General features: G+C 62.4%; 53 protein-coding genes, 1 tRNA gene and 1 riboswitch (1 of these 55 cut by a window edge). Of the genes, 30 read left to right on the top strand and 24 right to left on the bottom strand.

Annotated features, from left to right (window positions below; translation table 11 throughout):
- Both phoU and NKH80_RS05920 read left to right on the top strand, forming a co-directional pair.
- A protein-coding gene (phoU, locus tag NKH80_RS05925) for a phosphate signaling complex protein PhoU (RefSeq protein ID WP_352990208.1) crosses the window boundary here: on the top strand, window positions 1–232 show its 3' end. It extends 494 nt beyond the left edge of the window; the window shows 232 of its 726 coding nt (coding positions 495–726); its start codon lies beyond the left edge, outside the window; it ends in the stop codon at window positions 230–232.
- 117 nt (window positions 233–349) lie between these two features.
- Window positions 350–1,357 carry a magnesium and cobalt transport protein CorA gene (locus tag NKH80_RS05920; protein ID WP_023677347.1) on the top strand — a complete coding sequence of 336 codons (1,008 nt, stop codon included), beginning with the start codon at window positions 350–352 and terminating at the stop codon, window positions 1,355–1,357.
- A gap of 124 nt (window positions 1,358–1,481) precedes the next feature.
- Here the strand turns inward: NKH80_RS05920 and NKH80_RS05915 are convergent, their stop codons facing one another.
- Window positions 1,482–2,006: a GcrA family cell cycle regulator gene (locus NKH80_RS05915; RefSeq protein ID WP_352475925.1), complete on the bottom strand. Its 525-nt coding sequence runs from the start codon at window positions 2,004–2,006 to the stop codon at window positions 1,482–1,484.
- A 355-nt stretch (window positions 2,007–2,361) separates the two neighbouring features.
- Between NKH80_RS05915 and NKH80_RS05910 the strand changes: the two genes are divergently transcribed.
- From NKH80_RS05910 to NKH80_RS05900, 3 genes are all read left to right on the top strand, one after another.
- Window positions 2,362–3,561 carry an aspartate aminotransferase family protein gene (locus NKH80_RS05910; protein ID WP_023677349.1) on the top strand — a complete coding sequence of 400 codons (1,200 nt, stop codon included), beginning with the start codon at window positions 2,362–2,364 and terminating at the stop codon, window positions 3,559–3,561.
- Window positions 3,562–3,575: 14 nt separating this feature from the next.
- Window positions 3,576–4,487, top strand: coding sequence for an ornithine carbamoyltransferase (gene argF / locus NKH80_RS05905; RefSeq protein ID WP_254816329.1), 912 nt, complete (start codon window positions 3,576–3,578; stop codon window positions 4,485–4,487).
- A 147-nt stretch (window positions 4,488–4,634) separates the two neighbouring features.
- The gene (locus NKH80_RS05900; RefSeq protein WP_352738432.1) at window positions 4,635–5,645 is read left to right on the top strand and encodes an Hsp33 family molecular chaperone; all 1,011 of its coding nucleotides are present in this window, start codon (window positions 4,635–4,637) and stop codon (window positions 5,643–5,645) included.
- 6 nt (window positions 5,646–5,651) lie between these two features.
- Here NKH80_RS05900 and apaG read toward each other — a convergent pair whose 3' ends face one another.
- Window positions 5,652–6,044: a Co2+/Mg2+ efflux facilitator ApaG/CorD gene (gene apaG / locus NKH80_RS05895; protein WP_254816331.1), complete on the bottom strand. Its 393-nt coding sequence runs from the start codon at window positions 6,042–6,044 to the stop codon at window positions 5,652–5,654.
- A 228-nt stretch (window positions 6,045–6,272) separates the two neighbouring features.
- On the opposite strand from apaG, the gene NKH80_RS05890 reads away from it, so the two are divergent.
- Window positions 6,273–7,421 (top strand): ceramide glucosyltransferase, encoded by a 1,149-nt coding sequence (locus NKH80_RS05890; protein ID WP_352990205.1) that lies wholly within the window; start codon window positions 6,273–6,275, stop codon window positions 7,419–7,421.
- Window positions 7,422–7,456: 35 nt separating this feature from the next.
- Here NKH80_RS05890 and NKH80_RS05885 read toward each other — a convergent pair whose 3' ends face one another.
- Window positions 7,457–8,647, bottom strand: a complete 1,191-nt coding sequence (locus tag NKH80_RS05885) for an O-succinylhomoserine sulfhydrylase (protein ID WP_254816333.1) — start codon at window positions 8,645–8,647, stop codon at window positions 7,457–7,459.
- Window positions 8,648–8,717: 70 nt separating this feature from the next.
- Window positions 8,718–8,795, bottom strand: a riboswitch (SAM riboswitch).
- Between the two features lie 135 nt (window positions 8,796–8,930).
- On the opposite strand from NKH80_RS05885, the gene NKH80_RS05880 reads away from it, so the two are divergent.
- The gene (locus NKH80_RS05880; protein ID WP_352990202.1) at window positions 8,931–10,025 is read left to right on the top strand and encodes a 2'-deoxycytidine 5'-triphosphate deaminase; all 1,095 of its coding nucleotides are present in this window, start codon (window positions 8,931–8,933) and stop codon (window positions 10,023–10,025) included.
- Between the two features lie 55 nt (window positions 10,026–10,080).
- Here the strand turns inward: NKH80_RS05880 and araD1 are convergent, their stop codons facing one another.
- The 4 genes from araD1 to chvE form a co-directional block, all read right to left on the bottom strand.
- Window positions 10,081–11,073, bottom strand: coding sequence for an AraD1 family protein (araD1, locus tag NKH80_RS05875; protein WP_023719489.1), 993 nt, complete (start codon window positions 11,071–11,073; stop codon window positions 10,081–10,083).
- Between the two features lie 183 nt (window positions 11,074–11,256).
- Complete coding sequence (gene mmsB, locus NKH80_RS05870; RefSeq protein WP_292659525.1) at window positions 11,257–12,549, bottom strand: multiple monosaccharide ABC transporter permease; 1,293 nt, start codon at window positions 12,547–12,549, stop codon at window positions 11,257–11,259.
- Window positions 12,546–14,078: a multiple monosaccharide ABC transporter ATP-binding protein gene (mmsA, locus tag NKH80_RS05865; RefSeq protein WP_023719487.1), complete on the bottom strand. Its 1,533-nt coding sequence runs from the start codon at window positions 14,076–14,078 to the stop codon at window positions 12,546–12,548. Before mmsA ends, mmsB begins: the two co-directional genes overlap by 4 nt.
- Window positions 14,079–14,177: 99 nt before the next feature.
- Window positions 14,178–15,242 (bottom strand): multiple monosaccharide ABC transporter substrate-binding protein, encoded by a 1,065-nt coding sequence (gene chvE, locus NKH80_RS05860; protein ID WP_023719486.1) that lies wholly within the window; start codon window positions 15,240–15,242, stop codon window positions 14,178–14,180.
- Window positions 15,243–15,558: 316 nt separating this feature from the next.
- Here chvE and NKH80_RS05855 point away from each other — a divergent pair, with 316 nt between their 5' ends.
- Complete coding sequence (locus tag NKH80_RS05855) at window positions 15,559–16,548, top strand: LysR family transcriptional regulator (RefSeq protein ID WP_352482475.1); 990 nt, start codon at window positions 15,559–15,561, stop codon at window positions 16,546–16,548.
- Window positions 16,549–16,862: 314 nt separating this feature from the next.
- On the opposite strand, the gene NKH80_RS05850 is transcribed toward NKH80_RS05855, so the two are convergent.
- A tRNA-Gly gene (locus NKH80_RS05850) sits at window positions 16,863–16,936 on the bottom strand.
- Between the two features lie 132 nt (window positions 16,937–17,068).
- Here NKH80_RS05850 and NKH80_RS05845 point away from each other — a divergent pair.
- Window positions 17,069–17,332 carry a DUF6460 domain-containing protein gene (locus NKH80_RS05845; RefSeq protein ID WP_352475918.1) on the top strand — a complete coding sequence of 88 codons (264 nt, stop codon included), beginning with the start codon at window positions 17,069–17,071 and terminating at the stop codon, window positions 17,330–17,332.
- A gap of 62 nt (window positions 17,333–17,394) precedes the next feature.
- Here NKH80_RS05845 and NKH80_RS05840 read toward each other — a convergent pair whose 3' ends face one another.
- A complete protein-coding gene (locus NKH80_RS05840; protein WP_352738441.1) occupies window positions 17,395–18,297 on the bottom strand; it encodes a histone deacetylase family protein in 903 nt (300 codons plus the stop codon).
- 50 nt (window positions 18,298–18,347) lie between these two features.
- Between NKH80_RS05840 and NKH80_RS05835 the strand changes: the two genes are divergently transcribed.
- Window positions 18,348–19,772: an MATE family efflux transporter gene (locus tag NKH80_RS05835; RefSeq protein ID WP_352990433.1), complete on the top strand. Its 1,425-nt coding sequence runs from the start codon at window positions 18,348–18,350 to the stop codon at window positions 19,770–19,772.
- A 3-nt stretch (window positions 19,773–19,775) separates the two neighbouring features.
- Here the strand turns inward: NKH80_RS05835 and NKH80_RS05830 are convergent, their stop codons facing one another.
- On the bottom strand, window positions 19,776–20,852 hold the full coding sequence (locus NKH80_RS05830; protein WP_352702269.1) for a quinone-dependent dihydroorotate dehydrogenase: 1,077 nt from the start codon (window positions 20,850–20,852) through the stop codon (window positions 19,776–19,778).
- Window positions 20,849–21,199 carry a DUF952 domain-containing protein gene (locus NKH80_RS05825; protein ID WP_352702267.1) on the bottom strand — a complete coding sequence of 117 codons (351 nt, stop codon included), beginning with the start codon at window positions 21,197–21,199 and terminating at the stop codon, window positions 20,849–20,851. Before NKH80_RS05825 ends, NKH80_RS05830 begins: the two co-directional genes overlap by 4 nt.
- Before the next feature lie 126 nt (window positions 21,200–21,325).
- Between NKH80_RS05825 and NKH80_RS05820 the strand changes: the two genes are divergently transcribed.
- The gene (locus NKH80_RS05820; RefSeq protein ID WP_352702264.1) at window positions 21,326–21,757 is read left to right on the top strand and encodes a hypothetical protein; all 432 of its coding nucleotides are present in this window, start codon (window positions 21,326–21,328) and stop codon (window positions 21,755–21,757) included.
- Window positions 21,758–21,884: 127 nt separating this feature from the next.
- Window positions 21,885–22,538, top strand: a complete 654-nt coding sequence (locus tag NKH80_RS05815) for a response regulator (RefSeq protein ID WP_254816346.1) — start codon at window positions 21,885–21,887, stop codon at window positions 22,536–22,538.
- Between the two features lie 3 nt (window positions 22,539–22,541).
- Here the strand turns inward: NKH80_RS05815 and NKH80_RS05810 are convergent, their stop codons facing one another.
- Window positions 22,542–26,030 carry a PAS domain-containing hybrid sensor histidine kinase/response regulator gene (locus tag NKH80_RS05810; RefSeq protein ID WP_352990430.1) on the bottom strand — a complete coding sequence of 1,163 codons (3,489 nt, stop codon included), beginning with the start codon at window positions 26,028–26,030 and terminating at the stop codon, window positions 22,542–22,544.
- 233 nt (window positions 26,031–26,263) lie between these two features.
- Between NKH80_RS05810 and mscL the strand changes: the two genes are divergently transcribed.
- Window positions 26,264–26,686 carry a large conductance mechanosensitive channel protein MscL gene (gene mscL / locus NKH80_RS05805; protein WP_352506200.1) on the top strand — a complete coding sequence of 141 codons (423 nt, stop codon included), beginning with the start codon at window positions 26,264–26,266 and terminating at the stop codon, window positions 26,684–26,686.
- Between the two features lie 112 nt (window positions 26,687–26,798).
- Entirely contained in the window at window positions 26,799–27,965 is a 1,167-nt protein-coding gene (locus NKH80_RS05800) for a pyridoxal phosphate-dependent aminotransferase (protein ID WP_352506201.1), read from the top strand.
- A 36-nt stretch (window positions 27,966–28,001) separates the two neighbouring features.
- Here NKH80_RS05800 and hemA read toward each other — a convergent pair whose 3' ends face one another.
- The gene (hemA, locus tag NKH80_RS05795; RefSeq protein ID WP_254816350.1) at window positions 28,002–29,279 is read right to left on the bottom strand and encodes a 5-aminolevulinate synthase; all 1,278 of its coding nucleotides are present in this window, start codon (window positions 29,277–29,279) and stop codon (window positions 28,002–28,004) included.
- Between the two features lie 265 nt (window positions 29,280–29,544).
- Between hemA and galE the strand changes: the two genes are divergently transcribed.
- Together galE and NKH80_RS05785 are read left to right on the top strand one after the other, a co-directional pair.
- The gene (gene galE, locus NKH80_RS05790) at window positions 29,545–30,540 is read left to right on the top strand and encodes a UDP-glucose 4-epimerase GalE (RefSeq protein WP_352990196.1); all 996 of its coding nucleotides are present in this window, start codon (window positions 29,545–29,547) and stop codon (window positions 30,538–30,540) included.
- A gap of 43 nt (window positions 30,541–30,583) precedes the next feature.
- The gene (locus tag NKH80_RS05785; RefSeq protein WP_352990193.1) at window positions 30,584–31,834 is read left to right on the top strand and encodes a D-amino acid dehydrogenase; all 1,251 of its coding nucleotides are present in this window, start codon (window positions 30,584–30,586) and stop codon (window positions 31,832–31,834) included.
- A gap of 36 nt (window positions 31,835–31,870) precedes the next feature.
- Here the strand turns inward: NKH80_RS05785 and NKH80_RS05780 are convergent, their stop codons facing one another.
- From NKH80_RS05780 to NKH80_RS05750, 7 genes are all read right to left on the bottom strand, one after another.
- Window positions 31,871–33,241: an FGGY-family carbohydrate kinase gene (locus NKH80_RS05780; protein ID WP_352990190.1), complete on the bottom strand. Its 1,371-nt coding sequence runs from the start codon at window positions 33,239–33,241 to the stop codon at window positions 31,871–31,873.
- Window positions 33,238–33,555: an L-rhamnose mutarotase gene (rhaM, locus tag NKH80_RS05775; protein WP_352506206.1), complete on the bottom strand. Its 318-nt coding sequence runs from the start codon at window positions 33,553–33,555 to the stop codon at window positions 33,238–33,240. Before rhaM ends, NKH80_RS05780 begins: the two co-directional genes overlap by 4 nt.
- A complete protein-coding gene (locus tag NKH80_RS05770) occupies window positions 33,555–34,556 on the bottom strand; it encodes an ABC transporter permease (protein WP_352990427.1) in 1,002 nt (333 codons plus the stop codon). Before NKH80_RS05770 ends, rhaM begins: the two co-directional genes overlap by 1 nt.
- 154 nt (window positions 34,557–34,710) lie before the next feature.
- Window positions 34,711–35,688 (bottom strand): ABC transporter permease, encoded by a 978-nt coding sequence (locus tag NKH80_RS05765; protein WP_352990186.1) that lies wholly within the window; start codon window positions 35,686–35,688, stop codon window positions 34,711–34,713.
- On the bottom strand, window positions 35,685–37,226 hold the full coding sequence (locus NKH80_RS05760) for a sugar ABC transporter ATP-binding protein (protein ID WP_352990183.1): 1,542 nt from the start codon (window positions 37,224–37,226) through the stop codon (window positions 35,685–35,687). The genes NKH80_RS05765 and NKH80_RS05760 overlap by 4 nt, the downstream gene beginning before the upstream one ends.
- 83 nt (window positions 37,227–37,309) lie before the next feature.
- Window positions 37,310–38,305 carry a rhamnose ABC transporter substrate-binding protein gene (gene rhaS / locus NKH80_RS05755; protein ID WP_254820009.1) on the bottom strand — a complete coding sequence of 332 codons (996 nt, stop codon included), beginning with the start codon at window positions 38,303–38,305 and terminating at the stop codon, window positions 37,310–37,312.
- 54 nt (window positions 38,306–38,359) lie between these two features.
- Window positions 38,360–39,169, bottom strand: a complete 810-nt coding sequence (locus NKH80_RS05750; protein WP_352990180.1) for a DeoR/GlpR family DNA-binding transcription regulator — start codon at window positions 39,167–39,169, stop codon at window positions 38,360–38,362.
- Window positions 39,170–39,356: 187 nt separating this feature from the next.
- Here NKH80_RS05750 and NKH80_RS05745 point away from each other — a divergent pair, with 187 nt between their 5' ends.
- The 3 genes from NKH80_RS05745 (at window position 39,357) to ggt (NKH80_RS05735) (ending at window position 44,883) form a co-directional block, all read left to right on the top strand.
- Complete coding sequence (locus NKH80_RS05745; RefSeq protein WP_352738466.1) at window positions 39,357–41,459, top strand: bifunctional rhamnulose-1-phosphate aldolase/short-chain dehydrogenase; 2,103 nt, start codon at window positions 39,357–39,359, stop codon at window positions 41,457–41,459.
- Window positions 41,460–41,574: 115 nt separating this feature from the next.
- On the top strand, window positions 41,575–42,867 hold the full coding sequence (rhaI, locus tag NKH80_RS05740; protein WP_352506211.1) for an L-rhamnose catabolism isomerase: 1,293 nt from the start codon (window positions 41,575–41,577) through the stop codon (window positions 42,865–42,867).
- Between the two features lie 279 nt (window positions 42,868–43,146).
- On the top strand, window positions 43,147–44,883 hold the full coding sequence (ggt, locus tag NKH80_RS05735) for a gamma-glutamyltransferase (RefSeq protein ID WP_352702242.1): 1,737 nt from the start codon (window positions 43,147–43,149) through the stop codon (window positions 44,881–44,883).
- Window positions 44,884–44,947: 64 nt separating this feature from the next.
- Here the strand turns inward: ggt (NKH80_RS05735) and NKH80_RS05730 are convergent, their stop codons facing one another.
- Window positions 44,948–45,292: a hypothetical protein gene (locus NKH80_RS05730; RefSeq protein ID WP_352702240.1), complete on the bottom strand. Its 345-nt coding sequence runs from the start codon at window positions 45,290–45,292 to the stop codon at window positions 44,948–44,950.
- A 124-nt stretch (window positions 45,293–45,416) separates the two neighbouring features.
- Here NKH80_RS05730 and NKH80_RS05725 point away from each other — a divergent pair, with 124 nt between their 5' ends.
- The gene (locus NKH80_RS05725; protein ID WP_352702238.1) at window positions 45,417–45,920 is read left to right on the top strand and encodes a hypothetical protein; all 504 of its coding nucleotides are present in this window, start codon (window positions 45,417–45,419) and stop codon (window positions 45,918–45,920) included.
- Between the two features lie 134 nt (window positions 45,921–46,054).
- On the opposite strand, the gene NKH80_RS05720 is transcribed toward NKH80_RS05725, so the two are convergent.
- A complete protein-coding gene (locus NKH80_RS05720; protein WP_352506214.1) occupies window positions 46,055–46,354 on the bottom strand; it encodes a DUF1236 domain-containing protein in 300 nt (99 codons plus the stop codon).
- Between the two features lie 418 nt (window positions 46,355–46,772).
- Between NKH80_RS05720 and NKH80_RS05715 the strand changes: the two genes are divergently transcribed.
- From NKH80_RS05715 to ggt (NKH80_RS05680), 8 genes are all read left to right on the top strand, one after another.
- The gene (locus NKH80_RS05715; protein WP_254820019.1) at window positions 46,773–46,964 is read left to right on the top strand and encodes a DUF3606 domain-containing protein; all 192 of its coding nucleotides are present in this window, start codon (window positions 46,773–46,775) and stop codon (window positions 46,962–46,964) included.
- 102 nt (window positions 46,965–47,066) lie between these two features.
- A complete protein-coding gene (locus NKH80_RS05710; protein ID WP_352777886.1) occupies window positions 47,067–47,333 on the top strand; it encodes a DUF6894 family protein in 267 nt (88 codons plus the stop codon).
- 571 nt (window positions 47,334–47,904) lie between these two features.
- Entirely contained in the window at window positions 47,905–48,351 is a 447-nt protein-coding gene (locus tag NKH80_RS05705; protein WP_352990176.1) for a VanZ family protein, read from the top strand.
- A gap of 545 nt (window positions 48,352–48,896) precedes the next feature.
- Window positions 48,897–49,568: a GntR family transcriptional regulator gene (locus NKH80_RS05700; RefSeq protein ID WP_352506217.1), complete on the top strand. Its 672-nt coding sequence runs from the start codon at window positions 48,897–48,899 to the stop codon at window positions 49,566–49,568.
- Between the two features lie 83 nt (window positions 49,569–49,651).
- Window positions 49,652–50,497 carry a transporter substrate-binding domain-containing protein gene (locus tag NKH80_RS05695; protein ID WP_352990424.1) on the top strand — a complete coding sequence of 282 codons (846 nt, stop codon included), beginning with the start codon at window positions 49,652–49,654 and terminating at the stop codon, window positions 50,495–50,497.
- Window positions 50,498–50,566: 69 nt separating this feature from the next.
- Complete coding sequence (locus NKH80_RS05690; protein ID WP_502900910.1) at window positions 50,567–51,280, top strand: ABC transporter permease; 714 nt, start codon at window positions 50,567–50,569, stop codon at window positions 51,278–51,280.
- On the top strand, window positions 51,277–51,996 hold the full coding sequence (locus tag NKH80_RS05685; RefSeq protein ID WP_352506235.1) for an ABC transporter permease: 720 nt from the start codon (window positions 51,277–51,279) through the stop codon (window positions 51,994–51,996). Before NKH80_RS05690 ends, NKH80_RS05685 begins: the two co-directional genes overlap by 4 nt.
- A 21-nt stretch (window positions 51,997–52,017) precedes the next feature.
- Window positions 52,018–53,610 (top strand): gamma-glutamyltransferase, encoded by a 1,593-nt coding sequence (ggt, locus tag NKH80_RS05680; protein ID WP_352644269.1) that lies wholly within the window; start codon window positions 52,018–52,020, stop codon window positions 53,608–53,610.
- Between the two features lie 149 nt (window positions 53,611–53,759).
- Here the strand turns inward: ggt (NKH80_RS05680) and NKH80_RS05675 are convergent, their stop codons facing one another.
- A complete protein-coding gene (locus NKH80_RS05675; protein WP_352990172.1) occupies window positions 53,760–54,644 on the bottom strand; it encodes a sigma-70 family RNA polymerase sigma factor in 885 nt (294 codons plus the stop codon).
- 107 nt (window positions 54,645–54,751) lie between these two features.
- Between NKH80_RS05675 and NKH80_RS05670 the strand changes: the two genes are divergently transcribed.
- The gene (locus NKH80_RS05670) at window positions 54,752–55,165 is read left to right on the top strand and encodes a hypothetical protein (protein WP_352990170.1); all 414 of its coding nucleotides are present in this window, start codon (window positions 54,752–54,754) and stop codon (window positions 55,163–55,165) included.
- A 135-nt stretch (window positions 55,166–55,300) separates the two neighbouring features.
- Here NKH80_RS05670 and NKH80_RS05665 read toward each other — a convergent pair whose 3' ends face one another.
- Window positions 55,301–55,666, bottom strand: a complete 366-nt coding sequence (locus tag NKH80_RS05665) for a VOC family protein (RefSeq protein WP_352990168.1) — start codon at window positions 55,664–55,666, stop codon at window positions 55,301–55,303.
- 414 nt (window positions 55,667–56,080) lie between these two features.
- On the opposite strand from NKH80_RS05665, the gene NKH80_RS05660 reads away from it, so the two are divergent.
- Window positions 56,081–56,416, top strand: a 336-nt coding sequence (locus tag NKH80_RS05660) for a helix-turn-helix domain-containing protein (RefSeq protein ID WP_352506237.1), incomplete at its 3' end; no start/stop codon positions are given.

The raw sequence follows: 56,416 nt of genomic DNA, 5'->3' as shown, positions 1-56,416 counted from the left end.
CACCTCGCTGTTTCGCGAGTTGCTGACTTACATGATGGAAGACCCACGCAACATCACGCCCTGCACGCATCTCCTATTTTGCGCCAAGAACATCGAGCGCATCGGCGACCACGCCACCAACATCGCCGAGACGATCTACTATATCGTCACCGGCGACCAGATGCCGGCCGATCGTCGGAAGGGCGACAAGACGGACAAGATTATTCTTCCCGCAACGCAACCAGCGAAATGAGTGTCTCTCGATACTAATGCGAATTTCGGATTCGCCACCTGACAGAAAATTGCGCTAAGCTTTCGACGCGCTGACTTCTCAGTTCCGCGATGAAGGCCCCGCCTCCAGGAGGCTGCGATGGAATATGTCCGCGAGTTTGCTCCTGCGCCGCCGATGTCGGGTATAATCGCTTGCGGCGTCTATACGGCTGGGCGGCGCATCGCCGACATTCCGATCGAGGAAGCCGGCGAATGGGCCGGGAAGCCGGGCCACGTGGTCTGGATCGGACTGCTGGAGCCCGACCGCAATTTGTTACTGCGCGTCCAGGCGCAATTTCATCTGCATGAGCTGGCGATCGAGGACGCCGAGCATCCGCACCAACGGCCGAAGATCGAGCAATATGGCGATGCCCTGTTCATCGTTGCCCGCACGGCGCAGTTGATCGACAGCCGTGTCACCTTCGGCGAGACGCATCTGTTCGTCGGCGCCGGCTATATCGTCAGCGTCAGGCATGGCCCGTCGACCTCCTACGCCGCCGTTCGCCAGCACTGGGAAAGCTGTCCGCATTCCCTCGCCAAGGGCGAGGATTTCGTCCTCTACGCCATTCTCGATTTCATCGTCGACAACTACATGCCCGTGCTCGAGCAGATCGAAAACGAGGTCGAGGCGATCGAGGACAAGGTTCTGCTGAAACCGATGACCGGCTCCGATATCGAGCGGCTTTACATGCTGCGCCGCGATCTCTTGCGCCTGCGCAACGCTGCTCTGCCGCTGGTGGAGGTCTGCCGGCGGCTGACCAGCGCCGATCTGCCGCAAATCCACACAGCCATGCATCCGCTGTTTCGCGACGTCACCGACCATATCCGCACTGTCCAGGAAAAGATCGACAGCCTGCGTGAGGTTCTCGCTTTCGCCTTCGAGGCGAGCCTTCTGGTCGGTCAAAGCCAGGAGACGGCGATTTCCAAGAAGCTTGCCTCATGGGCGGCCATCTTGGCCGTGCCCACGGCATTCGCCGGCATTTACGGCATGAATTTCAGCGACATGCCGGAACTGAGGATGGAATATGGCTACCCGGCCGTCCTGGCGGCAATTGCCCTGATCTGCACGTTTCTTTACTGGCGGTTTCGCAAGAATGGGTGGCTGTAAGGGTAAGGGAATAGGCAGTAGCCAGTAGGGAATAGGCAATACGGAAGTGGGTTGTTGGCGAAACGATCCTTGTGAAGCGCTATCTTCCCCTACTGCCTACTGCCTACTCCCCACTGCCTATCGCCTATCTATGCCGCCGCCGCTCCGATGCTGGCTGAAACGCCACGCGGGCGTGGTACTTGCAGTAAGGGCCGGTTTCGGCGGCGTCGTTGCCGCAGAAATGGAAATCTTCCGAGAGCGGATCGCCATTCGGCCATTTGCAGGTGCGCTCGTTCAGCTCGACGAGTTGCAGATGCCGCGAGATTGGCACGACGACGTTCTCGACCGGGCGGATATAGTGGCGCGCTACCGGTTCGGCATCGAACTGCGCCTTGAGCGCGGTCGCACCGATCGACATCGACGTGGTGGCATGGCGCGTGGCGCTTGCTGCCCGGGACACCGATTTCTGGATCGTCGATCCCTGTACCGTCTTCTTCTGGCGTGCCGGTGAGGCGGTCGTGCGTCCGCGACCGGACAGTTTCAGCCGGTGCACTTTGCCGATGACGGCATTGCGGCTGACCCCGCCAAGCTGTGCGGCGATCTGGCTGGCGCTGAGGCCCTCCGACCACAATTTTCTGAGAAGTTCGACTCGCTCGTCAGTCCAGTTCATGAGACCGCGCTCCTGCTGAAACGTGCGGCAATCGGAATCCATTCCCGACCCGGCTTCTGCCGGGCAGACACCACATATATCGGGTGATTAGGTCCGCCGCACGAAATCTAGTTATTTCTCTACTACAATTACCTTATGCGCTGACTCGGTGACAAGAGTCCCAAGGCCAACACGAATCGGTTTTTTCGGTTTTCCCCAACTTGCCCGGTCGCTTATGAGCCGGCGTTATGCTGGAGGGCTTGCCGCACGTCCTTGCGCGACCTTTTCGTTGACTTCACGGCCGAAAAACACGATAAGCCACAAGGGCCGCCGCTTTGGCGGCTTTTTGATTTTTCCGGTTCCGGAGACGCATATAATGAGCGGTTCGGCGCTTTTCGAGACCTTTGTTCGCGCACCCCTGGCTTTCGACCACGGTGAAGGCACCTGGCTGGTCACCGATAAGGGCGAGCGATATCTCGATTTCGCCGGCGGGATCGCCGTCAATTCATTGGGCTACAGCCATCCGCATCTGGTCGCGGCCCTCACCGAGCAGGCCGCCAAGCTCTGGCACGTCTCCAATCTGTACGAGATTCCGGGACAGAGCCGGCTCGGCGAGCGGCTGGCCGACGCCAGCTTCGCCGACAAGGTGTTCTTCACCAATTCCGGCGCAGAGGCGCTCGAATGCGCCATCAAGACGGCACGGCGCTACCACTTCGTCAAGGGCCATCCCGAGCGATACCGCACAATCACCTTCGAAGGCGCCTTCCACGGCCGTACCCTGGCGACCATCGCCGCCGGGGGCCAGTACAAATACCTGGAAGGTTTCGGCCCCAAGGTCGACGGCTTCGACCAGGTCGGCTTCGACGATGTGGATGCCGCCGAAAAGGCGATCACACCTGAAACCGCGGCGATCCTGATCGAGCCGGTGCAAGGCGAGGGCGGCATCAGGCAAGTGCCGACGCAATCGCTGAAGCGGCTCAGGCAGCTCTGCGATCAGCACGGACTGCTTCTGATTTTCGACGAGGTCCAATGCGGCGTCGGCCGCACCGGAAAGCTGTTCGCGCATGAATGGGCGGGCGTCACCCCCGACCTGATGGCGGTGGCCAAGGGCATCGGCGGCGGCTTCCCGATGGGTGCCTGCCTCGCCACCGACGAGGCGGCGGTCGGCATGACCGCCGGCGTGCACGGCACCACCTTCGGCGGCAATCCGCTGGCGATGGCGGTCGGCAACGCCGTGCTCGACGTGGTGCTGGAAGACGGCTTTCTCGAGGACGTCCGGCGCAAGGCGCTGCTGTTGAAGCAGGGGCTTGCCGGTGTCGCCGACGAATTTCCGGATGTTATCGAAAGCATCAGGGGCACCGGCCTGATGCTTGGGCTTAAATGCGCGATGCCCAACACCAAGGTCACGGTGGCACTGCGTGACCAGCATCTCTTGACGGTTCCGGCCGGCGACAACGTTATCCGCCTGCTGCCGCCTCTCACCGTCACCGACGCCGAGATCCACGAGGCGCTCGAGCGCATTCGTGCCGGCGCCAAGAGCCTGGCGGATGCCATCGTCGCTGCCGCTGCGAAGTAATCCTGGAATTCCTGATGTCCCTTCGCCATTTTACCGATCTTTCTGCCGTTTCCGAAGGCGATCTGCGCTTCATGCTCGACGACGCAGCTGTGCGAAAGGCAAGGCTCAAGGCCGGAGAACGCAGCAAGCCGCTCGAAGGCAAGGTGCTGGCGATGATCTTCGACAAGCCGTCGACGCGCACGCGCGTATCGTTCGACGTCGGCATGCGGCAGTTGGGTGGCGAGACGATCATGCTGACCGGCACCGAGATGCAGCTTGGCCGCTCGGAGACCATTGCCGACACGGCCAAGGTGCTGTCGCGCTATGTCGATGCCATCATGATCCGCACCACCTCGCATGACCGGCTGCTGGAACTGACGGAAAACGCTACGGTCCCCGTCATCAACGGGCTGACCGACGAGACCCATCCCTGCCAGCTGATGGCCGACATCATGACCTTCGAAGAGCACCGCGGTCCGGTGGCCGGCAAGACGATCGCCTGGACCGGCGACGGCAACAACGTGCTGCATTCGCTCCTGGAGGCATCTGCGCGGTTCCATTTCAAGCTGAACGTCGCCGTGCCCGAGGGCAGCGAACCGGCTCAGAAGCATGTCGACTGGTCGAAAGCCAATGGCGGCAAGCTGAAATTCACCCGCTCGCCCGAGGAGGCCGTTCACGAGGCCGACTGCATCGTCACCGACTGCTGGGTGTCAATGGGCCAGGAGCACCGTGCCCGCGGCCACAATGTCTTCCTGCCCTATCAGGTCAATGCGGCACTGATGGCGAAAGCCAAGCCGGACGCGCTGTTCATGCACTGTCTGCCGGCACATCGCGGTGAGGAGGTTACCGACGAGGTCATCGACGGACCGCATTCTGTGGTGTTCGATGAGGCCGAGAACCGGCTCCATGCCCAGAAGGCGGTCCTGGCCTGGTGCCTGGGCGCTTGATACGGGCCGCGATGATCCGGGCCGGCCTGATCTGCGCCGCCTTGATCCGGGAGTGGGTGGTGCCTATCTCAGGCGCATCACGCAAATCGAGCGCGTCTCGTCGCATGCGCCCCGGAGGGCGGCATCGCCGCGCCCCGGAGCTTTGTCATGTTGGAAACTCATCAATTGGCTGAACATAAACCCAAGCTCGGCGAATTCGGCTACGCCGGCGATGATCATGTCGTGCCGTTCGAGGTCGGCCCGCTCGACGTGCGCGGGCGCACCGTCCAGCTCGGGCCGATGCTCGACGCCATTCTCAGCCGCCACGACTATCCCGAGCCGGTCGCCCGGCTCCTGGCCGAAGCCTGTGTGCTGACGGTACTGCTCGGAACTTCGCTGAAATTCGAGGGCAAGTTCATTCTGCAGACCCGCACCGATGGGCCGGTCGACATGCTGGTCGCCGATTTCTCCACGCCGCACGCGCTGCGCGCTTATGCCCGCTTCGATGCCGACCGGCTGCAGGCTTTGACTTCGGCCGGCGAGACGTCACCGCAGACGCTGATCGGCAGCGGTGTCCTGGCGCTGACCATCGACCAGGGCGCTCACACGCAGCGCTACCAGGGCATCGTCCAGCTCGACGGCGTCACACTTGAAGATGCCGCACGCACCTATTTCCGCCAGTCGGAGCAGATTCCGACCGACCTCCGCCTTTCGGTTGCCAAGCTTCTGACGCCCGGCGTCGGCGGTGCCCGCGAGCAATGGCGGGCCGGTGGCCTGCTGGCACAATTCCTGCCGCAGTCGGCGGAGCGTATGCGCGTACCCGACCTTCCCGGGGGCGACGGCGATCCGCGTGAGGAAATCCACGACCCGACCGACAATTCCTGGCAGGAGCTGCTGGCGCTGCTTGGTACTATTGAACCGACCGAGCTGATCGATCCGACGATCGGCGCCGAACGGCTGCTTTACCGGCTTTTCCACGAGCATGGCGTCCGCGTGTTCGGCGGCGTGCCGGTCGCCGACCAGTGCTCATGCTCGAGGGAGAAGATCCGCGGCATTCTCGAAGGCTTTTCCGCCGAGGAGATCAGAGACAGCACCGAGGATGGCAGCATTCACGTCGCCTGCGAATTCTGCTCGAAGCGATATGACTTCGACCCGGCGGAGTTTGCAGCGGCTGGATGACGGCGGTCAATTGACGGTGCGCCGCGTGCCCGGCAAATCGAGCGAGAAGGCGGGGATGGCGACGTCGAACGTCTCGCCCCGCTTGTTGCGCATTGTGTAGTGCCCGACCATGATGCCGGACGGGGTCGAGAGCGGGCATCCAGACGTATACTGATAGCTGTCGCCGGGGTTGAGTCCGGGTTGCTCGCCGACGACCCCGGGGCCGCGCACTTCCTCGACTTTGCCGGTACCGTCGGTAATGTGCCAGTAGCGTGACAGAAGCTGCACGAACTCATCCGACTGATTGTCGATGGTCACCTGGTAGCCCCAGACATAGCGGTTTTGCGGCGGATCGGAGTGATCCTCCAGATAGAACGGCCTGACCTGCACTTCGATGTTGCGGGTGACGGCGCTGTACATAAACTGCTCCAAAGCAATGTAGATGGAACTTTCGATGCTCAGCGCAGTTTGGTCAACGATGCGCAGCATCTTCTTGCCCGATCTCAAGCGCAGGTGCCGAAAAACAATGTCATTTGAGTGACACATGACAATGATGGTGTGCAGGCTTGTGCCGGACGACTCAGCGTTCTGTCGAATTGTTGAAAACGGCTGTCATGCGGCCGGCATTTCTGGAGTGACCAGATCTCGATGGAACCGACATTCGCAGCCGCCCTCCTTTCCATAGCCCTCCTTCTTTCAAATCTCGCCAGCATCCTGTTAGCTTCGCAGAAGCTGAAGCGACCAGCCAGTATTGCGCCGCCCAACGCGCCGCCGGTATCGATCGTCATCCCGGCGCGCGGCGTCGAGCCGTTTGCCGAAGAGACGCTGGAGCGCGCCTTCTCACTCGACTGGCCGCGCTACGAACTCATCTTCTGTGTCGCCCATGCCGACGACCCGGTGGTCAAGCCGATCACTGCCGCAATGGCGCGCTTTCCAGCTATTCGCGCCCGCCTTCTGGTCGGTGACGACCGCATCAGCGGCAATCCAAAACTCAACAATTGCGTGAAGGGTTGGGAGGCGGCGCGTTATCGCTGGGTCATCCTTGCCGATTCCAATGTGCTTATGTCGAGCGACTACGTCCAGCACCTGATGGCGGCGTGGCGGCATGACACCGGCCTCGTCTGCTCGACGCCAATCGGCTCGCGGCCGGACGGGTTCTGGGGGGAGGTCGAATGCGCCTTTCTCAACACGCTGCAGGCACGCTGGCAGTACGCTGGAGAGGCGCTCGGCCTCGGCTTCGCCCAGGGCAAGAGCATGTTGTGGAACAAGCCGATGCTCGATGCCAATGGCGGCATCCGCGCGCTTGCCGCCGAGATCGCCGAGGACGCCGCCGCGACCAAGCTGGTCAACGGGCTCGGACTGCGAGTCAATCTTGTCGCCTCTCCCTTCGAACAGCCGCTCGGCCGGCGCACGCTTGGCGAGATCTGGTCGCGGCAGGCGCGCTGGGCGCGGCTGCGCCGCGTCACCTTTGCACTGTTCTTTGCCCCCGAAATCCTGATCGGCGCGGCACCGCCGCTAGTGCTTGCACTGATCGCCGCGGCTGACGCCGGCGTCAGCCTGCCGGCAACCGCCATCGCCGTGCTGGTCGCGGCCTACCTGCCGGAATGCGCCTTGGCCTCGACCAAGGGATGGCACCTGTCGCCGCGCACGATCCCGGCGATGATGGCACGAGACCTGATGCTTCCCGTCGTTTGGGCGCGCGGATGGCTGAGCGGCGCCATCGACTGGCGCGGCAACGTGATGACTATCCAGACGAAGACTGTCGCGGAGCTGGAAGAGACCCCGTCCGGCGCCTGATCGGCACGTCCCCGCTGCCTCTGTTCGGCCAGCCCTTATCCGGCAACTCTCAGTGCCTGCTCGATGTCTTCGAGCAGGTCGTCGGCGTCCTCAAGGCCGACTGACAGCCTGAGCGTTCCCGGTCCGATGCCGAGCTCGGCGCGGGCTTCATCAGTCAAGTTCTTGTGTGTGGTCGTCGCCGGATGGGTGATCAGGCTCTTGGCGTCGCCGAGATTGTTGGAAATCAGCACGACGTCGAGTGTGTTCTGGAAGGCAAAGGCCGCCTGCTTGCCGCCCTTCACATCGAAGCAAATCAGCGTCGAGCCGCCCGACATCTGCTTCTTGACCACGGCCGCTTGCGGGTGGTCGGCGCGGCCGGGATAGATGACGCGGGCGATTTGCGGGCGCTCGGCCAGGAAATCCGCGATGCGGCCGGCACTTTCCGTCTGCTGGCGTACGCGTAGCGGCAGCGTCTCCAGGCCTTTCAGCAGCGTCCAGGCATTGAAGGGCGAGAGGCTGGGGCCGGTGTGGCGGAAATAGTCATGCAGGTTCTCGTCGATCCATTTCTTGTCCGACAGAACGATGCCGCCAAGACAACGCCCCTGGCCGTCAATATGCTTCGTGGCCGAATAGACGACGATGTGGGCGCCGAGCTGCAGGGGTTTCTGCTGCAAGGGCGTAGCGAAGACATTATCGACGATCAGCCTGGCGCCGATCGAATTGGCAAGTGCCGCCACGGCGGCAATGTCGACTACCTCCAGCGTTGGATTGGTAGGGCTTTCCAGGAAAAACAGTTTGGTGTTTGGCTTGACCGCCTTTTCCCAATTGGCGATGTCGGTGCCGTCGACCAGCGTTGCCTCAATGCCGTATTTCGGCGCCAGCGTCTCGATCACCCAGCGGCAGGAGCCGAACAGCGCGCGCGCCGCCACGATATGGTCGCCCGCCTTGGCGCTACACAGCAGTGCTGCCGTCACCGCCGCCATGCCGGATGCCGTGGCGCGCGCGTCCTCGGCTCCTTCCAGCGCGCACATGCGTTTCTCAAACATGTCGACCGTCGGATTGGCATAGCGCGAATAGATGAAGCCCGGCTCCTCGCCCTTGAAGCGGGCCTCCGCCGCTTGCGCCGTCTCGTAGACATAGCCTTGGGTGAGATACATCGCCTCGGAGGTCTCGCCGAAGCCGGAACGCAGCGTCCCGGCATGCACGAGTGCGGTCTGAGGCTTCCAATCGCGCTTCTTGGTCATCATTCCATCCAAACACCAAAATTGGTCCAAACAACAAAAAACCGGCCGCGAAAGTCGCAACCGGTCCATATGGCCTTGCGGCCCGACGGTCCTTTAGCGACTTGTTTAACGTGGCTGCAAGCCGACCGGCCAAATCACCACGGGATAACGAGCTTTAGACCCGCGCCACGCTTGCGTCAATTGCCGGCATGATTAAGAGGGTTGTACCAAGCAGGTGCCAAAGGCGTCCACGGTCGGACCTGCGACAGAACAAGACCTCGCCCGGCCTTCGAACGGAGCCAGACCCTTGCGGCAGACAGGCATTCTTCCCGATCAGCATATTTCCGCGCTGTTCCAGACGGGCGCGCTGAAATCGCCGCGCATGCTCGATGCCGATCAGATCCAGCCGGCCAGCCTTGACCTCAGGCTCGGCGACAAGGCCTGGCGAGTGCGTGCTTCCTTCTTGCCCGGCCCGGACCACAGCGTTGTCGACAAGCTCGACCGGCTGAAGCTGCACGAGATCAACCTCGCCGGAGGTGCCGTGCTGGAAACCGGCTGCGTCTACATCGTGCCGCTGCTCGAAAGCCTGGCGCTGCCCGCCCATATTTCCGCCTCCGCCAACCCGAAAAGCTCGACTGGACGGCTCGATATCTTCACCCGGGTAATGACCGACCGTGGCCACGAGTTCGACAAGATCGCCGCCGGCTATGAAGGCCCGCTCTATCTGGAGGTCAGCCCGCGCACTTTCCCGATCATCGTGCGGACCGGCTCGCGGCTGTCGCAGATCAGGTTCCGCACCGGCAATGCGCTCTTGTCGGAAAGCGAGCTGCACGAGTTGCACCGCGCCGAAATGTTGGTCGCCACCGAACCACCCAACATCTCAGGCGGGGGAATCGCGCTGTCGATCGATCTCGACGGCGACAAGGACGGGCTGGTCGGCTATCGCGGCAAGCACCACACCGGCCTGGTCGACGTCGACAAGCGCGCCGCGCAGGATGTCGTCGATTTCTGGGAGCCGCTCTACAAGAGCGGTGCCGGCGAGCTGGTGCTCGATCCGGACGAATTCTATATTCTGGTGTCGCGCGAGGCGGTGCATGTGCCGCCACTCTACGCCGCCGAAATGACGCCTTTCGACCCGCTGGTCGGCGAGTTCCGCGTCCATTATGCCGGTTTCTTCGACCCGGGTTTCGGCCATTCGGCGTCGGGCGGCACCGGCAGCCGGGCGGTGCTCGAGGTGCGTAGCCACGAAGTGCCGTTCATCCTCGACCACGGCCAGATCGTCGGACGGTTGGTCTACGAGCATATGCTGAAACGGCCGCAGGCACTCTACGGCACAGATCTCGGCTCGAACTATCAGGCGCAGGGCCTGAAACTGTCCAAGCATTTCCGCGCCGCGCGATGAGTTTGGAACTGCCAATCTCCCCCACGAGGGGGGAGATCACGCTGTCATCGACGCCTCAAAGCGCCTTCACCGCCACCTTCACCGGCTGCTCGATTTCAAGCGGGTTGCGCAGCGGCAGGCCGAAATCCTGCGCCTCGATTTCGAATACGTCACCGGCCTCGGTCCTGATGCCGTCGGCGAAGGACAGCGTCGCCGTGCCGAACATGTGCACATGCACGTCGCCCGGCTGGCGGAAGGCCGAGTATTTGAAGTGGTGATGCTCGAGATTGCCAATGGTGTGCGACATGTTCGCCTCGCCCGACAGGAACGGCTTTTCCCAAAGCAGCTTGCCGTGGCGCAGGATGCGTGAAGCGCCGCGAATGTCGGACGGCAGGTCGCCGATCAGGATCTCCGGCCCGAACGAGGCGTTGCGCAGTTTCGAATGGGCGAGGAAGAGATAATTCACGCGCTCGGTGACGTGGTCGGAAAACTCGTTCGACAGCGTGAAGCCGACGCGGAACGGGGCGCCGTCGTCGCCGATCACATAGATTCCGGCGATTTCCGGCTCCTCGCCGGCATCCTGGGCGAAGGCGGGCGACATGAGCGCCGCGCCGGGCGCCACTGCCATGGTACCGTTGCCCTTGTAGAACCATTCGGGCTGCACGCCGATCTGGCCCTTCGCCGGCTTGCCGCCCTCCAGCCCCATGCGGAACATCTTCATGGAATCGGTCAGCTGTTCCTCGCCGCCATCGCTGAGCTTCTTGTGCATGGAATCGCGGGTCGCGGCGGAGCCGAGATGCGTCAGCCCGGTGCCGGTGAGATGGAGATGCGCCGGATCGGGATGGTTGATCGGCGACAGCAGCCGTCCCTTCTTGTAGGCTGCATCGAGATCGACGGTTTCGCCGAAGCCCTTGCGCTCGATCAGGGCGACAAGCCCGGTGCCGGTGCGCGCGGCTTCCATCGCCAGCGAATAGACGCTGCGGGCCCCGTTGATGACGCGGGTCTTGCCGCCGTTGCGGGCAACGACGCGGATCGTCTCGGCGTCGTCGAGGATCTGGGAGATCAGCATGGTAACCCTCTCTGAATTGCGGCCTGCCTTCTTGGCAAACCCTGCCCGGCGCGGCTCAGACCCTGTCCACGCCGCGGTTGAAATTCTTCGTCCGGATTGCGCTCGCGGGTCAGGTCCCTCGGGGGACTTCTTCGCGCCGCCCGGCAGCGCCGCGATGTGACCCGTATGCCTCCTGGTTGCCTCTCAAGCCTTGTTCTTGTTGTAGACGTCGAAGACGACGGCGCCGAGCAGCACCAGGCCTTTGACCACCTGCTGCCAGTCGACATTGACGCCCATGATCGACATGCCGTTGTTCATGACGCCCATAATGAAACCGCCGACCACCGCGCCGATGACCTGGCCGACGCCGCCCATCGCCGAAGCGCCACCGATGAACACTGCAGCGATGACGTCGAGCTCGCTGCCGAGGCCGGCCGCCGGCACAGCTTGCCCCAAGCGCGCTGCGATAATCAGGCCGCCGAGTGCCGACAGCACGCCCATATTGATGAACACCATCAACGTCAGCCGTTCGGTCTTGATGCCCGATAGCTGGGCTGCCTTGGCATTGCCGCCCATCGCATAGATGCGGCGGCCGATCGTCATGCGTTTGGTAACGAAGACGAACAACGCGATCAGCACGCCCATCACCATGAGAACGATGGGGAGGCCCCTATAGGTGGCGAATTGGTAAACGAGAAACAGCGCCAGCGCGCTGATCACCAGGGTCTTGACGACGAACAGCGAGAAGGGCTCGGCTTCGTAGCCATGCTTCTCGCGGGTGCGCCGTGCCCTGAGCCCGAAATAGGCATAGGCGAGCACGGCGACGAGGCCGATCACGATCGTCGTCAGGTGCAGCGTGAGGCCGCTGCCGACAATGGTTTTGCCGGCGGCGTTCACGGTTGGCGGTATCAGCGTCAATGGGCCGATCAGGTCCGGAATGAAGCCGGAACTGAGCGCCTTGAAGCCGACTGGAAGCGGCCCCACGGAAGACCCGCCACCAAGCAGCGCCTGGCAGATGCCGCGGAAGATCAGCATGCCCGCCAGCGTGACGATAAAGCTCGGTATTCGGTGATAGGCAATCCAGTAGCCTTGTGCCGCGCCGATCGCACCACCGACGATCAGGCAGATGATCGACACCACCAGCGGATTGCTCAATGGGCCAAGCGGCCAGATGACCATCATCATCGCCGCCAATGCGCCGATGAAGCCGGCGACGGAGCCGACGCTGAGATCGATGTGACCCGAAACGATCACCAGAAGCATGCCCAGCGCCATCACGATGATGAAGCTGTTCTGCTGCACGAGATTGCTGAGGTTCACCGGCTTGAACAGCGTTCCGGACGTGGTGAACTGGAAGAACACCATGATTGCGATCAACGCCAGCACCAACCCGTATTCGCGCAGATTGGTGACCAGCGCCGAGACGGCAATGCGAGGTCCCTGTTGTAGATCCTGGGCAACGCCGGTCTGCGGCCCGGGAGCGCTTTCGGTGCTCATGATGCTTTTCCTTCTCCGCGGACGATGGCGCGCATTATCTTTTCCTGGCTGGCGTCGCTTGCCGCCATTTCGCCGACGATGCGTCCTTCGTTCATGACGTAGATGCGGTCGGTGATGCCGAGCAGTTCGGGCATTTCCGACGAGATGACGATGATTGCCTTACCCTCGGAGGCGAGACGCGCGATGATCGTATAGATTTCATATTTGGCGCCGACGTCGATACCACGTGTCGGCTCGTCGAGGATCAGCACTTCCGGATTGGCGAACAGCCATTTCGACAGCACCACCTTCTGCTGATTGCCGCCAGAAAGGTTGCCGGTCATCTGGTAGACGCTCGAGGCGCGGATGTTGGTCCTGCCGCGATAATCGTTGGCGACCGAAAGCTCGCGCAAATCGTCGATCACGCCGTGGCGCGACACGCCGGGCAGGTTGGCCAGCGTGATGTTGTGCTTGATGTGGTCGATCAGGTTGAGACCGTAGGTCTTGCGGTCCTCGGTAACGTAGGCGATGCCGTGTTCCACCGCCTTGCTCACCGAAGAGACGTCGATCGGCTTGCCGTTTAGGAACACCTCGCCGGTTATGCGGCGGCCGTAGGACCGGCCGAACAGGCTCATGGCAAACTCGGTCCGGCCGGCGCCCATGAGCCCGGCAATGCCGACCACTTCGCCCTTGCGGGCGTTGAGGTTGATGCCCTTGATGACCTGCCGCTCGGCATGGATGGGATGGTAGACCGACCAGTTTTTCACTTCGAGAACGGTCTCACCGATCTTCGGCTCTCGCGGCGGGTAGCGGTCGTCGAGCGAACGGCCGACCATCGACGTGATGATGCGGTCCTCCGAGATGTCCTTCTTGGCCAACGTCTCGATGGTCCGGCCGTCACGGATGATCGTGACCTTGTCGGCGACCCGGTTCACCTCGTTGAGCTTGTGGGAGATCAGGATCGAAGTGATGCCCTGCCGCTTGAATTCGAGCAGCAGATCGAGCAGCGCCTGGCTGTCCTTTTCGGACAGGCTCGCCGTCGGCTCGTCCAGAATGAGCAGCTTCACTTCCTTGCTGAGCGCCTTGGCGATCTCGACCAGCTGCTGCTTGCCGACGCCGATATTGGTGATCAGCGTGTTGGGGTCTTCCTTGAGGCCGACCTTCTTGAGCAGGGCGCTGGTGCGCGTCTCGTTGGCATTCCAGTCGATGACGCCGTATTTGGCCTGCTCGTTGCCGAGAAATATGTTTTCGGCGATAGACAGCATCGGCACCAGCGCAAGCTCCTGGTGGATGATGACGATGCCCTTGCGCTCGCTGTCATGGATGCCTTTAAAATGGCACTCATCGCCGCGATAGATGATCTGGCCGTCATAGGTGCCGGACGGATACACACCCGACAGCACCTTCATCAGCGTCGACTTGCCGGCGCCGTTCTCGCCGACCACGGCATGGATCTCGCCTTCCTCGACCATGAGCTTGACGTTCGACAGCGCCTTGACGCCTGGAAACGTCTTGGTGATGTCGCGCATCTCCAAAATCGTCGATGCCATTGAGAATACCACTCCTGCGAGGTCCGCAAACAATACCGGGCTGGCTCGCCAACGAAAAGGGGCCCTGCCTGCGCAGGACCCCAGGCTTTGTAACCGCGATTACTTCAGTTCTTCGGCCTTGATGTAGCCGGAGTCGACCACCAGCGCCTGGTAGTTCGACTTGTCGACGTCATGCGGCGTCAACAGGATCGAGGGAACGACCTTGACGTCGTTGTTGTAGGTCGTGGTGTCGAGGCCTTCCGGCTTGCCGCCCGAGAGCACCTTGTCGACGAGTTCGACCGTCGCCTTGGCGAGTTCGCGGGTGTCCTTGAACACGGTCGAATACTGTTCGCCGGCAATGATCGCCTTGACCGAAGCGGTCTCGGCGTCCTGTCCGGTGACGATCGGCCATGGCTGATCGGCAGTGCCGTAGCCTACGGCACGCAGCGAAGCGATGATGCCGCGCGACAGGCCGTCATAGGGCGAGAGCACGCCATCGACGCGGCTGCCGTCCGAGTAGTTGGCGGAGAGCAGATTGTCCATGCGGGCCTGGGCGGTTGCCGCCAGCCAGCGCAGCGTGCCGACCTTGTCCATGCCCATCTGGCCGGACTTCACGACGAGGGTCTTGTCGTCGATCAGCGGCTGAAGAACCGACATGGCGCCGTTATAGAAGAAGAACGCATTGTTGTCGTCCGGCGAACCGCCGAACAGCTCGATGTTGAACGGACCCTTCTTCTCGGGATAGCCGAGGCCCTTGAGCAGCGATTTTGCCTGGATGACGCCGACGCCGAAATTGTCGAAGGTGGTGTAGTAATCGACATTTGGCGTCTTCTTGATCAGGCGGTCGTAAGCGACGACGACAACGCCGGCGTCATTGGCCTTCTGCAGCGCATCGCCCATCGTGGTGCCGTCGATCGAAGCGATGATCAGCGCCTTCGGTCCCTTGGTGATTTCGTTTTCCAGCTGGCTGAGCTGGTTCGGAATGTCGTCCTGCGCATATTGCAGGTCGACAGTGTAGCCCAAAGCCTCGAGCTGGGACTTGACGGCGTCGCCGTCGTTGATCCAGCGCTGCGAGGTCTTGGTGGGCATCAGCACGCCGACCAGGCCTTCGCCCGCCTGCGCCGGCAGCGTCATAGCGGCGATGCCTAGGGCCGCGACGGCGGCCAGTGTCTTGATAATCTTCACATTAACTCTCCCTGGTTGATGGACGCGTACCCTTGGGTTTCGTGGGCCGCGCAATCGTGCAGGAGCGCCAAAGGCGCCGCTGCCGTCATCGATCTCCGGTATCCTCCCAATCGGCCCCGAAACTCTGGGTTCAATCGATACGAGTTTTCTCTCGTCACCGATCGTCAAGTCTCAGGACGCGCGAAGGGTGTGTCGCTTTGCCATAACTGTCAAATGCGATCTTTGATGGTTGCTATATCGCGACTGATATGGCTTAGGCTAGTGACGACGCTGCCGGATCCAGCTGGGGCGCCGGGCGTAGGAGTAGGGAAAAATCATGGCGGCGCTGCGAAATCCTGGTGGAATATCAGCCGGTTACGATGAGATTCCGCGCGATGGCGGAACCCTGCTGCGCAGCGGCTTGAGCCTGCGTCACATGCGTATGATCGCAGCCCTCGACGAGCACGGCCGGGTGAGTGCCGCGGCCCAGGTCATGAACATCTCGCAGCCGGCGGCTTCGCGCATGATCGCCGAGATGGAGGCGGTGCTCGACGTCAAGCTCTGCGAAAGGCTGCCGCGTGGCATCACGCTGACGCCCTATGGCAAGGCGTTGGCACGGCGCGCGCGGTCGATCCTGCTCGAGATGCGCGAGGTCGACCGCGAGATCTTCGAGCTCAAGGCGGGCAAGGGCGGCTCGGTGTTCCTGGGCGCGGTCACGGCACCGGCGATCGAGCTGGCGGTGCCGGCGATCCGCGAGATCCGGCGCCTCTATCCGCGCATCGAAATCACCATGCAGGTCGAGACCTCGAACGTGCTGGCGCGCGAGCTGATCGCCTCTCGGCACGATTTCATCATCGCCCGCATCCCCGACGACCTCAATCCGCGGCTGTTCGAGGCCCGCGTCATCGGCGTCGAGAAGGCCTGCCTGATCGTGCGCCGCGGCCACCCGCTGACCAAGGGCAAGGCAGTGCGGTTGGAAGACACCGCCGCCTATGACTGGGTTTTCCAGTCGGGCGGCTCGCCGCTGCGCCAAGCCATGGAAAGCAACTTTTTGAACCGCAACATCGCGCTGCCGGATCGCATCCTCAACACCAGCTCGCTGTTACTGACTCTGGTCATGGTCGCGCAATCCGACGCGATCGCGCCGGTGTCGATCCAGGTCGCGAAGTTCATTCAGAACCCCGAAGGGCTCGACGGCGCCATCGACGTCGTCCAGACCGAGTTCGACATCGAGGTCAGGCCCTACAGCCTGATCACGGTAAAGAACCGCGCGCTGTCGCCGGCGGCCAAGATGCTGCACGATTTTATTTTGCGGGAGGTGGGCTGAGGATTGGAGCGGGTAGCGGGGCGCATCCCGTGGCCGGCCAGACGACCAGACAGGCCCACCAGCAGCGGCGCCGATGCAAGTCGGCTACAACTGCTGCGTGATGCTCAAAAAAAGCCCGCCAGCAGAAGCCAGCGGGCCAAGGGTAGACATTCCGGTTGGGGTCATTCGAGGCCCCGCCGACCCTCAATGTGAGATATTCGACGAACTGGCACATCGGCCAAACAGATGAAGGACGGCCAGCCGAGCTGTAAAACTGCCTGTAAAGCCGCAAGTTTTCAACATCGCCAACTCAGGCGCAACCCGTGTGGCAAAGCTGGAGCGGGTAGCGGGAATCGAACCCGCGCGTTCAGCTTGGGAAGCTGACAAGCTACCATTACATCATACCCGCGCTGGTTCCTCCGATATCATGGCCCGGCGCCGATGCGCAATCCGGTTTGAGGGCTCGGCTTGATGCCGGGCGGTCAACTGCGTATTTCTGGGCATGTGCCCGAATCGCGGCACCCGACTGTGGAGACAGGCCTTGTCCGCACTGAACCGCTTTCTCGGCGATACGCCGCTCCGGGTGATCTTGAAGCTGCTTGTGGTGTCGTTCCTCGTCGGCCTGGTCATGAACGCCTTCGGCTGGTCGCCGATGGACGTGCTCTACGGCATCCGCAAATTCTTCATCGACCTGTGGAATTTGGGCTTCCACGCCATCGACCGCTTCCTCGGCTACATCCTGCTCGGTGCCGCGATCGTCGTGCCGGCCTTCATCCTGCTCAGGATCGCCAATTTCAGGAAGTAGAGCATGATCCCAAAAAGTGGGAACCGGCTTTCGGAAAAGATCATGCTCAAACAAACAGCCTTTCACGCGTAGCCCGCAGCCACCTCGAACAGGATGGCGTGGCGTGCGGCAAGTGCTGCGACATCCGTCGAATAGCCGCCGCCGATAACGCCGCACACCGGGACGCCTAGCGTGCGGAAATGGCGGATCACCATATCGTCGCGGGCGCGCAGCCCGTCATTCGACAGCGCCAGCCTGCCGAGCCGGTCCTCGGCATGGACATCGACGCCGGCATTGTAGAAGACGAGATCCCAGCGCTTTCGCGCCGACAGCTCCGGCAGGATGGCGCCCAGCCGCTCCAGATAGGCTGCATCGCCGGTGCCGTCGGGCAGGGCGACGTCGAGGTTGGAGGCGATCTTGCGCGCGGGGTAGTTGCGGTCGCCATGCATGGAGAAGGTAAACACGCGCGGCTCGTCGTTCAGGATATCCGCCGTGCCGTCGCCCTGATGCACGTCGAGGTCGACGACCAGGATGTTTTGGGCGGCACCTTCGGCGAGCAGCACCAGCGCGGCAACCGCCACGTCGTTGAAGGTGCAGAAGCCGGCGCCTTGCGCGCGCCGCGCGTGATGACTGCCGCCGGCCGTGTTGCAAGCGATTCCGTTCAGCAAAGCCAGCCGCGCCGCCATCACCGTGCCGGCCGTTGCGAGCTGCGCCCTCAGCGAAACCCGCGGTCCCACGGGAAAGCCGATCTCGCGCTCGATCCTCACCGGCACGTCGCAGGCAAGCACCTGGTCGACATAGTCTGCCGCGTGGGCAAGCTTCAGCCATGATGGCCGCGCCACCGCTGGTATGTTGAGCGCTTCGGGCCGCGCCAGGCCGCGTGCCCGCAAGGCGTCCATCAGCAGCGGATATTTGCTCATCGGGAAGCGGTGGTTGACGGCGAAACCGGCGTCGTAATCGGGATGATGAACGATCTGCAAGGACATGGGACGGCCGGTGCGCCAGAGGCGGGTTTCGGTTGACCATGCCGGGATGGATGGTTGCGCGAGGTCCGCAAACTGGGGCACATCGGCTAGCCGATCAAGCCGCAACAGGAAGCGACACGCGTTTGGAGCAGGCTTTACCCACCGAAGCCCACGTCACCGAAGCCAGGGCTTTCGTCGTCACCAACCGTTCGGTGCTCGCCATCGCCGTGCCGATGACGCTTGCCTATCTGACGACGCCGTTGCTCGGAATTGTCGACACGGCGGTGGTCGGACAGTTCGGCGACGCCGCCCTTCTCGGCGGCCTGGCGGCCGGCGCCCTGATCTTCGACGTCGTTTTCACCACCTTCAACTTCCTGCGCTCCGGCACCACCGGCCTCGTCGCCCAGGCCTTCGGGCGCGGCGATGCACTGGAGGAGCAGGCGGTGTTCTGGCGCGCCGTGCTGATCGCGGTCGTCGCCGGCGTCGTGTTTACCGCACTTGCGCCCCTGGTTTCGGCTGCCGGGCAATGGTTCATCGGCGCCGAGCCGCGCGTCGGCGCGGCGATGGACGTCTATATCCGCATCAGGATGCTCGCAGCACCGTTCTCGCTTATCAATTACGCCATCCTTGGTTATGTGCTGGGGCGCGGCGAGGGCGGGCTCGGGCTGATGCTGCAGCTGGTGCTGAACGGCATCAATATCGCGCTCTGCTTCCTGCTCGCCCTGGAGCTTGGCTGGGGCGTTGCCGGCGTCGCCTGGGCGACGCTCACCGGCGAGTTCGTCGCCATGCTGCTTGGTCTCGCCATCGTCGGCCGGCGCTTCTGGGCCGCACCCAGGCTGCCGCGCCATAGCGTCCTCGATTTGCCGGCATTCCTGCGCATGATGTCGCTCAATCGCGATATCATGATCCGCTCCTTCTCACTGCTCGCCGCCTTCGCGCTGTTCACGCGCCAAGGCGCGCAATTCGGCACGCTGACGCTGGCCGCCAACGCCGTGCTGATGAACCTCTTCCTGGTTGCCGGCTATTTCCTCGACGGTTTCGCCACCGCCGCCGAACAACTGGCCGGGCGCGCCATCGGCGCCCGTGCCGCCACGGCGTTTGACCAGGCGGTGCGGCTGACGCTGCTTTGGGGGCTCGGCCTGGCAGGCGTGGCGACGCTCGTGCTCCTGCTGGAAGGCACCGGTCTGGTCGCCCTGATCACGACCTCGACAGACGTCCGCGCCGTCGCCGACATCTACTTGCCATGGGCGGCATTCACCGCACTCAGCGGCGTGCTGGCTTTCGAGATGGACGGTGTTTTCATGGGCGCGACATGGTCGCGCGACATGCGCAACATGATGCTGGTGTCGTTCCTGGCTTTCAGCGCCGCGTTGCTGATCCTGGCGCCGGCGTTCGGCAATCACGGCCTGTGGGCGGCGCTGCACGTGTTCCTGCTGGTACGCGGCTTCAGCCTGCTCACTATATTGCGGCTGCGGGTGCGCACGGCCTTTAACTGATCGCTAAAGCGGTTTCGTCGCCCAGTGATCGAGGCGGCTGTCGCGAAGCTCGCGCAGCGACTTCAGCCCTTGACTGTCCATGAAACGGACCATGCCGGAAAGAATACGCCCCGGCAGCGCAGGCCCGGCATAGATCATGCCGGTATAGAGCTGGACGAGATCGGCGCCGGCACGGATCTTTTCCAGCGCCGTCTCGGCGGAATCGACGCCGCCGACGCCGATGATGGCGGGATCCGGGCCAAGTAGTTTTCGCATCCTTGCCAGCACGATGGTCGAGCGCTCGAACAAGGGTTTTCCCGAAAGCCCGCCAGTCTCGCCGGCAAGGCCGGCGCTGCGCAGGCCGGCTCGCGCGATCGTGGTGTTGGAGACGATGACGCCGTCCATTTGCTTGTCGGTGATCTCGGCGGCGATGTCCTCCAGTTCGGCCTCGACCAGGTCCGGCGCGATCTTGAGAAAGACGGGCGGCTTTGCCGGTGCCGCCGCAGGCGCGGCCATGACCCGCGACAGGAGTTCACCAAGCTGTTCGCGCGCCTGCATGTTGCGCAGGCCCGGCGTGTTTGGCGAGGAGATGTTGATCGTCAGATAGCCGGCGTATCGCGCAAACCTGATCACGCCGCGCTCATAGTCGCCGACGCGGTCGGCGCTGTCCTTGTTGGCGCCGATGTTGACGCCGACGACGCCGGCGCGGCCCTTGCGGGCAGCAAGACGCTTTTCCGCGGCGGCGTGGCCTTCATTGTTGAAGCCCAGCCGGTTGATCACTGCCCCGTCCGAAGGCAGCCGGAAGATGCGCGGCTTCGGATTGCCCGTCTGCGGCAGCGGCGTGATCGTGCCGACCTCGGCGAAGCCGAAGCCGAGGCCGAGCAGCGCGTCCGGCACTTCGGCATTCTTGTCGTAACCCGCGGCCATGCCGAGCGGGTTCGGAAAATCGAGCCCGCAGATGCGTGTCTTCAACCTGTCGTCTCGCAAAGGGCGCCCGGCGACCGGCAGGCCGCATCTCAGCGCGGCAATCGACAGCCCATGCGCGGTTTCCGGATCGAGCGTGAACAGCAGTTTTTGGCCGATCCGGTCGAACGCGCTCATTCGGCCTCCAGCGCCGGGAATTCATGCCGGCCGTGGGCGCCGAGCGGCAATGCCTGCACCGAAACGACCGCATCGAGGCTGAGCGCGTCGTAAAGATGCGGGAACAAGGCGCCGCCGCGCGAGACTTCATATTTCAGCGCATCGCCAAGGTGCGCGCTGTCGACGGCGACCAGCAGCAACCCGCCCTGGCCGGCGAAATGTTTGGCCGCCGTTTCCCGAACCTGCCCGGCGGTGGAAAAATGGATGAAACCGTCGGCGACGTCGATCGGCGCGCCGGTGAAGCGGCCTTCCCTTTCGGCCTCGCGCCAAAGCGCCTCGGGAACTATCTTGTAGATGATCTCGGACATGGTTGCGCTATAGTCCGAACCGACCACGCGGGGAAGGGCAGGCCCGTGTTCTTCCCCATTTCAGGTTCGTCCCCATTTCAGGCGCAAACTGTGATAGATTGCGCTGACTGGCTCATGGAGGAAAACATGCGTCTGAAACACGTTTTGATCCCCGCAGCACTGGTCTCGCTTACAGCGGCGTCGGCCTTTTCCGAGGAAGCCGATCGCTACCGGTTGGAAAAATCGGCCAATGGCTATGTCCGCATGGATACGCAAACCGGCGCCATGTCGCTCTGCGAGGAGCGCTCCGGTCAGCTTGTCTGCCAGACGGCGGCCGACGAACGTGCAGCCTTCCAGGATGAGGTCGACCGGCTGCAAAATTCGGTGAAGGCGCTCGACGAACGCGTCGCCAAGCTCGAAAATTCGCTTGCCGCACGTCTCGAATCGACTTTGCCCAGCGAGGAGGATTTCAACAAGACGATGGGCTACATGGAGCGCTTCCTGCGTAGCTTTATGGACATCGTCAAGGACATGGACAAGGACGAAGACGGCGCCAAGCCCAATTCGCAAAAGACCTAGGCAATTCGCAACAAGACCTGGGGCGGGAATAGCAAGCCGGCCACGCCGAACAGCAGGCATGGCGTTATGATCGTTCAGATCCTGCAAGGCGGAAAATCGCCAACGGGATTCGGGGAGGGAATCACCGTTGGGCTACACATTCGTCATTGCCGACGATCATCCGCTTTTTCGCGGTGCATTGAGGGAGGCACTCGCGGGCATCGGAGACGTTGCCGCCATTCACGAGGCCGGCGATTTCGAAAGCGCCAAGGCGCTGGTCCTGGCCAATGAGGATGTCGATCTGGTGCTGCTCGATCTCTCGATGCCGGGGGCAAGCGGTCTTTCCGGCCTGATTTCGTTGCGCGGCATCCATCCGGCGGTGCCAATGATGGTCGTCTCGGCGCATGACGATCCGGTGACGATCCGGCGCGCGCTTGATCTCGGCGCCTCCGGCTTCATCTCCAAATCGGCCAGCATGGAGGAGATCCGCAATGCGGTGCAGTCGGTGCTCGCAGGTGATATCGCGGCACCCGCCGGGGTCGATCTGGGCGTCGAGCGCGATCCCGAGATTTCCGACCTGATCAAGCGGCTGCAGGCGCTGACCCCACAGCAGACGCGCGTGCTCGGCATGCTGGCTGAGGGACTGCTCAACAAGCAGATCGCCTATGAGCTCGGGGTCTCCGAAGCGACGATCAAAGCGCATGTCTCGGCTATCCTGCAGAAGCTCGGCGTCGACAGCCGCACCCAAGCGGTCATCCTTTTGTCCAAAATCGGCAGCGACCCGCTGCAGACGGCCGGCTGACTCCTATTCGGCCGCCGGCGCCAGCGGCCTGACCCTGGCCATCATCGAGCGCAGCATCGCCGGTTTCAGCGGTTTGCTGATCACCGGCACGTCGAGCCTGCCAGCAGCGGCGCGAACCTCGCTGGAGCGGTCGGCGGTGACCAGCACGGCCGGCAGGTCCTCGCCATGGATCGCACGCAGCTGGGCGATCAATTCGAGGCCGGTCCTGTTGTCGAGATGATAGTCGGCAAGCACGATGTCCGGCCGATGCATGCCGGACCTGTCGAGCTCCTCCGCGCCGGAAAGCGTGTCGACGCTGCAGCCCCAGCCCTCGAGCAGGAGCCGCATGCCGTCGAGGATGCGGCCGTCATTGTCGATGCAGAGCACATAGAGCCCGGCAAGCGAGGCCGCGGCACGGGCAGGCGGCTTCGCCTCCGCCTCGCGTCGCGGCGCCTGCACGGCCGCCACAGGCAGCAGCACGGAAAAGCGTGTGCCCTTGCCGGGGTTGGAAAAGATCCGGACTTCGAGGCGCAGGACGCGGGCGATGCGGTCGACAATGGAGAGCCCAAGGCCAAGGCCTTCCGCCTCGCGTGCGCCTTCGTCCAGCCGGGTGAATTCGCGAAACACGGTGTTCAGCTTGTCGCCGGCAATGCCGATGCCGGTGTCGATCACCTGGATCTCGGCCAGTTCGCCGCGCCGCCGCACGCCGACCAGGATACGGCCACGGCGCGTATACTTGATGGCGTTGGAGACCAGGTTCTGGATCAGGCGGCGCAGCAGATTGCGGTCCGTCATCACGCTGAGCGACGACGGCATGATCGAGAGCTCGAGCTTCTTTTCGGCGGCAAGCGGCCGGAAGTCGTTGCCGATCTGGCGCAGCAGCCCGTCGAGGCCGAAGGTCGTATCGTCCGGCTTCATCGCGCCGGCATCGAGGCGCGAAATGTCGAGCACCGCGCCGAGGATGGTCTCGACCGATTCCAGCGACGATTCGATGTTCATCGCCGCCTTGCCGGCGGGCCCCTTGCCGGTCTTCTCGATCAGCGACGAGCAATAGAGGCGGGCGGCGTTCAGCGGCTGCAAGATGTCATGGCCGGCGGCAGCGAGGAAGCGGGTCTTGCCGAGATTGGCCTCCTCGGCCAGCATCTGCGCCTGCGCCAGCTCCTCGTTGACGCGGGTGAGCTCGGCGGTGCGGCTCTTCACCCGCTGTTCCAGGGATTCGTTGGCGCGCTTGAGCGCCAGATCCTGCTCGACGCGTCCGGAAATGTCAGCGTAGGTGGCGACGATGCCGCCGTCCGGCATCGGGTTGGAGCGCAATTCGAGAATGCGCCCGCTGGTCTTCAGCTCCATCTGCCAGGGGCTGACGAAGCTGGTCAGGCGGTTCAGCATGGTAACGCGTTGATCTGCCGGTATATCGCCGCGCTCGGCAAGGTGGCGCAGGATACGATCGAGTGAGACGCCGACCTGGCCCATCTCGTCGGGCAGGTCGAACAGCGCCCGGTACTGGCGGTTCCAGCAGATCAACCGAAAATCCCGGTCGAAGACAGTGATGCCCTGTTCCATCTGGTCGAGCGCGATCTGCAGCAGGTCCCGATTGTGCTGCAGCGCCTCTGTGGCGTCGTCGAGCAGGCGGAAGGCGTCCTTGGATTCGCGGTCGTTGCGGCGCAGCAGCAACGACAGGATCAGCCGCGCCGAGGACGAGCCGACGGCGCTGGCCAGAAGCTGCTCGGAGAAACGGATGACATCCATGCTGGCCTGCTCGTTGCCGTGCAGTGAAGTGCCGCTGCTCTTTTCGAATGACTGGAATGACCGCTCGGTGCGTTCGACACCGAGATAGCGCGCGATCGTGTCCTTGAGGTCGTTGACGGTGATGGTGGTGCGGAAGCGGCGCAGGCTCGGCAGCGGCCCCGCCTCGCGCGGCACGAAGATCGACGCCTGGATGCGCTCCAGCGGCACCGACGCCCGCGACAGCGAGCCGAACACAAAAAACAGCGTGTTGATCGACAGGCTCCACAGCACGCCATGGTTCAGCGGCTCGGCGACGGTGCCGAAAAGAGCTTGCGGCCGCAACGCATCTAAGCCGAACAGGCCGTGGACGAGGATGCCGGTATCGGGCGCGACGAGCGAGGGAAGCAGCAGCGTGTAGCTCCAGACGACGATGCCGGCGACCATGCCGAGTGCGGCACCCCGGCCGTTGGCGCCGCGCCAGACCAGGCCGCCGATCATTGCCGGCGCGAACTGCGCGATCGCGGCGAACGACATCAGGCCGATCGAGGACAGACGCGCGTTGTTGGTGCTCTCGCGGTAGTAGAGGAAGGCGATAAACAGCATGATGAAGATCGCCGCCCGCCGCACATTCAAGATGAGCGTCGACCAGTCCTCGTTCTCGGAGGTCGTGGTCCGCAGCAATCGCCTCACGAACAGAGGAATGACCAGATCGTTGGAGATCATGATCGACAGCGCGACGCTCTCGACGATCACCATTGCGGTCGCCGCCGACAGGCCGCCGATGAAGGCGGCCATGGCCAGCACGTCGTGGCCGCTGAACAGCGGCAGTGACAGCACATAGAGGTCGCTGCTGGTTCTCGTGCCGACCAGTTCCAGGCCGGCTAGCGCGATCGGCAGCACGAACAGGTTGATCGCCACCAGATAGAGCGGAAACACCCATGTCGCGGTGCGCAGCTCGGCCTCGCTGCGGTTTTCGACGATGGTGACGTAGAACTGGCGCGGCAACATGAGGATGGCAAAGCCGCTCAGGCATGTCAGCACCAGCCAGGTAGCGAGGGAGGTGTTGTAGCCCATCGCCTGGCGCACCTGCGTGTTTTCGGCGAGCCGGTCGAACATGTCGCCCGGCCCGCCGAAGATCAAGAACGTGACCATCAGGCCGATCGCCAGGAAGGCGGCGAGCTTGACCACCGTTTCGACTGCCACAGCCAGCACCAGCCCGTCCTGGTGTTCGGTGGCGTCGGCATGGCGCGTGCCGAACAGCACCGCGAACAGCGCCAGCAGCATGGCCACGACCAGTGAGATGTCGCTGACGAACGGATCGAAGGAGGGCGGCGCGCCGGTATAGTGTTCGACCATCAGGCTGACCGAGCCGGAGATTGCCTTCAATTGCAGCGCCATATAGGGCACCGCCCCGATGGTCGCGATCAGTGTGGCGATCGCCGCGACAGCAAAACTCTTGCCGTAGCGGGCGCCGAGAAAGTCGGCGATCGAGGTGATCTTCTCGGTCTTGGCCAGCCTGATGATGCGCTGCAGCAGCGGAAAGCCGAACACAAACACCAGCACCGGTCCGATATAGATGCCGAGGAACTCGAGGCCGCGCTCGGAGGACAGCCCGACCGAGCCGAAGAAGGTCCAGGAGGTGCAGTAGATGGCAAGGCTGAGCGCATAGATGAAGGGCCGGGCGCGGCCGGGGCCGGATGAAGTCGAGCGCCGGTCGCCCAGGCTGGCGATGGCAAACAGCAACGTCACATAGGCAATCGCGATGATGACGATGAACCAGCCCTGCACGCCTCGAACTTCCTCCCTGCGCCGGCTTTTCATCCGGCCTTGCTGACGCAATCACAGCTTGGCGATCGAGTCCATCGCGGCTTTCGGCGTATTATAGCGGCTGCGTCAGGCAATCGTGACCGGCTGAAACCAGCTTTTGCTCCTGTTGCAACCGCAGGTTTTTGCTATTCTGCTGGCCGGTCAATGCCGAGGAGCGGACGGCAGAACGGCCGGTCAGGACAAGGAGGAGTCGAATGCTGAAAGAGTTTCAGGAATTCATTTCCAGGGGCAATGTGATGGACCTGGCCGTCGCCGTCATCATTGGCGCTGCCTTCGGCAAGATCGTCACCTCGCTGGTCGACGACATCATCATGCCTATTGTTGGCGCGATCTTCGGAGGACTGGACTTCAACAACTACTTCATACCCCTGTCTTCCGCGGTGAATGCAACCTCACTGGCCGATGCGAAGAAACAGGGCGCTGTCTTCGCCTATGGCAGCTTCATCACCGTGGCGCTGAACTTCCTTATCCTCGCTTTCATCATCTTCCTGATGATCAAAGCGGTGAACAATCTGCGCCAGCGGCTGGAGCGCGAAAAACCGGCTGCCCCGGCCGCTCCGCCGCCAGCCGACGTCGCGCTGCTCACCGAAATTCGCGATCTCCTCGCCAGAAAATAGCACTTGCGAGAACCTCTCTGGACCAAAACCCTGGTCGCTTGCGGCCGGGGTTTTCTGTTTTCGCCCGCCCTGAAACACGCTAGCAGTCGAGCAAACGAAAACGGACCTATCCATGACCTTGATCGATACCTTGCGCGCCGAGGCTCGGGCGGCGCCTGAAAGCGGCATTGTCGCCGTCATGAACCGTGGCCGCGGCCGCGACGGCATGATCCCGCTCTGGGCCGGCGAGGGTGACCTGCCGACGCCCGCCTTCATCACCGATGCCGCCGCCAAGGCACTCGCCGGCGGCGAAACCTTCTATACCTGGCAGAGAGGCATTCCCGAACTCAGGCAGGCGCTCGCCCGCTACTACACCAGGCATTTCGGCAAGACTTTCGCCAACGAAGAATTCATCGTCACCGGCTCCGGCATGCATGCCATCCAGCTGGCCATCGACGCGGTGGCCGGCAAGGGCGACGAACTCGTCTACCTGTCGCCGGCATGGCCGAACTTCGCCGCCGCCGCCGGGGTAGCCGGCGCCGTGCCAGTCGCGGTGACGCTCGATCAGTCGGGCAATGGCTGGTCCTGCGATGTCGACAAGATCGCAGCGGCGATCACGCCACGGACCAAGGCGCTGTTCGTCAACACGCCGTCCAACCCGACCGGCTGGACTGCCGACAAGGAAACGTTGCAGGCGATCCTCGATCTTGCCCGCCAAAGGGGTCTGTGGATTATCGCCGACGAGATCTACTCGCTGTTTCATTACGGCCACGGCCGCGCGCCGTCGTTCATCGACATCATGGCCGATGAGGACCGCATTCTGTTCGTCAATTCTTTTTCCAAGAACTGGGCGATGACCGGCTGGCGCATCGGCTGGATCAAGATCCATCCCACCTTGCAGCAGGTGTTCGAAAACCTGGTCCAGTATTCGACTTCCGGCGTTGCCCAGTTCATGCAGCGCGGGGCCGTCGTTGCGCTGGATGAGGGCGATGCCTTCATCGTCGAGCAGGTGGAGCGGGCGAGGGCGGCGCGCGACCTGGTCTGCGGTATTCTTGCCGAAACCGGCCGGGCGCGCTTCACCGTGCCGCAGGGCGCATTCTATCTGTTCTTCGCGGTCGACGGCGTCACCGATTCCCGCGCCGCCGCCTTCGACATGGTCGACCGCGCCAATGTCGGCCTGGCCCCCGGCACCGCCTTCGGCCCCGGCGGCGAAGCCTTCCTCAGGCTGTGCTTCCACCGCCGCCTCGACCAGCTCGAAGAAGCCGCGCACCGGCTGGCGAAATGGATGACGAGTGTGTGAGCTGCCTCAAAGCCTGAGTAGAGTTTCAAACGGGCTTCACCCGCCCGACTTCGGCACCAGCAACGGAATGACGCGGTCGCTCTTGGCTACTGAAGGCCGGCCGGCCGAACCGTAGGGAATCCCCAACGCGTCCCATGTCTCGACCAGCGCGTCCTGCAGGGAAGCAATCAGCGCGTCCGAATGGAACGGCGTAGGCGTGATGCGCAGCCGCTCGGTGCCGCGCGGCACTGTCGGGTAGTTGATCGGCTGGATATAGATGCCGTGCACACCGAGCAGGCGGTCGCTGGCCATCTTGCAGAGCTCGGGATCGCCCACCAGAAGCGGCACGATGTGGGTAGGCGATTCCATCACCGGCAGGCCGGCTGCGGCCAGCACTTGCTTGGTCCGTGTCGCTTGGCGCAGCTGCGCGTCGCGCTCGGCCTGCGAACGCTTGAGATGGCGGATCGAGGTGGTTGCCGCTGCAGCGATCGCCGGCGGCAACGCCGTGGTGAAGATGAAGCCCGGCGCATAGGAGCGCACCGCGTCGATCACCGCAGTGTTGCCGGCGATGTAGCCGCCAAGCGTGCCGAACGCCTTGGCCAGCGTGCCCTCGATGATGTCGATGCGGTCGGCCAGCCCTTCGCGCTCGGTGATGCCGCCGCCGCGCGGCCCGTACATGCCGACGGCGTGGACCTCGTCGATGTAGGTCATGGCGTTGTAACGCTCGGCGAGCTCGACGATCTGCTTGATCGGCGCGATGTCGCCGTCCATCGAATAGACGCTCTCGAAGACGATCAGCTTAGCGCGCTCGCGGCCGGCCGTCTGCAGCAGGCTTTCGAGATGCGCGACATCATTATGGCGGAAGATCTTCTTCTCGGCGCCCGAGCGCCGCACGCCCTCGATCATCGAAGCGTGGTTGAGTTCGTCCGAGATGATCAGGCAATTGGGAAGCAGCTTTGCAATGGTCGAGATCGACGCCTCGTTGGAAACGAAGCCGGAGGTGAAAACCAGTGCCGCTTCCTTGTCGTGCAGGTCGGCCAGCTCCAGTTCGAGCTCGACCAGCGGGTTGCTGGTGCCGGAGATGTTGCGGGTGCCGCCGGCGCCCGACCCCATCTTGCCTGCCGCCTTCTGGAACGCGGCAATGACATCGGGATGCTGGCCCATGCCGAGATAATCGTTGGAGCACCAGACGGTGATTTCCTCGGCGCGGCCATTGGCGCGCCAGATGGCGCGCGGGAATTTCCCGACGATACGCTCAAGGTCGGCGAAGACGCGGTAGCGACGCTCTGCATGGAGCTGGTCGATCGCTTCCTCGAAAAACCGCTGGTAATTCATGTCGCCTTCCCAATTTTGCGCGCGATCATAGTCATTGGCCCATTCGTCGTCCACTTGGCCTTTTTGGTCAAAATGCCACGCCCCGAGCCTGTTCCTAACGACCACGGAACGTGGCCTATTCCCTTGATGTGGATCAATCTTGTTTCAGGACAATGCCACGCGCCGATGAGACCGGTTACCGCAGGTTCTAATGGCTCGGCGGCAGGTTTTCCAGTAAGGCGACGATTGAGACAGTTCCGACAAATCATGAAGAGCGAGGATGCGGATGACGGTGTTGGTGACAGGCGGGGCCGGCTATATCGGCAGCCATATGGTCTGGGAATTGCTGGACACGGGCGACAGCGTCGTCGTCCTCGACCGGCTTTCCACCGGCTTTGAATGGGCAGTGGCTCCGGAAGCAAAGCTCGTCGTCGGCGACGTCGCCGACAGGGAACTGGTTGCCTCGATCATCCGCGACAATAAGGTCGACGCGATCATCCATTTCGCCGGCTCGATCGTGGTCCCCGAATCGGTCGCCGACCCGCTTGCCTATTACGAGAACAACACCTGCAAGACGCGCACCTTGATCGAGACCGCGGTGCGCGAAGGCGTGCCCGATTTCATCTTTTCCTCGACCGCCGCCGTCTATGGCGGCGCCGGCCTGGAGCCGGTACGCGAGGATGCCCGGCTTGCGCCGGAATCGCCCTATGGCCTGTCCAAGCTGATGAGCGAATGGATGCTGCGCGACGCGGCGATTGCCCACGGGTTGCGCTATACGGCGCTGCGCTATTTCAACGTCGCCGGCGCCGATCCGAAGGGCCGCACCGGCCAGTCGACGCCCGGTGCCACGCATCTGATCAAGGTCGCCTGCGAGACGGCGCTCGGCAAGCGCTCCTTCATGCAGGTGTTCGGCAGCGACTATCCGACGCCGGACGGCACCTGCATGCGCGACTATATCCACGTCAGCGACCTGGCGGCGGCGCATCGGCTGGCGCTTCAGCGGCTGCGTGCCGGCGGATCGAGCCTGGTCGCCAATTGCGGCTACAGCCATGGCTATTCGGTGCTCGAGGTCATCGACAGCGTCCGCCGCGTCTTCGGCCATGATTTCGAGGTACGGATGGGCGATCGCCGCGCCGGCGACGCCGCCGCGGTCGTCGCCAATTCGGAGCTGGCGCGCGGTGAGCTCGGCTGGACCCCGCAGCGCGACAACCTCGACCAGATCGTTGCCGATGCGCTTGCCTGGGAGCGCATCCTGACCAGCAAGAATTCGGCTCTGGGGTGAAGCGGGCTCTCCGCAAAGGTTGGTTCGGCGCGCTGGGGGCGGAATGAAAATCCTGGTACTTGGGGCCGGCGTCGTCGGTACGGCGGCGGCCTATTATCTGGCCAGCGACGGCCATGAGGTGACGGTGATCGAGCGCCATCCGGCGGCAGCACGCGGCACCAGCCGGTCGAATGCCGGCCTGGTGTCGCCCGGAGACGCCACCGCCTGGGCCTCGCCAGCCGCGCTGAAGACGTTCCTGCGCGGCCTCTACAACCACGATCTCGGCATCAAGGTGCGGCTGCGCTTCGATCCGTATTTTTTCGCCTGGAGCCTGCGCTTCCTGCGCCAGTGCACGCATAAGCGCATGCGCGCCAACACCGATGTCAAGCTGCGTCTGGCGCTTTATTCGCGCGACTGCATCAACGCCGTCTCCGCCGAGACCGGCATCCGCTATGACGAGCGCAAGAAGGGCATTCTGTATTTCTTCCGCTCGCAGCAGAGCTTTGATACCGGCACCGACAATTACCGCTATCTCGGCGAACACGGCCTGCCGATCGAGATCGTCGGCCGCGACCGGCTGGTCGAGCTCGAGCCCGGCCTTGCCGCCGCGAAGGACAAGATAGCCGGCGGCGTCTATTCGCCGATCGACCAGACCGGCGACTCCAGCCAATTCACGCAGCGCGTCGCTGCCTATGCCGCCGAAAAACTCGGCGTCCAGTTCCTCTACGGCACGACGGTCGAAGGCCTCGACATCGACGGCGGCCGCGTGCTCGCGGTGATGACCTCGGCCGGCCCGGTGGCCGGCGATGCGGTGGTCATCTCGATGGGGCCGGAGAGCGGTCTGCTCGGCCGCCGCTACGGCATCGATCTGCCCGTCTATCCGGTGAAGGGCTATACCGTGACTGTTCCGCTGGAAGATGAAAGCAAGGGGCCGATCATGGGCGGCGCCGACGAGGACCGGCTAATCGGCTATTCCAGGCTGGGAAACCGGCTGCGGATGTCCTCGACGGCGGAGTTCACCGGTTTCGACCGCACGTTCAAGCCACGCGATTTCAACTCGATCCTGAACACCGGCAAAGACCTGTTCCCCGGGGCTTTCGACGAGAGCAAGGCCGAGCTCTGGGCTGGACTTCGCCCGATGATGCCGAACTCCGTGCCGGTCATCGGCCGGGCGCGGTACGACAATCTCTACCTCGACACCGGCCACGGCCATCTCGGCTGGACCATGGCCTGCGGTTCGGGAAAGTTCCTCGCCGACCTCGTTGCCGGCCGCAAGCCGGAGATCGATCCACAAGGATTGCTCTACGTGGGCTAGGCATCTCCGAACATCAGGACGCCATGAGCTCGGCGGTCAGGCTCGTTCGTCGAACGCCGAACGCCAGGAGCGCACGTAACTTGTCCAGACCGGATCGGCCGAGGGTTCGGTCCTTTCGCCTCTGCCTTGCGGTGTCCCCCGGTCCGACGCCAGCAGCGCGGCGCCGATGCTGGTGCCTGTCGCAGCCTCGGAGGCAATGGCGGCGCGCGCAGTCGCCGCAGCCAGCATGCGGGTGAACAGCCGGTTGCGGGCGAAGGGTCCTTCGACTACGGTGGGACCGTCCGCGCCGATCAGATCGAGGCAGGTCGCGGTCATCAGCGCCAGGTAGAACGAGATGGCGACAAAGCGCTGGCCGGCGCTCATACCGTCCGCGTTAAACCATGATGCGGTACGATGCGGAAACGGCCCCGAACCTTGTTGCGTGGAAGGCAATAGGGACGTCTTGCGCGCCAGCACGGTAGCAACATCGTCTTCCGTCCAGTTCTCCGATTGGCCCTCGGTCAGCACGGAAAACTCGCGGCCGCCCATGAAGCGCGCCGACGGCACGGGATCGCCGAGTGCGTTGACATTGACCAGCGTGTCGCGTGCCGGATCGAGCGTGACCTTGCTGCCGCCGACCGCCATCGACACCACCCAGGTGCCGGTCGAGACGACGGAGAAAGGCGGCTTGTCGGATAGGAGATGCGGCAGCAGCGAGGCGTTGGAATCGTGCAGGCCGCAAAACACCGGCGTTTGCGGGTCGAGGCGGGTTTGCCGCGCCAGAGCGGGCAGGATCGGGCCCAGGCGGTCCTTGGCCTGCCGCACCGGCGCCATTAGCCGTCGCCATTGCAGCCGGTCGACCAGCGAGGAAAAATCCGCTTTCCACGGGTTCCATAGATCAGTGTGGCAGCCGAGCGACGTCACTTCGCTGGCGGCGACGCCGGTCAGGCGCAAGGCCCAGTATTGCGGGTACATCAGCATCGCGGCGGTTTTGGCGAAATCCGCCGGAAAGCGCTTCTGCTGCCAGAACAGCTGCGCACCGAGATTGAGGCCGGCCGGCAGGCGCGGCGTGCCGGTCTCGGAGAACGCGGGACGGATCGTGTCATAGTCCCTGGCAAGGGCATCCGGCCCGTCGAATTCGTAGTCGAGCACCGGCAGCGCCAGTTCGCCTGATGCGTCGACCAGCACGCCCGTTGCGCCATGGGTGGTGATCGATATCGCATCGATGCGCTGCTCGCGATCGATCTCGGCCAGGCTGCCGAGGATAAACGCCCATAACCGCTCGACGTCATGGTGGGGGTACTGGCCTTGCCGAACAGGCTCGTTCGCCACCGTGCGCAGGGCCACTTCGCTCGATGTGGCGAGATCGACCAGCGCCACCTTGGCGTTGGTCTTGCCGATATCGATGACGGCGACGTTGCTGGTCATTCCATATGGAACATTGTTTCCAGCGGCACCGCCACCGGCTCGTTGTTCGGCCTGGTCTCCATGATGTCCGCCATCTCGGCCCACCAACGCTGCATCACCGGATGCTTCGGCAATTCGTCCATCCCGTGGTCATCGCGTCGCCACAGCACGCCGAACAGTATGTTGGTCTCCTCGTCGAGATGGATCGAATAATCGGAGATACCGGCCTGTTTCAGCAACGCTACGAGTGACGGCCAGATGTCGTCGTGGCGCCTCTTGTATTCGGCCTTCATGCCCGGATTGAGCTTCATCTTGAACGCATATTTTTCGGGCATCAGGCAAAGCGCTCCCGCCGTACGCGCCGCCACAGGATCGGCAGTGCGATGACGATGATCAGCAGCAGGCCGATGAAGATCGACATGACGATCCCCGGCACGTTGAGCAGGCCGAGGCCGAAGGTCACCAGTCCCATGATGAACGCCGCCAGCACCACACCCAGAATGCTGCCGGCGCCGCCCAGGATGCTGACGCCGCCGAGCACCACCATGGTGATGACTTCCAGCTCGTAGCCCTGCGCGATGGACGGCCGGGTCGAGCCGAGCCGCGAGGTGATCAGCACCGAGGCGATGCCCGCCATCAGGCCGGTCAGGCAAAATAGGATGAATTTGATGCGGCCGACACGTACGCCGGAAAACTGCGCCGCGACCGGGTTGTTGCCGATGGCAAAGACCCGGCGGCCGAAGCTCGTCCGGTGCAGAAGGAACCAGTAGACGACTGCCGCGATCAGGAACAGCGTCAGTTCGAACGACACCACCCACCAGACATAGCCCTGGCCGAAGAAGGCGAAGCTCGCGGGATAGCCCTTGTAGGCCTGGTCGCCCAGGATGATGAAGGCAATGCCGCGAAACAGGCTCATCGTGCCGATGGTGACGACGATCGAAGGCAAGCCGAGCCTGGTGACGAGCAGCCCGTTGAAGGCGCCGCAGCCGAGCCCGACGACGAGGCCTATTGCCACCAGCACCGGCGTGCCGGCGCCGGCCTGCACCGCCATGCCCATCATTGTAGAGGCGAGCGCGATGATGGCGGCTACCGACAGGTCGATTTCGCCGGAGATGATCAGCAGCGCCATGGCCAGCGCGATCAGCGCCTTTTCCGTGAAGTTGAAGGTCAGGTCCGAGAGCGACCACGCGTCGAGGAAATAGGGCGAGGCAAAACTGTTGACGGCAAAGATGGCGACCGCCACCGCGACGAGCAGCGCCTCCCAGGAGAAGACCGCCGCGATGAAAGGGTTGTCGAGCCGATCGGGAATGTGGCGTGGGGCAGGGGCGTTGGCGATATTGGTCATGTGGCAACACCATCCGAAACTTGGCGCTGCCCCTTGTATCTGCACGGGGAGAGGGCAAGGGTGAGGGGCAGCGTCCACTTTGAAAACAGGACTGTTGCTGACGGCAACATTCCAATCGTCCCAGAGAAATGAAGCGAGGCGTCCATCATGCTGCTTCCGCCTTTTTGAGAATGATGCGGCCTTGCCGGCGTTCGCCGCGCGCGTTGAGCACCACGGCCAGGATGATGGCGCTGCCTGAAATCGCCATCTGCCAGAAGGGTGAAATGTTGATCACCGGCAGCGCGTTGGAGATGATGCCGAGGAACAGCGCGCCGAGCACCGCGCCGCCGACCGAACCGATGCCGCCGGCAATCGAAATGCCGCCGATGACGCAGGCGGCGATGATATTGAGCTCATAACCATTCGCGACCTCGACCGAGGCGATGACGTAGCGCGAGATCCACAGATAGCCACAGAGGCCGCCGATCATCCCCGAGATGCAGAAGACGATGAATTTCGTCCGGCCGACATCGATGCCGGCATAGACCGATGCGGTCGGGTTGACGCCGATGGCATAGATCGAGCGGCCGAGCGCGGTGCGCGTCATCACCAGGAAAAACAATGCAATGACCAGTATGGCGATCCAGGACAGAACCGGAATGCCGAGGAAAGCGGCGCGCTGCAGGCCGATGAACTCGGCGCTCATCTGGTCGGCGTTGACCCAGGCGCCGCCTGATATGACGAAGGTGGCGCCGCGGTAGATGGTGAGGGTGCCGAGCGTTACCACGATCGACGGAATGTTCAACCGCCATACCAGCAGGCCGTTGATGGCGCCGAGCACCAGGCCGACCAGCAGTGCGATGACGATAAGCAGCGGGATCGGGATCGCCGGATGCGCGGCGTTCAGCATCGCCACCACCATGCCGGTTAAGCAGAGGTTGGAAGCCATCGACAGGTCGATCGAGCGGGTCAGGATGACGACCATCTGGCCGAGCGCCAGGATCATCAGGATCGACGTATCGTTGAACACCTGGCGCAGATTGGCCGGATCGGCAAAACCTGGGAACCGCGTTGAGATCAGCCCGATCAGCACGACGATTGCCGCCAGCAGCCAGACCTCGCGATATCTGAGAAAAGCCTTCATGACGCGATCCCCGCTGCCGTCCTGACCAAGGTTTCGGCGTCGAGCCCCTTATTGTCATAGACCGCGGCAATGCGGCCCTCGCGCATGACGACGACGCGGTCGGACATGCCGAGGATTTCCGGCAGTTCGGACGACACCATGATCACCGACAGGCCTTGCGCGACGAGCTCGGCCATGAAGCCGTGCACGGCCGCCTTGGAGCCGATGTCGATGCCCTTCGTCGGCTCGTCCAGGATGATCACCCTGGGCGCGGTCGCCAGCCATTTGGCGATGACGATCTTCTGCTGGTTGCCGCCCGATAGCGTGCCGACGTCCTGGCTGAGCGAGGAGGCGCGCAGATCGAGCCGCTCGGTGTAGGAGCGGGCCAGCGCGAACTCTTCGGCCAGCCGCAATATGCCGGATTTGGATGTCCGTTTGAGCGAAGGCAGCGAAACGTTCTGGAAGATCGGCAGGCCGATCACCACACCTTGCTTGCCGCGTTCCTCCGGCACATAGACGATGCCGGCATCGATCGAATCCGCCGCCGATTTCGGCGCGATCGCCTTGCCTTCCAGCGTGATCGTGCCGCGGCTGGTGCGGGTGATGCCCGATATCGCCTGCATCACCTCGCTGCGCCCGGCGCCGACAAGGCCGTAGAAGCCGAGGATTTCGCCCCTGTGCAGCTCGAAGCCTATGTCGTCGAACTCGGTCGGGTGCGACAGGCCGGAGACGGCCAGCACCGGCGCGCCGATCTCGGCCTTGCGCTGCGGAAAGATGTGATCGACCGAGCGGCCGACCATCATGCGCACGATCTGGCTCTGGCCGGCGTCCTTGATCAGGCCTTCGCCGACCATCTCGCCGTCGCGGAACACGGTATAGCGGTCGGCGATGCGGTAGATCTCATCGAATTTGTGGCTGATGAACAGGATCGCCTTGCCGTCGCTCTTGAGGAATTCGATCAGCAGGAAAAGCTCTTCGATCTCCTTCATCGAAAGCGCTGCCGTCGGCTCGTCCATGATGACGATCCGCGCGTCGATGGACATGGCGCGGGCAACCGCGACTAGGTGCTTGTTGGCAATGCCGAGATCCTTCAGCCTGGCGTCGGCGTCGATATGGCCGGCGCCCATCGTATCGAGCACCTCGCGGGCATTCTTGCGCATGGTGCGCCAGTCGATGGTTTTGAAACGCGTGCGCGGCGCATGGCCGAGGAAGATGTTTTCGGCCACCGTCAGGTCGTCGAACAGCACGGTTTCCTGGTGGATGGCGGTGATGCCATGCCCGAACGCGGCGTGGGCGCTGGGCAGTGTGACCGGCTGGCCGTCGATGCTGATGGTGCCAGCATCCGGTTGGTAGATGCCGGTCATTATTTTGACCAGCGTCGACTTGCCGGCGCCGTTTTCGCCGATCAGCGCGGTCACCTGGCCGGGATAGAGCGACAGGCGGACGTCGTGCAGCGCGCGCACGCCGGGAAAGCTTTTCGAGATGCCGGACAGCGTCAGGCGCGGTCCGGAAGACAAAGGCGCTTCCTTTGCCATTTCGTGTTGGGCTGTCGTGTCCATAATCGTATCAAGCCCTGAAACAAGGTTCGTTTGAAAGCGCGGCGGGACCTGAGCCCCGCCGCACCGTTTCGAAGGCTCCAGGATCAATAGATCTTGGAGAACTTTTCGATGTTCGACTTGTCGAACTGGAAGGGCGGAGCCATGGCAGCCGAATTGGTGTCGTCGAGCGTGACCTTGCCGACGCGGCCGATCGACAGCGTAGCACCGGGCTTGGCTTCTTCCTTCTTCACCGCCAGGTCGTGGGCGAGGTAGACGGCGGAGTAGCCGAGATCGATCGGGTTCCACAGCGCAACCGCCTGGCTGGCGCCATTGTCGATGAACTTCTTGAACTCCGACGGCAGCGCCAGGCCGGTGACGTTGACCTTGCCGATCAGGCCTTCATCGGTCACCACCTGCGCGGCGGCAACGACGCCGACCGTGGTCGGTGCGATGATCGCCTTGAGGTTCGGATAGGACTTCAAAAGACCCTTGGCTTCATCCGTGCTCTTGGCCGAGTCGTCGTCGCCATAGACGGTGGCGACGAGCTTGATCTTGGGGAACTTCTCCGGCAGCACCTTCTTGGCCGCGTCGATCCAGGCATTCTGGTTGGTCGCGGTCGACGAAGCCGACAGGATGGCGACGTCGCCGCCTTCAGGCAGGTAGTCGGCGGCAAGCTTGATGATGGTCTCGCCGATCAGGTTGGTGTCGGAGGGGTTGAGGTGAAGCTGGCGTCCTTCCGGCGCGACGCCCGAATCCCACGAGATGACGGTGATGCCGCGCTCCATCGCCTTCTTGAGCACCGGCACCAGCGCGTCGGCGTCGTTCGCCGAAATGGCGATGGCGTTGACCTTCTGTGCGATAAGCGAATTGACCACTTCGATCTGCGCTTCGGCGGTCGCCTTGGTCGGGCCGGTGTAGATGATGTCGACATCGCCTAGTTCCTTGGCCGCCTCTTCGGCGCCTTTGTTGGCGGCGTCGAAGAAGCCGTTGCCGAGCGACTTCACCACCAGCGCGATCTTGACGTTCTCAGCATAGGCGGCATTCACGAACATGGCGGCGGAGAACGCCGCCGTAACCATCAATTTCCTAAAGAAGCTCATCGAATATCCTCCCTTGAGCGTTGCATTCCATCGCCGCTGCGGGCGTGAGTTTTCTCAGGCCTGCAGCGAAGATTCTTCTTTATTGCTTGCCGTTGTGCGGGCGATGATCAGCGTCACGCCGGCGGTCTCCAGCATCTTGGCTTCGCGATCCTCGATGCCGTCGTCGGTGATCACCGTGGCGATGCGCGACAGGCCGCACAGGATCAGGCTCGAGCGTCTGCGGAACTTCGAGGAATCGACCAGCACCACCAACTCGTCTGCCTGGTCGATCAGCTTCTGCTCGGCCTGGATCAGCAGCGGGTCGCCTTCCATCAGACCGAGCGGTCCCAGTCCCTGCGCGCCCATGAACATGCGGCGCGCGTAAAAATTGCGCGTCACGTCATTGTCGAAGGGCGACAGGATGATGTTCTGCTCGCGGTAGATGGTGCCGCCCGACAGCATTACCGTGTTCTTGGAATGTCTGAGCAGGTGCTCGGCGATCGGAAAGGAATTGGTGAAGATCGGCATGCGCCGGCCGGTCAGGAAATGCACCATCTGGAAGGTGGTGGTGCCGCCATTGATGATGATCGGCTCGCCATCCTTGCAGAGTTCCACGGCTTCCCGCGCGATTGCCCGTTTCTGCGCAGCGTTGATGGTCTCGTTGACGGAAAAGGGCCGGCCGGCAAGGCCGATGAACTGCGGCGGCGAAAGCGCCTCTGCACCGCCGCGCACCCGGCGCAGGCGTTTTTGCACGTGCAATGCCGCGATGTCGCGCCGAATCGTCGCCTCGGACGACTCCGTCAGGTTGACCATCTCCTGCACCGTCACCACAGGTTTTTCCTGGACGGCGGACAAAATGATCCTGTGGCGCTCTTTCTCGTGCATGGTTCCTCCCTGCTTGAGCATCTAGGCACCCAAAGCGCGCAGTGTCAATCATTTCCGATCAGATAATTTCATTGTGCAATGCAATATGACTGATATTGATCGTTTGTGATTGACAAGACAGCCGCTTGCGTAGAAATTCGTACAAAAGGGACCGGCGCCGTTTGCGTGTCCCAAAGGGAGGATACCTATGCTCGACAAGCGCTCCGGCACGCGCCTCGCCAATCTTTGGGATAACGCAAAAGCGCAAGCAATGAGCGAACCGGAACGTCTGGTCTATCGCTCGAACGTCCTTGGCTCCGACAAGCGCGTCACCAATTATGGCGGCGGCAACACCTCCTCCAAGATCTGGCAAAACGATCCGCTCACCGGCGAAAGCGTGGAAGTGCTGTGGGTCAAGGGCTCGGGCGGCGACAGCGCCTCGATCAAGCTCGACGGCTTCGCCACACTGTACATGGATAAACTGCGGGCGCTGAAGGGTCTCTATCGCGGCCTCGAACATGAAGACGAGATGGTCGGCTATCTGCCTCACTGCACCTTCAATCTCAACCCGCGCGCGGCCTCGATCGACACGCCGCTGCATGCCTTCGTGCCGAAGCCTTATGTCGATCATATGCATCCCGACGCCATCATCGCCATTGCCGCCGCCAAGGATTCGCAGGCGCTGACCAAGGAGATCTTCGGCGACACGATCGGCTGGCTGCCATGGAAACGTCCGGGCTTCGAACTCGGCCTGTGGCTGGAGAAATTCTGCCTCGAGAACCCCGACGCCAAGGGCGTCGTGCTGGCCAGCCATGGTCTGTTCAGCTGGGGCGACACGCCGAAGGAATGCTACGAGACCACGATCTCGGTTATCAATCAGGCAATCGACTGGTTCGAGCGCAAGAGCCAGGGCAAGCCGATCTTCGGCGGCGAAGTCGTCAAATCCCTCGATGCGCCGGCGCGTCGCGCCGTGGCCGCAAAACTGATGCCGAGGATCCGCGGCCTGATCTCCGAGAACAGCCACAAGCTCGGCCATTTCGATGATTCGCCTGCCGTGCTCGAATTCGTCAATTCCAGGGATTTGCGGCCGCTGGCGGCACTCGGCACGTCCTGCCCGGACCATTTCCTGCGCACCAAGATCCGGCCGCTGGTCATCGAGTTCGACCCTCAAAATCCCGACGTCGATGCCGTCATTGCCCGTCTTGCCGATGACGTGGCGGAGTATCGCGTCGGCTATCAGGCTTATTATGACCGCTGCAAGCACCCGGATTCGCCGCCGGCGCGCGATCCCAACGCCGTGGTCTATCTGGTGCCCGGCGTCGGCATGTTCACCTTCGCCGGCGACAAGGCGACGGCGCGCATTTCAGGCGAATTCTACGTCAACGCCATCAACGTCATTCGCGGCGCCTCGACGGTGTCGGCCTATGTCGGCCTGCCCGACCAGGAAGCCTTCGACATCGAATACTGGCTGCTCGAAGAGGCAAAGCTGCAGCGCCTGCCGAAACCAAAGGCCCTTGCCGGCCAGATCGCGCTGGTCACCGGCGGCGCCGGCGGCATCGGCCGGGCCACCGCCAACCGGCTGCTGCGCGAAGGCGCGTGCGTCGTGCTGGCCGACATCGACGAAGCAGCCCTTGCCAGCGCCAATGAGGAGCTTGCCAAGGCTTATGGCAAGGATTTCGTGCGGCCCGTCGTCATCAACGTCACGTCCGAGGACCAGGTGATCTCCGGTTTTGCCGAGACGGCGGTCGAATTCGGCGGCATCGATATCCTCGTGTCGAATGCCGGCCTGGCAACCTCGGCGCCGATCGAGGACACCACGCTGGCGCTGTGGAACAAGAACATGGACATCCTGTCGACCGGCTATTTCCTGGTTTCGCGCGAAGCGTTCCGGCTGTTCCGGGCGCAAAACATCGGCGGCAACATCGTCTTCGTCGCTTCCAAGAACGGGCTTGCCGCATCGCCCAACGCCGCCGCCTATTGCACGGCCAAGGCCGCCGAGATCCATCTGGCACGCTGCCTGGCGCTGGAAGGGGCGGAAGCACAGATCAGGGTCAATGTCGTCAATCCCGACGCCGTGCTGCGCGGCTCGAAGATCTGGAGCGGCGAGTGGAAGGAACAGCGCGCCGCCGCCTACAAGATGTCGACCGACGATCTCGAGGAGCATTACCGCTCGCGTTCGATGCTGAAGCGCTCGGTATTCCCAGAGGACATCGCCGAAGCGATCTATTTCTTCGCCTCCGATATGTCGGCAAAATCGACCGGCAACATCATCAACGTCGACGCCGGCAACGCACAGAGTTTTACGCGATAAGCGACCGTCTTTGAGGGGTTGGCGCCGAGGCCGGAACTTTACCCTTCTCCCCGGGGGAGAAGGTGCCGGCAGGCGGGTAAGGGGCAGCGCCAACCGAACGCATTTGGGAGGAACCATGTCCGAAACCATCATCTCCGTCGACCTCGTCGACAAGCATAATGCCGCGCGCAACGCCGACCTCAAGCGCGATTACGACTCTCTCGGCGAGCGCCTCGACCGCCGCGGCATCGCCATCGACGCTGTCAGAGACAAGGTCGAGAAATTCGCGGTCGCCATTCCGTCCTGGGGCGTCGGCACCGGCGGCACCCGCTTTGCCCGTTTTCCAGGCGCTGGCGAGCCGCGCGACATTTTCGACAAGATCGAGGACTGTGCCGTCATCCGGCAACTGACGCAGGCGACGCCGACCGTCTCGCTGCATATTCCCTGGGACAAGGCCGATCCGAACCGGCTGAAGCAGGCGGCATCCCGCTTCGGTCTCGGCTTCGACGCCATCAACTCCAACACCTTCTCCGACGCCAGCGACCAGAAGCTTTCCTATAAATTCGGCTCGCTGTCGCATGCCGATGCAGCAACACGCCGGCAGGCGGTCGAGCACAACCTCGAATGCATCGAGATCGGCAGGACGCTGGGCTCGAAAGCGCTGACGGTGTGGATCGGCGACGGCTCGAACTTCCCCGGCCAGGTCAACTTCGCCAAGGCATTCGAGCGCTATCTCGACGCGATGAAGGAGATCTACGCCGGGCTGCCGGACGACTGGAAGCTGTTCACCGAGCACAAGATGTACGAGCCGGCCTTCTATTCGACCGTCGTGCAGGATTGGGGCACCAACTACATCATCGCCAAAGAGCTTGGCGACAAGGCGTTCTGCCTGGTCGACCTCGGCCATCACGCCCCCAACGTCAATATCGAGATGATCGTGTCGCGGCTGATCCAGTTCAAAAAACTCGGAGGCTTCCACTTCAACGATTCGAAATATGGCGACGACGACCTCGACGCCGGCTCGATCGATCCCTACCGCCTCTTTCTGGTCTTCAACGAACTGGTCGATGCCGAGCTTTCAGGCGCCGAAGGCTTCGATCCGGCCCACATGCTCGACCAGAGCCACAACATCACCGATCCGATCGAAAGCCTGATGCTGTCGGCGATAGAAGTGCAGCGCGCCTATGCGCAGGCGCTGCTGGTCGACCGCAGGGCGCTCGAAGGCTTCCAGGATACCAACGACGCGCTGATGGCGACGCAGACGTTGAAGATAGCCTATCGCACCGATGTCGAGCCGATACTTGCCACGGCACGGCTGAAGACAGGCGGCGCCATCGATCCAGTCGCCGCCTACCGCGCCGCCGGCTACCGGGCGAAGGTTGCAGCGGAACGGCCGGCGGTGGCGAGCGTCGGCGGCGGGATTGTTTGATGCTGGTGAAAATGAAAAACCCGCCTGAGGCGGGTCGTTGGAGCCAAATAGCACCATACCCAAATTAGTAGCATAGCTGCCGGCACAAAGCAAGAACAAAATTGCTTGTCAGCGTTGGATCGTGGCTTCATTTCAGCTTGGGTTCCTCTCCGCCATGAATGGGTGCCATGAATGGTGTCGATAGAAGGCGCAAGCCTCGCCATATCTTCCCATTAATGTCAGTAGACTCAACCTCTCCAAGCGCGTTTCCTAGGCCTACCCACGCCTCGGAGAACGGCCATGCACAACACCCGCCGAACCCTAATCGCCGTCACCCTTTCCCTCACCCTGACCTTCGTGCCGTTCCTCGCCTTTGCCGCCTCGCCGCAGCCGGCGAAGGGCGAGCACGGCATGGTGGTGACCGCCCAGCATCTGGCGTCGGAAGTCGGCGTCGAGGTGCTGAAGAAGGGCGGCAACGCGGTCGATGCAGCGGTCGCTGTCGGCTACGCTCTGGCTGTCGTCTACCCGACCGCCGGCAACATCGGCGGCGGCGGCTTCATGACCATCCGCTTCAAGGACGGCCGTTCGACCTTCGTCGATTTCCGCGAGCGCGCGCCGCTCGCCGCGACCAAAACCATGTATCTCGACAAGGACGGCAAGCCGGTAAAGGGCGCCAGTCTCGACGGCTATCTGGCGGTCGGCGTGCCCGGTTCGGTGGCCGGCTTCGAGATGGCGCGGGAGAAATACGGCACGCTGACGCGGCAGGATTTGCTGGCGCCGGCTATCCGCTATGCCAAGGACGGTTTCGTGCTGGAGCAGGGCGATGTGGCCTCGCTCCTGGGCGGCGCCGAGCGGCTGGCCAGGGACCCAGCGGCGGCCGTCATTTTCCTCAAGCCGGACGGCAAGCCCTATGCCGTCGGCGAGCGCCTTATCCAGGCCGATCTCGCGGCCTCGCTTGCCGCGATTTCGGAACGCGGCGTGGATCCCTTCTACAAAGGTGCGATCGCCGACGCCATCGTCAAGGCGAGCGGCGAGAAGGGCGGCATTCTGGCCAAGGCGGATTTCGAAAATTATGCCGTGCGCGAGCTCAAGCCGGTGACCTGCAATTATCGCGGCTACGAGATCATTTCCTCGCCGCCGCCAAGCTCCGGCGGCGTCATCATCTGCGAGATCCTCAACGTGCTTGAGTTCTACCCGCTGTCCTATCTCGGCGCCGGTTCGGCCGAGACGGTTCACGTCATGGTCGAGGCGATGCGCCACGCCTATGTCGACCGCAATTCGGCGCTCGGCGATCCCGGCTTCGTCGACAATCCGGTCGCAAAACTGCTCGACAAGAATTACGCCAGGGAAATTCGCGAAAAGATCGATCCGTTCCGGGCCGGCGTCTCGCAGGAATTGATGCCGAAGGGCTTTGGCGAGAGCAGCGAGACGACGCATTTTTCGATCATCGACAATGATGGCAATGCCGTCGCGGTAACCTACACGCTGAACGGCTCGTTCGGCGCCGGCGTCGTCGCCGCCGGCACCGGCATCCTGCTCAACAACGAGATGGACGATTTCACCCAGAAACCCGGCGTGCCCAATCTCTATGGCCTGGTCCAGGGCGAGGCGAATGCGATCGCGCCGAAAAAGACGCCGCTGTCGTCGATGAGCCCCACCATCCTCGCCAAAGACGGCAAGCCGTTCATGGTCATCGGCAGCCCCGGCGGTTCCCGCATCATCACCATCACGCTGGAGGCGATCGTCAACGTCGTCGACCACGGCATGAACATCCAGGAGGCCATCGACGCACCGCGCATCCATCACCAATGGTTGCCCGACACGGTCTATATCGAACCTTTCGGCCTGTCGCCCGATACCGAAAAGCTGCTTACCGGCATGGGCTACCGTCTCGATCTTGCCGACACGACCTGGGGCCAGGCGGCCGGCATCCTGGTCGGCGGCAAGAGCCTGGCGGAAATCGAGAAGGGTGGCGGCGCCCGCTACAATGGCGCCATCGACAGCCGCGCCGCAGCCGGCAAGGCTATCGGGTATTAAACCCCAAAAAGTGGGAACCGGTTTTCGGATAAGATCATGGTCAACAAGAAGATTGCGCCTTGCTTCAGGTGACCAGCGCGATTGTCGACGCAATCAGCATCAGCGCCGCGATGCCGACGAACAGCGCGTAGATGCGCGGCCGGTCGAGCAGAAGCGCATTGCCGGATATCCATGCTGCAGTGGCGCCGCCAAGCGCGAAAAAGAAGGTGCTGCGGCGCCCGAAGCTCAAGCCGGCAGCCATCAGGCCGCCGATGATCAGGGCGCCGAACACGATGATCACGGCGACTGCGTATTTTTCGAAATCGTTGCCGCCGGCGCTCGGGCCGATTGCGTTCAACCTCGACAGATCGTCCGGATCGAACGGGCTGGTCGACCCATATTCGTCTTGACCGACAGGCTCATGCATCATTCGTTCTCCGCAAACCGACAGCAAATCATCAAGCCTCGCCGAGCGCAACCGCTCGCCGAATGTGATTGGCACGGTGTTCAACACTTTCTGGCGGCGGCTTGCCAGAGATTTTTGGGTGCGTGCCTTGATCGCCCCGCTGTGCGGTCTGGTCAAGCGCTTTGCAGGAGTTGAATCTTCAGGCCGCTCTGGCCAAAGACTGCGTTGCCTGAACGGAAGCTCCAAGCACCGCCTGTGCGGTGTCGGCCTGCCTTTCATCGACGTGCGCCAGCACCAGGATCACACCCTGTTCGGCATCCCGCCGGCCTGGCTGCTTGCCGCTATCGGACAATGTGTCGAAAAGCCTGCCGGCAATGCAGCCCAAGGCTGCACCGACGAGGGTAGATGCCAGCCATCCCGCGCCGACGGGATCGACGCCTGGGATATCAAAGGCGCCGAGGCCGGCCAACAAACCCGCCGCCGCGCCAAGGGCGGCACCGCTGCCTGGACCGCGCAAGACGGCGCCGATTTCATCATCGTAGGGTCCGATGACGCTGATCTGGTGGCGCGCAATTCCTGCTGCCTGAAGCGTTTCGACGGCACGCGCCGCCTGGTCATGGGAATCGAAAAGTCTGCTGATTGTTCGCATTGAAACTGCCTGTGAGGCCCCCCGGCCGTCCATGTACGGCGGGTTCCTGCCGAGCGACGACGCCGCGGAGCCGCCTAACGCAAACGTCACCCGCCGCTCATTCTGAGCGGCGGGTGGCGGCTGCCTGAATTTTCACGTCACTCGATGATCTTGACGATCTTGCGCGTGCCGGGATCGACGACGACGGTGCGGTTGTCGACGACGACATAGCGGTATTTGACGTTGGGGACTTCATGAAGCTCGACTGTATCGGGAAGCGTTGAGCCGATATTGAGCTCCACCCCAGGGATTTTCACCGAGGCCAGCGGCTGCTTCTTCACATACTCCTTGATGACCGTTTCCTGCTCCGGCTCGATGACGACGTCTTGCGCCGCAACGGCTCCGACGCCTGCCAGCAGCAGAAATCCCGCCACTGCGGTGGAAAAATGCATTCTCATGGATCGTCTCCTTTGCGAACTCGGTCCGCTCTTCACGCCAAGGCTCACTCGAACGGAAGGCAGCTGAAAACGTTCCGTCGACGGGGCTTCGGTCCTGCCCGGCAGGGACCAACCGACGTGTTACCGCAGGACCTAAGTCTGATCCGTGCGCGCAAAGGGTGGGTTTGCCGCGTGACCCGGAACCGTGGCGGCGCGTGGCCGTTTCGGGCTGCACGTGCCGGGAGGATTCCATGGAAAAGTCGACGGTTGCTCGCACCGATCTTGGCTGTTCCACTCCGATCGAACCCGACAGCTGCGCAGCCTGTCCCTTCCTGCGCCGATAGGTTCGCCCGTCAGTTTGTGGCGAGCGAAACCTCAAATTGCTGCGTGCGTCAAAGCTGACCCCCGGAAGCGAAGAGAAGGGGCGAGGAGAACAGAAATGGCCGACGACAAGAGCAAGCGAGACTTCAGCGACCGCAAGCGTGTTTCGGTGGATGAGTATTACGAGGTCGAATATTTCGCGCGGGAAAATGGTGTTTCGCCCAGCCAGGTGAGCAAGCTGATCAAAAGGACCGGCGGCGACCGGATGATCCTCTCGCAGGCGGTGAAGGCATTGCGCGAGCGCAAGTGAGATGGCGGCGAAGCCAACGGTGGAGAGGCACTGATCGCGATTGGCCGAGATCGCGGCCATCTGCCGACAACGTGCCCGGATGCCGAGCTTCGGCCAAGCGCAATGCCCCACTACTTCTTTGATTCCGATGAAGACGGAATCGTCTATTCCGACGATCAGGGAACCTTATATGACGATTTCCCGCTGGTCAGGAAAGAAGCCCTTCGCACATTGGCCGAGATGGCCAGGGATGGCCTTCCTCACCGCAGGATTGCAGTCAAGGTCCGGGACGACCGTGGCGGTATGGTCCTCGAAGTGGCTTTGACCTTTGCCGTCGAAACGCAGCATTTCGACGAGCGTATTTTCCAGATCGACTTGCGCACGAACTGACGCCTCGATCGTCATCGCGCCGACCATGAGGTTTCTGGTGCAGCCGCATCTTCCCTAGACTGGAACATTAGAAGTCTCTAATTGTTATCCTAAGCAGCGGGAACCTCCCGGGTTTCTGCTGCAGATCGGGGTGCAAACCCGGTCGGCCCGCGCCCTCCGCCAGAGGCGCGGGCTTCGTTTGTTTAGCCGATGCGCAACGCCGTTCGGCAGCAGCATATTGGAGACCTGCGGGAGCATTAATAGCATCAGTCGCTACCGCGGCGCCCTGGCGCCCAGGCAACGGAGCCCGTCGTCCGACAGGGCGGCGGGCTTTTGACCCCTTTGCGCAATCGGTGGAATTCTGGCCGGCGCCGATTCGTGTGGCATGGGTAAGGTGCCCCGACGCAGCGCCGGCCAAACGGAAATCAGGTCCGCCGCAGCCAGATAGTAGCCGGGTCAGCGCGGCAGGGAATTGCGTGATCGCGGAAGCTACCGCTGGCCTATTGCACTCGCCACGAGCCCGGCCTGTGCAGCGGCTGACCCGAGGCATTCATTCATTCTGACGATGCACCGGACGCCCCGACGGCCGAAATTGGACGCCGCGCTCGCTCTGGCCGGTGGTGTTCCCCCCGCAGATTTCGGACGAAAGGCCATTTTATCCTTGTTGCGCCTGGATTCCTATCAGATCGTGGCAAGGATTGCCTTTCCGGCCGCGTTTGCCGGCGTTCTGCTGTTCGCCCTTTTGCCGGAGCAGCTCCTGCTGGGTCTTGGCCTGGCTTTCACGTTTGATCACGACAAGCTCAATCACGCCGCCGCCTTCGTCGTCCTGGCGGCTCTCGGAAGTCTCGGCTGGCCGGAACGCAAGGCGAAGCTGATCGTATTGCTCGTTCTCACGGGCGCAGCGATCGAGGGGCTTCAGGCCGTGCAACTGATAGGGCGCGACCCGGATCTGTTCGACTGGGTTGCCGACTGCGTGGGAATTGCGTGCGGACTGATGGTTGCAGGCTGGACAAAGCGGCTCGCTGGCGGATTGCCATAGGTGCTGACAGCTCAACGGCGCCGGCGCACCCGCGCTCCAAGGTTGTGAAAAATGGCCGGCGCCACTGGGGGGCGCGTTGGGGTAAGTTGCCTGATCGAGCGCCGGCCAGGCGGAAAAATCAGGTCCGCCGCAAAATAACGTAGCAGGAATGGCAATGCGCGGCAGTAGCGTGATCGCGGAATGTCCGCGCTCGCGCCTCCGGTGCGGTGACCCGTTTTGGGTCAACAATTCTGGCACCTGAATTGCACTGTAAGCAATGCCGGGGAACACTCCGGCGATCGTCCCCGAATATGGGGCCTCGCCGCTTCGCAAATGGAGCGGCGGGCCTTTTTGTAAAGTTCGGTGGCGTCGACGGTTTCCGACGCGTGGGCGGCGAAAAGCGGCCGATCAGCGGCTTAGCTGACCACGGTGCGCTTGCCCGATGTCCCCGATCAAGTGCTTATTCTCACAACAGAAATTCTAACTGCGCAAGCTTCTGTGCTTGACACAGGTCTCGACAACTGGATAAGTGGATACACAGATACGCTTTTGACCGGACCAAGGACGTGGCAGCAGACGCAATCGAGCCGTTGGGTATCACGACCGCCGAGGAGGAGGCTTATCGCCACATTCAGCGGGCCCTGAGGATGGGGCGTTACCGGGCCGGGGACCGGCTGATCCCGGAAGAGATCGCGACGGAAATCGGCATGAGCCGCATGCCGGTTCGCGAAGCATTCCGCCAACTGGCTGCGGAAGGTCTTGTGGTCATTCGCCCGAACCGTGGCTGCATCGTCGCCGGGCTTACCCTCGATGAGATCTACGAAACCTTTGAAATACGCTCCGTGCTCGAAGGGTTGGCGGTGAGGCTTGCCATGCCGCACATCGATGTCGAAGTGCTTGAAGAACTGGAACGCCAGCTCGACCGGATGGAGCGCGCCAGCCAGACCGGCAGCAGCGACTGGGTCGTGCGCCATCAGGCCTTCCATCTGCAGATTTGCCAATTGAGCAACAGAGCCAAGCTGGTCCGGCAGATTGCCAGCCTGCACGTCGTGATCGAGCCCTACCTGCGCATCTGGTTCGACTATGTCGACAAACCCGCCAGCGCGCGCGCCGAGCACGAGATCCTGATCGAGGTGTTGCGGTCAGGTGATGCCGGCAAGGCAGAGATCGTCATGCGGGATCATATCGTCGAGACAGCGCCGCTTCTGGCTAGCTTTGCAAGTCCCGGCCGCCGCTAGGAATACCATCTAAATCGTTGAAGCCGGAAGATAATCCGGCACGACGAAAGGGAACTGCCACACCGGCAAAAGAGGAGATTGACATGAAAATTAGCCGCATCGCAGCCATTGCGTCGGTCCTGTTCGGCCTGGTCCAGGCCGCTGTCGCACAAGAAACGCCAAAGGCAATTACCATTGCCACCGAAGGAGCCTACGCGCCTTGGAACTTCACAACGGCCGACGGCAAACTGGACGGCTTCGAGGTCGATCTCGCCAATGATCTGTGCGGGCGAATGAAGATCGAGTGCAAGATAGTCGCACAGGACTGGGACGGCATGATCCCCGCGCTGACCGTCGGCAAGTTCGACGTGATCATGGCGAGCATGTTCATCACCGAAAAACGTCTGAAGGTCATCGATTTTACCCAGCCATATGCGGTGGATCCCTCAGGTTTCGCGGTCGCCAAGGATAGCGAACTGGGCAAGCTCGGCATTTCCAACGAGCGGTTCAAGCTGGACAATGAAGCCTCTGCGCAAGCGGCAATCGACAGGCTCAAGCCATTGCTGAAGGGAAAGATCATTGGAGTTCAGGCTGCGACGGCAAACCTGGAATTTGTAAGAAAATACTTCTCGGACGTCGCCGAGATTCGCGAATACAAGACCACCGAGCAACACGATCTCGATCTCGCCGCGGGTCGCATCGACGCGCTCTTCGCACAGCAGACAGCGCTGGCTGCCACGCTGAGCAAACCGGAGTTCAGCGACTATACGCTTGCAGGACCAAGATTTGTCGGGGGTCTCTTCGGTCTTGGCTCCGGGGCCGGTATCCGCAAAGAGGACACCAAGCTGAAAGACATGCTCAACGGCGCCATCGACGCCGCGACCGCCGACGGCACGATCAAAACCCTGTCGCTTAAATGGCTCAAGAGCGACGTCACTCCAGTCAAGTAGGCGCTTGCCGGCGAACGGCCATTCCTGACCCGTTTCGGAGCTGAGCCGTTCGTCCTGCCGGGGGCATTAATGGTTGACGCATTCCAGCTGCTTGGTTTCCAGAACGGAGGTTGGGGGGCTGCTCTTCTCATGGCGGCCTCGATCACAGTGCTCCTGTCTGTGCTGGGCTTTGCGCTTGGCGCTGTATTTGGCGGGCTGGCAGCGGCCGGGCGTCTCCACAACTCCCAACTGCTAAGGTTCTTGGCCCTTGGCTATTGCACGGTTTTCAGGGGCGTGCCCGACCTTCTGACCATTTATCTGCTTTACTATGGAGGTAGTGTCGCCCTGACCTCGCTTGGTCATAGCCTGGGCGGGTCCGGATTCGTTGGCGTTCCGGCCTTTGCCACTGGAACCTTGGCTATCGCAATCATCTCGGGCGCCTATCAAGCCGAGGTCTATCGAGGGGCTTACGTCGCCATCGACCAGGGACAGCACGATGCCGCTTGCGCGCTTGGTCTCAACCGGCTGCAGCGGCTGCGCCAGATTATTTTTCCCCAGCTCCTGAGATACGCGCTGCCAGGCCTCGGCAATGTGTGGCAATTGGTTCTGAAGGACTCGTCGCTGATATCGGTAATCGGCCTCGTTGAACTGATGCGCCAGGCACAGATCGCCGCAGGTTCGACCCGTGAACCGTTCATCTTCTACATTGCTGCAGCCTTGCTCTATCTGGCTATCGCTTCCGTCACGGGCAATGCCTTTTACCGTCTGGAACGAAAGGCGCCGTGGCGCGTCCGGTCGGCATGATAGATTTCAGGTTTTTCCTCGAAATCCTGCCGAAACTACTCGCCGGCCTGCCGCTTACGATGGAACTGGCCCTGACTTCCATCGTTGCCGGCTTCGTTCTTGCCGTCACATTGGCGCTTGCCCAGCAATCGGAATCGCCCTTCGTCGTCCTGCCGATCCGTGGCTTCGTTGCCGTGTTCAGGGGGACGCCCCTGCTGGTGCAGATTTTTCTGACCTATTATGGCCTTGGTCAGTTCCGGCACCAACTGTCGGCAATTGGATTATGGGCCGTTTTCCGCGAACCCTACTGGTGCGCAATCATCGCGCTGACACTCAACACCACCGCCTATGGCAGCGAAATCCTGCGCGGCGCGATTCAATCGGTGCCACACGGCCTTGTCGAAGCGGCCCGGTCTGTCGGCCTGTCCACCTGTTTGACCTATCGGCACGTTATCCTGCCGCTGGCCTTTCGCCAGGCGCTGCCGAGTTACGGCAATGAAATCATCCTGATGATCAAGGGCACGTCTCTGGCTTCCATCGTAACCTTGATGGAGGTGACTGGAATTGCCCAGGGATTGATCTCCCAGACCTACCGCGCCTTTGAAGTCTTCATCTGCGCGGGCGCCATTTATCTCACTTTGAACTTCGCGATCATCCGTGCCTTGGCGGCACTCGAATACTGGATGTCGCGGCATCTGCGGCACCGCCCCTCGACGATGAGCGACGCCGCCTCTTGAGCACGACCAGAAGGGCATAGCATGCGAAATTTTGAGAAACCAACGCGCTCGGTTGTCGTTTCACGCGAGGCCATGGCCGCCACCTCTCATCCGTCGGCGACCCTGACGGCGGTGGAGATCATGGCGGCCGGCGGCAACGCCATGGATGCCGCCATCGCAGCCTGCGCCGTGCAATGTGTCGTCGAGCCAGCCTCGACCGGCATTGGAGGCGACTGCTTCGCTCTTCTGTCGCGAAACGGATCCGGCGAGGTCATCGCCTACAACGGATCGGGCAGGACACCCGCCGCCCTGACAATTGACTGGTTCCTCGAACGTGGCATGGCCGAGGTGGTCCGCAATTCTCCTGGCTCCGTCACCATCCCGGGAGCCATCGATGCATGGACCAGATTGCACGCTGATCATGGACATATGCCCTTCGATCAAATTCTGGCCCCCGCTATACGTTTCGCCGAGGAAGGCTACGCCATTTCACCGCGGGTCCATCGTGATTGGGCGTTGGAAGAAGAACTTCTGGCCTCTGATGTTACGGCGAAACGGATTTTCCTGCCAAACGGCCGCGCGCCAGACGTTGGCGAAGTGCATCGCCAGCCTGAGTTGGCTGCAACGCTGCGGCTGATCGCCAAGAAGGGACGAGAGGCCTTCTACACTGGCCCTGTGGCCGAAGACATGGTCGCCTATCTTCGTGGGCTCGGCGGATTGCACACACTCGAAGATTTCGCCGCGGCAACAGGCGAGTACGTGACCCCGATCAGCGCGGCGTTTCGAGGCTGCGATGTGTTCGAATGTCCGCCGAATGGCCAGGGTGTGATCGCCCTGCTGATTCTAAACATCCTCTCGCGCTTCGAAGCCCACGGCGATCCGCAATCCGCGGACCGGCTTCACCTGGAAATTGAAGCAACGCGCCTCGCTTACGCCGCGCGTGACCTGCTCGTCGCCGATCCCGACATGTCCGAGGTCCCGGTGGCCGACATGTTGTCGAATGCCTGGGCCGATCGTCTGGCCGGCATGATTGACCTAAAGCGCGCCCGCGCGGATCTGCCGGCGTTCGATATGCCGCTGCACAGCGACACGGTCTATGTTGCGGTTGTCGACAAGGATCGCAATGCGGTCAGTTTCATCAACTCGGTCTTCGACAGCTTTGGCTCGGGCCTGGTCTCGCCACGCTCCGGTGTCGTCTTGCACAATCGCGGGCAAAGCTTTTCGCTTGACCCCAGGCACCCTAATGCAGTGGCGCCGAACAAGCGACCTTTGCATACCATCATACCCGGGATGCTTGCGAGAGGCGGCCGGGCAGAAATGCCTTTCGGCGTCATGGGTGGCTACTACCAGGCAATGGGCCATGCGCACCTGCTGACGAAAGTGCTCGACTTCGGGATGGATCTGCAGGAGGCGATCGATCTGCCGCGGATCGCCCCCGTCACCGGCACGATGAAGGTCCAGGCCGAACACGGGCTCGCTGGCGAAACCCTAGCTGAACTTAGCCGACGCGGTTTCGAAATCATTCCTGCCACAGACCCGATCGGCGGTGCGCAGGCCATTCGCATCGATTGGGCAAACGGGACCCTGCTGGGCGGTTCTGAACCGCGCAAGGACGGCTGCGCCCTCGGTCTGTAGGTTGTGGTCAGAGCGGGATCCGAGATGCCGAAGACGTTTTCATCGACATTTGACCGGTGTTGCTGGCGCCATGGTCCAGATAATTCTCGCACGCCATCGACAACGGCAGGCAGCTGGATGTAGCGACAAATCATAAGTCGCGACTTGTGCTAATCTGGTGAGTTGAGCGTGGCAAAATCGATCTGACTCAGGCGAGCGGGATCGCCGATCACTTCGATGGCTCGGATTTTCTCCCCTGCCGCGTCTATCGTCAGTGCATATCGCGCACGTCCGGTCGGCGCCACAACAATCCCTGGCGTCCCGTTCAGAAGCATTGGCGTCGCGAATCGCGTACGTGCCGCGAAGGCAAGAGCCCCCCTCGCAACTGTTGTGGACCCATGTGCTTCCAGCGCTCTTCCGTCAGGAGCCGCAGACGAATCAACACGGATAACGAGGTCCGGGTCGAGGAGAGCCACGATCGCATCAATGTTGCTGGAACGAACTGCGTTAAGAAACTCATCCACAAGCCGCCGTCGCCTGTCCAATTCAGCAGCGGAAACAGTGGGCTGACCCCGTATGCGACGACGAGCTCGGCTTGCCAGTTGCCGCGCCATGACCGGGGTGCGGCCGACGATAGGGGCAATCTCTTCGAAGGGCACATCAAAGACGTCGTGCAGCACGAAGGCGACACGTTCGGCAGGAGCAAGCTTTTCGAGTACGACACTCAACGCAAGGCCGACCGAATCGGCAATCGCTAATTCCTTGTCGAGGTCCGCGGCGTCTCCCGAATCCGCGCCCCACTCGGAGAGCGCCTGCAGAGTCTCCGCGCGTGATTTGCGCGCCCGCAGCATGTCGAGGCAGACGCGCGCAACGACTGTAGTGAGCCAAGCGGTAAGATTGTCGACGCTCCGGGCATCTGAGCGGCTGAGGTGCAGCCACGCTTCTTGCACTGCATCGTCGGCCTCTGTCGATGAACCGAGCAGGCGGTATGCAACCTTCCGCAGATGCGTGCGATCAGCTTCGAAGCGCTTTGCCAGCCATTGATCCGGTTCCATCTGTCACATTTTCCCATCGCTGTCCGTCACAGTGATGACGGACGACGCCCATCCGATGTGACAACTCCCCTTTCAACGGCCTGGGGTGAGACAAAGGAGATATCATCATGGAACCGACCAACCCACTGATTCCGATCTTTGTTGCCTTGCTCGGGACTTGGTTCGGCGCAGCCGTGTTTTATGTGGTGGTCATAGGCCCCGCCGTCGTTCAAGCGGGGCCGTCCGGCGTCGGATTCCTGCAGACGCTCGCGCGGCGCTACGGCACCGGCCCCTTCTATGCTGTCTTGGCCTTTCTGACGGTTGCGACCGGCGTGTGGATGTACGTGGCCGGTGCCCGCGGCGTGTGGACAACGCTGAGCGTAGGCTTGGCAATACTGGCGCTGTTTCTCGGTGCATCGGCCAATCGGATCGCCGAGAGGAAGTGGGTCCACCTGGTCGGGAACATCCGGGGCTCTGCAACAGGAGACCAGGGCAGCGACGTGGCGACAGCATCGCCAAAGCCGAAAGGGTCAACGTCGTGACAACGGTCGTGCTCGGGCTCGCGCTCCTCTGCGTGGTTCTGAGTCGAACTATGGAGTAACAACTCGCAAACGCGCGGCAATTCACATTGATCGCGGGAATTCGTATTCCCTCAACCACCGGCTATTTGTTCAAGCTCAGTCCTTCTTGAACTCGAATAGCTCGATGACGTTGCCCGATGGATCTTCGAGCAAGATGGCGCGACCGGCACCGCCGTCGCTGATGTCGCCGCGGAATCTTGCATCAGCCCGGCGCAACCGCTCAATGAGCACACCGAGTCCCTTCGTAACGATCATAAATCGGTTCCACCCGCCCGGCTTCGGAACGCCGCCCGCCTGACCACCGCTCCCCGCACCTGGGGCGCTGAGATACAGCGTCAAGTCGTCACGCAGCAGCGCGGCGAACTTGCCCGGATTGCGCATTTCGATCTTGAAATCGAGATAGTCTCGATAGAATGCGGCCGCCTCATCGACGTCCGCAACGATGTATCGGACGGAAGCCATTCAACCTTCTCCTCTGTCTTGGAGCTACAACAGTCAACTTCGGCAAAGGTTTCCCAGTCGGTGGAGCTGGGTGCAGCAGCGGGCCTTCTGGATGGCCGCTCAAAGTCGGATGAGGTTTTTGGACAAAAAGATCAACCTCAGCCAGGTCTTCGCCGGCCAGACCGTCGGGCACCAAACAGGGCGAGGACCATATCTGGCTGGTCAGCTTCGTGGACATGATCTGGGCTATTTCAACGATGAGACATGTAGGCTCAAGCCACCCCAAAAACCCTTTCGGGTCAAACGGTTACCTATGTCTCTGGTATAAACCGTAACCTATGTGTCCAGAATGGACCGATGAGCGGCCCGAGACATAGGTGACGATTTGTACCGGACACATAGGTAACACTTTTCGGTTTTTGCCGGGAGGTGTTGATGCCGTGGAGAGAGTGTTCGGTGATGGAGGAACGTCTTCGCTTTGTGGCTCGCCTGCTCGACGGAGAAGGCATGAGCGCGGTGTGCCGGGAGTTCGGGATCTCGCGCAAGACCGGCTACAAGATCTTCAACCGCTACAGGCAAGAGGGGTTGGAGGCGCTTTGCGACCGCTCGCGGCGGCCGGTACGCTATGCCAACCAACTGCCCGAGCAGATCGAGCGGCTGATCGTCGAGAGCAAGCGCGACAAGCCGCACTGGGGCGCCAGGAAGATCAGGGAGCTGCTGATCAGGAAGCTCGCCGGCGATGTGCGCATCCCGGCCAAGAGCACGGTGCAT

It is taken from the genome of Mesorhizobium sp. M0904 (assembly GCF_040319475.1).
Classification (GTDB): Bacteria; Pseudomonadota; Alphaproteobacteria; order Rhizobiales; family Rhizobiaceae; genus Mesorhizobium.
This window is presented reverse-complemented; position numbering and strand designations above follow the sequence as displayed.

Bases quoted from the DNA above. Each gene is read 5' to 3' on its own strand.
- NKH80_RS05920 (WP_023677347.1), top strand. From the start codon at position 350: ATGGAATATGTCCGCGAGTTTGCTCCTGCGCCGCCGATGTCGGGTATA.
- NKH80_RS05915 (WP_352475925.1), bottom strand. From the start codon at position 2,006: ATGAACTGGACTGACGAGCGAGTCGAACTTCTCAGAAAATTGTGGTCG.
- NKH80_RS05910 (WP_023677349.1), top strand. From the start codon at position 2,362: ATGAGCGGTTCGGCGCTTTTCGAGACCTTTGTTCGCGCACCCCTGGCT.
- argF (WP_254816329.1), top strand. From the start codon at position 3,576: ATGTCCCTTCGCCATTTTACCGATCTTTCTGCCGTTTCCGAAGGCGAT.
- NKH80_RS05900 (WP_352738432.1), top strand. From the start codon at position 4,635: ATGTTGGAAACTCATCAATTGGCTGAACATAAACCCAAGCTCGGCGAA.
- apaG (WP_254816331.1), bottom strand. From the start codon at position 6,044: ATGTACAGCGCCGTCACCCGCAACATCGAAGTGCAGGTCAGGCCGTTC.
- NKH80_RS05890 (WP_352990205.1), top strand. From the start codon at position 6,273: ATGGAACCGACATTCGCAGCCGCCCTCCTTTCCATAGCCCTCCTTCTT.
- NKH80_RS05885 (WP_254816333.1), bottom strand. From the start codon at position 8,647: ATGATGACCAAGAAGCGCGATTGGAAGCCTCAGACCGCACTCGTGCAT.
- araD1 (WP_023719489.1), bottom strand. From the start codon at position 11,073: ATGCTGATCTCCCAGATCCTCGACGACGCCGAGACGATCCGCGTCGTT.
- mmsB (WP_292659525.1), bottom strand. From the start codon at position 12,549: ATGAGCACCGAAAGCGCTCCCGGGCCGCAGACCGGCGTTGCCCAGGAT.
- mmsA (WP_023719487.1), bottom strand. From the start codon at position 14,078: ATGGCATCGACGATTTTGGAGATGCGCGACATCACCAAGACGTTTCCA.
- NKH80_RS05855 (WP_352482475.1), top strand. From the start codon at position 15,559: ATGGCGGCGCTGCGAAATCCTGGTGGAATATCAGCCGGTTACGATGAG.
- NKH80_RS05840 (WP_352738441.1), bottom strand. From the start codon at position 18,297: ATGTCCTTGCAGATCGTTCATCATCCCGATTACGACGCCGGTTTCGCC.
- NKH80_RS05835 (WP_352990433.1), top strand. From the start codon at position 18,348: ATGGTTGCGCGAGGTCCGCAAACTGGGGCACATCGGCTAGCCGATCAA.
- NKH80_RS05830 (WP_352702269.1), bottom strand. From the start codon at position 20,852: ATGAGCGCGTTCGACCGGATCGGCCAAAAACTGCTGTTCACGCTCGAT.
- NKH80_RS05825 (WP_352702267.1), bottom strand. From the start codon at position 21,199: ATGTCCGAGATCATCTACAAGATAGTTCCCGAGGCGCTTTGGCGCGAG.
- NKH80_RS05820 (WP_352702264.1), top strand. From the start codon at position 21,326: ATGCGTCTGAAACACGTTTTGATCCCCGCAGCACTGGTCTCGCTTACA.
- mscL (WP_352506200.1), top strand. From the start codon at position 26,264: ATGCTGAAAGAGTTTCAGGAATTCATTTCCAGGGGCAATGTGATGGAC.
- NKH80_RS05800 (WP_352506201.1), top strand. From the start codon at position 26,799: ATGACCTTGATCGATACCTTGCGCGCCGAGGCTCGGGCGGCGCCTGAA.
- hemA (WP_254816350.1), bottom strand. From the start codon at position 29,279: ATGAATTACCAGCGGTTTTTCGAGGAAGCGATCGACCAGCTCCATGCA.
- galE (WP_352990196.1), top strand. From the start codon at position 29,545: ATGACGGTGTTGGTGACAGGCGGGGCCGGCTATATCGGCAGCCATATG.
- NKH80_RS05785 (WP_352990193.1), top strand. From the start codon at position 30,584: ATGAAAATCCTGGTACTTGGGGCCGGCGTCGTCGGTACGGCGGCGGCC.
- NKH80_RS05780 (WP_352990190.1), bottom strand. From the start codon at position 33,241: ATGACCAGCAACGTCGCCGTCATCGATATCGGCAAGACCAACGCCAAG.
- rhaM (WP_352506206.1), bottom strand. From the start codon at position 33,555: ATGCCCGAAAAATATGCGTTCAAGATGAAGCTCAATCCGGGCATGAAG.
- NKH80_RS05765 (WP_352990186.1), bottom strand. From the start codon at position 35,688: ATGAAGGCTTTTCTCAGATATCGCGAGGTCTGGCTGCTGGCGGCAATC.
- NKH80_RS05760 (WP_352990183.1), bottom strand. From the start codon at position 37,226: ATGGACACGACAGCCCAACACGAAATGGCAAAGGAAGCGCCTTTGTCT.
- rhaS (WP_254820009.1), bottom strand. From the start codon at position 38,305: ATGAGCTTCTTTAGGAAATTGATGGTTACGGCGGCGTTCTCCGCCGCC.
- NKH80_RS05750 (WP_352990180.1), bottom strand. From the start codon at position 39,169: ATGCACGAGAAAGAGCGCCACAGGATCATTTTGTCCGCCGTCCAGGAA.
- NKH80_RS05745 (WP_352738466.1), top strand. From the start codon at position 39,357: ATGCTCGACAAGCGCTCCGGCACGCGCCTCGCCAATCTTTGGGATAAC.
- rhaI (WP_352506211.1), top strand. From the start codon at position 41,575: ATGTCCGAAACCATCATCTCCGTCGACCTCGTCGACAAGCATAATGCC.
- ggt (WP_352702242.1), top strand. From the start codon at position 43,147: ATGCACAACACCCGCCGAACCCTAATCGCCGTCACCCTTTCCCTCACC.
- NKH80_RS05730 (WP_352702240.1), bottom strand. From the start codon at position 45,292: ATGATGCATGAGCCTGTCGGTCAAGACGAATATGGGTCGACCAGCCCG.
- NKH80_RS05720 (WP_352506214.1), bottom strand. From the start codon at position 46,354: ATGAGAATGCATTTTTCCACCGCAGTGGCGGGATTTCTGCTGCTGGCA.
- NKH80_RS05715 (WP_254820019.1), top strand. From the start codon at position 46,773: ATGGCCGACGACAAGAGCAAGCGAGACTTCAGCGACCGCAAGCGTGTT.
- NKH80_RS05710 (WP_352777886.1), top strand. From the start codon at position 47,067: ATGCCCCACTACTTCTTTGATTCCGATGAAGACGGAATCGTCTATTCC.
- NKH80_RS05695 (WP_352990424.1), top strand. From the start codon at position 49,652: ATGAAAATTAGCCGCATCGCAGCCATTGCGTCGGTCCTGTTCGGCCTG.
- NKH80_RS05690 (WP_502900910.1), top strand. From the start codon at position 50,567: ATGGTTGACGCATTCCAGCTGCTTGGTTTCCAGAACGGAGGTTGGGGG.
- NKH80_RS05685 (WP_352506235.1), top strand. From the start codon at position 51,277: ATGATAGATTTCAGGTTTTTCCTCGAAATCCTGCCGAAACTACTCGCC.
- ggt (WP_352644269.1), top strand. From the start codon at position 52,018: ATGCGAAATTTTGAGAAACCAACGCGCTCGGTTGTCGTTTCACGCGAG.
- NKH80_RS05675 (WP_352990172.1), bottom strand. From the start codon at position 54,644: ATGGAACCGGATCAATGGCTGGCAAAGCGCTTCGAAGCTGATCGCACG.
- NKH80_RS05670 (WP_352990170.1), top strand. From the start codon at position 54,752: ATGGAACCGACCAACCCACTGATTCCGATCTTTGTTGCCTTGCTCGGG.
- NKH80_RS05665 (WP_352990168.1), bottom strand. From the start codon at position 55,666: ATGGCTTCCGTCCGATACATCGTTGCGGACGTCGATGAGGCGGCCGCA.